This window comes from Bradyrhizobium sp. SZCCHNRI3043, from assembly GCF_032377735.1.
GTDB lineage: Bacteria > Pseudomonadota > Alphaproteobacteria > Rhizobiales > Xanthobacteraceae > Bradyrhizobium.
In genome coordinates, this window is record NZ_JAUHID010000007.1 from 1 (window position 1) to 56,220 (window position 56,220).

Below are 56,220 nucleotides of genomic sequence, written 5' to 3' on the forward strand. Positions count from 1 at the left end.
CATCGTTGCGAAAGGTTGTCGGCGACCGGCACACCGCCGTCGCGAGCCCCCGAAACGACGAAGCGATCCAGGCCTTCCAGACAGATGATTCGACCTGGCCCTGGATTGCTTCGCTGCGCTCGCGACGACGTGGTGAGTGAGCAGCGACCTGGATCGTTGATACTGACTGCGCGGAGCGATGCACCAGCCCTAGCGCTTCCCCTTCGTCATGTTCAGCGCCACCGCGGCGCGGATCAGCGCCATGAACGCAGTCTCATCGATCACGTCGCCTTCATGAAGGTCGATGGCGCGGCGGGTGTTGCCGTCGAGGCTGGCGTTGAAGAGGCCGGAAGGGTCCGGCAGCGAGGCACCCTTGGCGAAGGTCAGCTTCACCGCGGCCTTGTAGGTCTCGCCGGTGCAGACGATGCCGGCATGCGACCATACAGGAACGCCGCGCCACTTCCACTCCTCGACGATATCGGGATCGGCCTGTTTGATCAGACCACGGACGTAGCTGAGCGTGGCGCCGCGCCAATCCCCGAGCTCCTTGATCCGGGCGTCGATCAGCTCCGACGGAGACTGGTTCCCCTCGCCGACGCTCGTCGCCTTCGTTGGTTTCGCCATGACGCTTGTTCCCATCCACCTGCTTGTCGTTTCACCTGCGTGTAGTCCGCGTCGTAGTTATACGACCATCTTGGCCTGCTCAAGTTTAGAGCAATATTGATAACTCCACGGCCCAGCGGCACAGTGCACCAACGAGGTGTCGTCCAACATCACCGAGGTGCAGCACGACGCCAGCGAAACCGGCTCGGCCTCGTCCCAGGTGCTGTCGGCGGCGCAGTCGCTGTCACAGGACAGCAACCGGCTGAAGCTGGAGGTGGGACGATTCTTGAACAAGGTGCGGGCGGCGCAAGAGCGAAATCGTTCGTCGTTGAACTCGTTCACTCGCGACAACGGCAGTGTGTTCCCTCTCCCGCTTGCGGGGGAGGGCTAGGGAGTGGGCCGCTCCAGCGGCGGTGTGCGTGGCGTCCCCTCTCCAACTCTCCCCCGCAAGCGGGGGAGAGGGCGCAGCGGAGCTTGGCGCGGGGTTGATCGGTTCACCGGAAACGAAGCAGGCAACTGCCGATCACCGGCCCAACTTAATAACACCTCGCCGCGGCGCGCCGTTGGAAACGAAGCAGCGCCGGTGCGGTGATCAGTTCGCCAACTCGCTGTGAACGCAATCCGGACGGCTGACCGCCCCCTCACCGCTTCTCGATCACGAGGCTCTGCACCACGCGGCCGAAATAGCCCCTGACATCACCCAGCCGCGCCATCGCCAGACCGGCGCCGTCCGGGCCGATCCAGCTTTCGGCATCGAGCAGGATCCAGTCGCCGACCGGCTCGCGGGCCATGTTCACGGTGAGGTCGGCGTTGAGGAAGGTGTAGCTGTGGAAGTCGAGAGCAGCGGAGGTGCCGTTGCAGAAGTCGCTCGCGACCACGGCGCGCATCGCCTGCGACACGGCGTGGCCTTCGACCAGCGGCCAGTCGACGCGGTACCAGATCGCGCCGGGTCCCTTGACGCCGAACCGGCCGCGCGCGGCTCGCAGGGTCATGCCGCGCACGAACGGGCTGGTCGAGAAATCCGCAGGCTCCGGCAGCGCATCGTCAGGACCGACCAGATCGACCGGCAGCTCGCGGACATCGTCCGGAAGCGGCACGGCATCCTGCCTGATCTTGAGCACCGTCGCCGTGACCACCACCGTATCGCCGGCGCGCAGCCGCACCGCGCAGAGCTGGATTTTGCGGCCCTCGCGCAGCACCTCGGTCTCGATGAGGAGCTCTGCGAGCGGCACCGGGCGCATCAGGTCGATGGTGACGCGGGCGATGCGCATCGGCGACGTCGTCGGAATGCGCTCGGCAGCCCACACGGCCAGCGCCGACGGCGCAGACCCGTGTTGCATGGTCGGATCCCACGGTCCCGCAGCATCGGAGCTGACGGCGACCCGATTGTCCGCGATGCGGAAGATCGGCCGCATCAGCGCGCGCCTCGCCACGTCTCAACCGGCGCTGGCAAAGGCGCGGTCGGCGCCATTGGGCAGTTCGATGTCGACCTCGAGCGTCGAGACATGCTTTCCCCGATCCATGCGAACGATGACCTTGTCCGGATCGAGTACCACATGGCGCGAAACCACGGCGAGGATTTCCTCGCGCAGCTGCATCAGGAGATCGGGCTGTCCGCGCAGGCTGCGCTCATGCGCGAGCAGGATCTGCAGCCGCTCCCGCGCGACAGGCGCGGAGGCCGCACGCCCCGTAAAGAGCCGCAGCACGCTCATGCAGCCCTCCGTCCCAAGAGCAGGTTCATCAGGCCCTTGCGCTCGGTCGGGATCTGCATCTCGACCTCCTCGCCGAGGAGGCGGCGCATCGCATCGTGATAGGCGCGCGCGGGGGCGCTCGCGGGGCTGTTGAGCGTCACGGGACAGCCGACGTTGGAAGCGCGCAGCACGTCCTGGCTCTCCGGCACGATGCCGAGCAGCGGCGTCGCGAGAATCTCCAGCACATCCTCGATCGACAGCATCTCGCCGCGCGCGGCGCGGCCGGCATCATAGCGCGTGATGAGAATGTGCTTCTCGACGCGCTCGCCGTTCTCGGCGCGCACCGTCTTGGAATCGAGCATGCCGATGATGCGGTCGGAATCGCGCACCGACGACACCTCCGGATTGGTGACGATGACCGCCTCGTCGGCATAGCGCATCGCCAGCATGGCGCCGCGCTCGATGCCGGCCGGGCTGTCGCAGATCACCCAGTCGAACGTCTTGCGCAATTCGGCGATGACGCGGCCGACGCCGTCCTCGGTGAGCGCGTCCTTGTCCTTGGTCTGCGAGGCCGGCAGCAGCCACAGATTTTCCAGCCGCTTGTCGCGGATCAAGGCTTGCGGCAGCTTGGCGACGCCGTGCACGACGTTGATGAGATCGAACACGACGCGGCGCTCGGCGCCCATGACCAGATCGAGATTGCGCAGGCCGACGTCGAAATCGACGACGACGACCTTCTCGCCGGCCTGCGCCAGCGCCGCGCCCATCGCCGCCGTCGTGGTGGTCTTGCCGACGCCACCCTTGCCCGACGTCACTACGAGTACTTTCGACATGTCACGAATCCTCCTGCTACTCAGTTCAATGCAACGATCTTCATGGAATGACCTTCGAGCCACGCCTGCGCGGCCCGGCCGCGCAACGCGGCGTCGATCTGCTCGGCCGTCTGGTAGTAGCCGTCGATCGCGACCAGCTCGGCCTCGATCTTCTGGCAGTAGATGCGCGCCGCCGCGTTGCCGTTGATGCCGGCCATCGCGCGGCCGCGCAGCGCGCCATAGACATGGATCGAGCCGCCGGCGACGATCTCGGCGCCCGACGACACCGCGCCGAGCACGGTGACGTCGCCGTCGGGAAACACGATCGACTGGCCGGAGCGCACGGGCTGGTCGAGCAAGAGCGATGTCGGCTGCTGCAGCTGTGGCTTCTCCGGCTCGATCTCCTGCACGGCGCAATGACGGCCGCCGGACAACAAGGGGGGCATGCCGAGCGACAGCCGGCCCTGCTCGACGCCTTCGAGCCCGAGCACGCGGATGTTGCGCGACTCGATGCTCTTGATGAGGTGCGTGATGGCGAGCGGGCTCAGATCCACCGCGGAGAGATCGAGCACGATCGGCTTGCCGACGAAGAAGCCGGGCGAGCCCGCGAGCGTTGCATCGAGCTCGCTGAGCCAGTCGGCAATCGGCACCACCGGCGAAAACACGAAGGCTACGTAGGAGCGCCCGCGCAGACGAATAACAGGACGCACCGTTTCAGCGCTGGCACTCATGACCATCCGACCCAACCTTCTTAGTGATTGGTTAACTGTCGGCGCCAGATGGTTAACGGATGGTTAAATCGACGCTAAGCCGCTCAAAAATCGACAGCGGCCCGCCCGACATAGTTCGATGATGATCGAATCAAGGCGCAATCTTGGCATCAATGAGACGCAATTCATGAGCATCTGCGTCAAGACCTATCATGCCTCATTTTAATCACATCATGATGATAACTTTAACGTACATATAATTCGGAACCGACGACTTTAGGAGGTTCCGATCGATTGACACTCGTCAGGGGGCGGGGCATGGGATCGATAGAGGCGCCCAAGGCACGGCAAACGTGCCACGGCGCCTTGCAGGAAGGGACCGCTGGCGTGCGATCGTTGATCGACGCGAAACGTCTGATTCTGCGAGTGATTCCGTGTGGACTGAAGTGGCAGACCTGCTCCCGCTCTTCGTTTGAAACTAGCTCTCATACGAACCGTGGCAGAAGCGTATCAGTTTCCGGAATCGAGCGTCAGAGGAGTAGCGTATGAGTTCGTTGAGTGAACAGAATCCGATGAACCCGCAGGACCCGCTGCACTACGCACCGCGGTGGCTGCGCGAACGTCCGGAAGCCGCGCGTCTATCTCTCGTCGGTGACAATGCCAAGGCAGCGGAGGCGGCCGAGCGTCCCGCTTCGGGACAGCAAGGACCGCTCGATGCTCGCCTGGAGACCGCCGTGTTCGAATCCCTTCGTCAGTCGCTGAATCCGCAGGTCATGCGCGAGCCGCCGGATCTGGAGCGCGAGCGCGACCGCCGCTCGGTCGTATTCAAGGTGGCTGGCCGCTTCGCCGCCGCAACCGGCGTCGCCGCCGTCGTCGCGCTGTTCTTCGTCAACATCGTGCCGGTGTGGCGCCAGCCCGACGCAAGCTCGTCCTTCGTCGCCGCCGTGCAGTCGATGAAGACGCTGCCGCCGGTCGCCGCCGACGTGCAGGACGCCAAGGCGGACCAGACCAGTGCGCTGCCGGAGCGGGTCGAGCCGCAGGCTCCCGCGCTGTCGCAGTTCAAGTCGCTGCTCGCGGACGCTCCGGCGCCGACGGCAGAGGCCGACACTCCCGAAAAGCCCATGCTGCAGCAGTTCATGCAGTGGAACCAGAAGACGGGTCAGATGGAGCGGGTTCGCTAAACCCTCTACACGACTGATCCGACTTCCAACACATCACAGGCGACGATGATCGACGTCCTACCGCAGAAAGCGGCAGCACGCCGTCCGCTGGCTCATGCCCGTGTGGCAGCCATCCTGCTCGCGTCCCTCGTGGCCGGCGAGGCCGTTGCTGCGCCCGGCGAGAATGTGAGCGTGGCGCGCCAGCTCGGCGGCCGCGTCGGCCCGATCATTGGCGCCGCGCTCGCGTGCCGCGACATCGCCCGGCCGCGCATCCAGGCCATCATCGAGAAATTCCAGCTCGTCATCCGCGAGGCCGCCTCCAGCGAGGCCGACCGTGACGAGCTGACGCGCCTGCTCGACCGCTACGTGGCCGAAGGTCGCAGCCTCATCACCTCAGGCCGGATGGATTGCGGCGGCGCCGATCGGCAGCTTGCCGATCTCGAACGATCCATCGCCGCGCCGCCTCCGGCGCGCGCGAACCTGCCCGCCGTGAGCATCGGACCTGCGACCGCGCAGGCCGCGACCGTACCGGCGCAACTGCTGCCGCCGGCCGGCAACGTGCGCGGAGTGACGCAGAGCGAGATCAAGCTCGGCATGGTCATTCCCTACAGCGGACCGGTGAAGGAGAGCGGGCGGCTGCTCAAGATCGGCGTCGAGGCGGCGTTCAATCGCGCCAACGAGGCCGGCGGCGTCAACGGCCGCATGCTGAAGCTCGTCACCGCCGATGACGGCTACGATCCCGCGCGCACGCTGGATGCGATGAAGCTGCTCTACGAGAAGGAGCAGGTGTTCGGCTATATCAGCAATTTCGGCTCGGCCACCGCCGCGGTCGCCATCCCCTACGCGCTCGAGCGCCGCACGCTGTTCTTCGCGCCCTATACCGGCGCCAACGTCGTGCGCCACGATCCGCCCGACCGCTACGTCTTCAACTACCGGCCGAGCTATGCCGAGGAGACCGACGCGCTGGTCCATTATCTCGTGAAGATGCGAAGGCTGCATCCGCGCCAGATCGTCGTGTTCGCGCAGAATGACGCGTTCGGCGACGCGGGCTTCGCCGGCGTGGCCAAGGCGTTCCGCACGCTCGGCGCCAGCGACAATTCGATCGTGCGGGTCAACTACCCGCGCAACACGGTCGAGGTCGACGACGCCATCAATCAGTTGAAGCTGCTGAAGACCCCGGTCAAGGCGGTGGTGATGCTGGCGACGACGCGCGCCGCGGCCAAATTCATCGAGAAGGCCCAAGGCGTATTTCCGGGCGTCATCTTCGCCAACATCTCCGCGGTCGCGGGCTCGGCGCTCGCCAGCGAGCTGATGCTGCTCGGACCGCGCTACGCCGAGGGCGTGATCGTCAGCCAGACCGTGCCCGGCGTCTCCGGCTATTCGAGCCTGGTGCTCGAATACAAGAACGCACTTGCGAAATACGCCCCGGGCGAGCCGGCCGACTACACCTCGCTCGAGGGCTACATCGCCGCGAGCATCCTGATCGAGGGACTGAAGCGCGCCGGTCCGAACTTCGATACCGAGCAACTGGTCGAAACGCTCGAGAACATGCGCAACATCGATCTCGGCCTCGGCACGCAGCTCGGCTTCGGCCGCGCCGAACACCAGGCTTCGCACAAGATCTGGGGCACAGCGCTGGACGACAGCGGCATCTATCAACCCGTCGAACTTGAATAGGATACCGCTAGAGGCAAGACAGCCTCAACTACCACGACAAAAGAGCGACAGTGAAACCCGACATTAATTCGAAATGCCACGAATAGTAGAACGAAGAGGGTTGGAAACAAGCTGAGCAGGTGGAAGGTTCGATGGCCGTGCGTTGGTCCGCGTTGATCATCGGGAGTGTTTTCGCAGCTCCCTTGAGCCCCGCTTTGGCGGCGGCTCCCGACGTCGTCCGGGAGCTTGGCGGCCGGGTTGGGCCGATCGTGGGACAGGCGTCCGCCTGCCCGGACATCGCGCAGGGCCGGGTCCAGAGCATCGTCGACAAATTCCGCGAAGCCATCCGCCAGGCGACGAGCAATGACGGCGAGCGCGATCAGCTGACCCGCAGCTTCAATGGCTACATCGCCGAGGGCCGTAGTCGTACGGGCGCCTCGCAGGCGACCTGCGCCGCCGCGGAGCGGCAACTGACGGAGCTCGAACGCTCGCTCGGCCAGCCGGCTGCGGCGACGGCCCCGATCACACCCGTCAAGGCCGAAGCGACGACTGGCGCCGTCACCGCGGGCCCCGTGCGCGGCATCACCGATCGTGAGATCCGCTTCGGCATGGTCCTGCCGTTCTCCGGCATCCGCAAGGAGACCGGGCGTCAGATGCGCCAGGGCATCGAGGCCGCGTTCGCACGCACCAACGATGCCGGCGGCGTCAACGGGCGCATGCTCCGTCTCGTGGCGGCCGACGACGGCTACGATCCGAACCGCACGCTGGCGGCGATGACGCAACTCTACGACAAGGAGCAGGTGTTCGGCTTCATCGGCAACGTCGGCACCGCCAACTCGCAGGCGGCGATCCCCTATGCGCTGGAGCGGCGCACGCTGTTCTTTGCGCCGAACACCGGCGCAGCAGTGGTGCGACGCGATCCGCCGGATCGCTACGTCTTCAACTATCGGGCGAGCTACGCCGAGGAGACGGCCGCGCTGGTGCGCTACCTGATCAAGATGAAGCGCGTCTCGCCCAAGCAGATCGCCGTGTTCACCCAGCAGGACCCATTCGGCGACGACGGTTTCGCCGGTGTCGCGAAGGCCTACCGACAGTTGAACCTCGGCGAGGCCGTGACGCGCATCAACTATCCGCGCGCGACGATGGACGTGGAAGAGGCGGTCAATCAGGTCAAGGCGCACAAGCCGGGACTCAAGGCGGTCATCATGGTGGCGACCGATCGCGCCGCCGCGAAATTCATCGAGAAGACGCGCGACGCGGTGCCGGGCCTGATCTACGCCAACGTGTCCGCCGTCGGCTCGACCTCGCTCGCGACCGAGCTGAAGCTGCTCGGTCCGCGCTTCACCAACGGCGTCATCGTCACGCAGGGCGTGCCGGCGGTTTCGGGCTATTCGAGCCTCGTGCTCGACTACAAGAACGCCCTGGCCAAATACGCGCCCGGCGAGGCGCCGGACTACACGTCTCTCGAAGGCTATATCGCGGCGACGATTTTGATCCAGGCGCTGAAGCAGACCAGCCCGCTCGACACCGAGCGCCTGGTCGACACGCTCGAATCGATGCGCAGCCTCGATCTCGGCCTCGGCACGACGCTCGCATTTGGACGCGCAGAGCACCAAGCATCGCACAAGATCTGGGGCACTGCACTCGACGAAACCGGCACGTATCAGGCAATCGAACTTGAGTAGAATTAGCTTCGAAGGGGAAGAACTGGTGAAGACGTTTCGTTAGCAGGTCCTAAAGTATGATCGGAAAAAGGCGTGTCGGGTTACCGAAATGGTCATGCTCTTAGGAAAGGCTGGTCTGTGCATGGTGACGGTCTTATGTCTTCTCCGTCGCAGACACGGCGTCAATTCACCAGGCGGAAGACCTGGATGGGGTCCAAAGTGGGATAGTGGCAATGAACTTTCGTTGTAGCGTGTTCTTGGTTGCGGCATTGCTCGCAACGCCCGCCAGCGCGGCGGGCACCAATGCGGATGTGGTGCGTAATCTTGCGAGCCGGGTCGGGCCGATCGTGGGAGCAGCATCCGCCTGTCAGGCGATCGACCAGGGCCGCGTTCAGGCCATTGTCGACAAGTTTCGCGAGGTGATCCGGGAGGCCTCCACCGGCGGCTCGGATCGTGACGAGCTCACCCGCGTCTTCAACGGCTACGTCGCCGATGGACGCAACCGCGTGGGGGCGGCGCAGACCGACTGTAACGCCGCGGGCCGCCAGCTCGCCGAGCTCGAGCGCTCGCTCGGGCAAAGCGCGCCGAGCCAGACCGCCACCAGCCTCGCCGGGGTGATCGCCCCGTCCGCGGCCGTGGCTGCGACGGCACCAACCGCGACGCTGCCGCCAGCGTCCACCACCAACGTGCAGGGCGTCACCGCCAACGAGATCCGCTTCGGCATCGCCGCTCCGTTCTCGGGCGCTGCCAAGGAGCTCGGCCGGCAGATGAAGATGGGCATCGAGGCCGCCTTCAACCGCGCCAACGACGCCGGCGGCATCGCCGGGCGCTCGCTGCGGCTCTATTCGGCCGACGACGGCTACGAGCCGTCGCGGACGCTGGACGCGATGAAGCAGCTCTACGAGAAGGACAAGGTGTTCGGCTTCGTCGGCAATGTCGGCACCCCGACCTCTGCCGTGGCGATGCCCTACGCCCTGCAGCGCCGCGTGCTGTTCTACGGCGCGTTCACCGGCGCCAACCTCCTGCGCAACGATCCGCCGGATCGCTACGTGTTCAACTATCGCGCCAGCTACGCCGAAGAGACCGACACCGTCGTTCGCTATCTGGTCAAGCTGCGCCGCCTGCCGGCCAAGGACATCGCCGTGTTCGCGCAGCAGGACGCCTATGGTGACGCCGGCTTCTCCGGTGTGGCCAAGGCCTTCCGCTCGCTCGGCCTTGCCGACACGGCCATCTTGCGCCTCAACTACAAGCGCAACACGGTCGACGTCGACGACGCGGTCAACCAGCTGCGGGCATTGAAGAACCCGCCCAAGGCGATCGTCATGGTCGCAACCTATCGCGCAGCCGCGAAGTTCATCGAGAAGACGCGCGATCTGTTCCCGCACATGATCTACACCAACGTCTCCTTCGTCGGCTCGACCGAGCTCTCGGACGAGCTGATGCTGCTCGGTCCTCGCTATGCCAGCGGCGTCATCGTCACCCAGGTGGTGCCGGCCGTCGGCGGCTATTCGAGCGCCGTGCTCGAGTACAAGAGCGCGCTCGAGAAGTACTTCCCGGGCGAGGCACCGTCCTACGTGTCGTTCGAAGGCTACGTCTCGGCCAACGTGCTGGTCCAGGCGCTGCGCCGGGTCGGCCCGCAGCTCGACACCGAGGCGCTGATCGACACGCTGGAAAACATGCGCGACATCGATCTCGGTCTTGGCGCCAAGCTCGGCTTCGGCCGCGCCGAGCACCAGGCCTCGCACAAGATCTGGGGCACGGCGCTCGACGAGCGCGGCAAGTTCCAGGCGATCGAGCTGGAATAGCCCGTCCGCTTGTTGCGGCCGCAACAAAAAAGCGCGACAGCCCTGGCTGCCGCGCTTTTCTTTTGTCCGTCGCGGAGCCGCTTAGAGCGGCGGATCGATCGCCTCGTCATATTCCTTCTTGAAGCGCGCGATCAGCTCGGCGGCGGGCAGCACGTCCTTGATGGCGCCGATGCCCTGCCCCGAGCCCCAGATCTCCTTCCACGCCTTCGGCTTGGCGCGCTCGCCCGAAGCATCGGTGCCGAAGCTCATCTTCGACGGATCAGAGGTCGGGAGATTGTCCGGATCGAGGCCGGCGGCGACGATCGACGGCTTCAGGTAGTTGCCGTGCACGCCGGTGAACAGGTTCGAATAGACGATGTCGTCGGCGCCCGAGCTGGTGATCATCTGCTTGTAGCCTTCGACCGCATTCGCCTCCTTGGTGGCGATGAAGGCCGAGCCGATATAGGCGAAGTCGGCGCCGAGCACGCGCGCGGCACGGATGGCGCGGCCGTTCCCGATCGCGCCCGACAGAGCGATCGGGCCATCGAACCAGCTCCGCGTCTCCGCCACGAAGGCAAACGGCGAGATCGTGCCGGCATGTCCACCGGCGCCCGCCGCGACCAGGATCAAGCCGTCGGCGCCCTTCTCGATCGCCTTGTGCGCGAAGGTCTGGTTGATGACGTCGTGGAAGACGATGCCGCCCCAGCCGTGCGCCGCCTGGTTCAGCTCCTCGCGCGCGCCGAGCGAGGTGATCATCATCGGCACCTTGTACTTCTCGCACAGCGCGAGATCCTGCTCGAGCCGGTTGTTGGAGCGATGCACGATCTGGTTGACGGCGAACGGCGCCGACGGGCGTTCCGGATGCGCGCGATCATAGGCGGCGAGCTCCTCGGTGATGCGCGCCAACCATTCGTCGAGCAGCGCGGCCGGCCGCGCGTTGAGCGCCGGAAACGAACCGACCACGCCGGCCTTGCACTGCGCGATCACCAGGTCGGGCACGGAGATGATGAACAGCGGCGAGCCGATCACCGGGATCGACAGGCGGCCCTTGAACAAGGCGGGCATGGACATGGACGGAAATTCCTCTTGCGTTGAAATGCGGAAACGCTCGTGATCGCGAGCATGCCCGACATCATGCCGTGATGGCAATTCGCTCGCAGAGGGACCGGAAAAGCCCGATCAGGGTCTTGCGTTGAGGCGCTGGCGTGCCGGCGTCATTGGCAAAGCGCCGAGGTCACGTAGGTGTCGGTGCGGCAATCGCCCGGCTTGCGCTGGCGACCGGGGATCAGCACCCTCGCCGAGCAGGTCTCCGCGGAATCGGTGTTGAGGCTCTTGCCTTCCTTGTAACCCTTGCCCTGGCACAGCCGGTCGGCGCCGAGCTTGCAATCCGGCGTGGCGTTGGCGGCGATCGGGCAGACCGAGCGGCCGGAGATCATAGTCGAGGGCTTGGCCAGCCGCGAGAGCGTGTCACTGGTCTCCTTCAGCACACTCGGTGCGGCGTCGCCGCCGTTCGGGGCAGCCGGCCGGTCGGCTTGCCGCGGCGGGCCTGCGGGAGCGCCGGCCGTCTCGCCTTCGTTCGCGGGCGGCTCCGGCGTGGCCTCCGGACGCTTCAGCGGAATGACCGCCATCTTCTCGAACAGCTTGCCGAGCTCCTCCACCAGACCCGGATTGGAGGACGGCGGCGCAGGCTGGACGGCAGGCGCCTGCTGCGGCGGCTGTTGCGGCGCTTCTCGCAGCCCCAAGGAAGGCGTCGTTTGCGCCCATGCCGCGGCGGCGGAGAGAACCGAGACGACGACGAGCAGCGCCGCCCCTGCCCCCGGCCCCGGGCGCAGCGGCCGCATCAGATCAGCTTCACGGCGACGACGAAGCCGGCCACCAGCACGGCCGCGCCGATCGCCACCCACAGGCCGAGATGCTTCTCGATGCGCACCCTGATCCATTCGCCATAGCGGTTGAGCAATATCGCGGCGATGAAGAAGCGGCCGCCGCGCGCGATGATCGAGCAGACGATGAACAGAAACAGATTATAGCCGGCGAAGCCCGACGTGATCGTGACCAGCTTGTAGGGGATCGGCGTCAATCCCTTCACCAGGATGATGACGGCGCCCCACTCGGCATAGGAGGCACGGAACGCCTCGACCTTGTCGCCGAGGCCGTAGAGCTGGATCAGCCAATGGCCGAGCGAGTCGTAGAGCAGCGCGCCGATGGCGTAGCCGACCAAGCCGCCCGCCACCGACGCCGCGGTGCAGACGCCGGCGAACAGCCAGGCCCGCTGCGGCTTCGCCAGCGACATCGGGATCAGCATCACATCCGGCGGCACCGGAAAGAACGAGCTTTCAGCGAAGGCAACCGCGGCCATGATCCACATGGCATGCGGCTTGTGGGCGGCGTCGATACACCAGTCGTAGATCCGTCTGAGCATGGTGGCGATGAAGCAAACCGGGCAGGATTTGTCCATGGCCCATATGCCGGTCCGAATCGGAGCGCCACACTAGTGCCGCTTGCGGATGGTCCGGCTTTCGGCCGCGACGATCGGTCGCCCCGCCACCCGTCCGGGCGCGGCCTTGGCGACCTTCACCGGCGATTTCGGCAGCTTCTCGGCGATGCCGAGCATCAGCTCGCGCCGTTCCATCTCGCGCCAGACGTCCTCGGGCTGGACATCGAGCTCGGCCCATAGCACGGCCAGATTGTAGATCAGGTCGGCGCTTTCGCGCACCACGGCCTGGGCGTCGCCGCCGACGGCATCGATCGCAACCTCGATGGCCTCTTCGGCGAGCTTTTTGGCCATCTTGGCCGTGCCCTGCTGCATCAGCTTGGCCGTGCGCGATCGCGCGGGATCGAGATCCCTGGCCGCCAGGACAGCGCGATAGAGCCGCTCGATCGAATCAGTCATCCCGCCACAATAGTTAAATTCGATGGTCCGCATATTAACGTTCGCGGCGGGCAAGAAAAAATCCGCCGGCGCGGGGCCGGCGGATCGTCTATTCGATCTCACATCACCAATGCGGGTGATGATAATAGCCGCCACCGTAATAGGGGCCGCCGCCGTAATACTGATAGCGCGGTCCGTAGCCGTAATAGGCCGGCCGGCCATAGTAATAGTTGTCCTCGTAGTAGGAACGGCGGTTCTGTGTCGCCGCGATGGCAAGTCCGGTGCCGACGATGCCGGCGAACGCCGCCGCAGCCGCCGCGCCGCCGTTGCCGCGATAGTGGCGCCGGCGCGCGCTGACATCGGTCACGCCGCCATCATTGGCCGCCTTGGCGACGACGCCCTTCTCGGCCGGCGCGGAGCCGGCAAAGGCGAGTGTCGGCTGCACGGCCGTCAAAGTCACCGCGGCCACCGTCGCCAGGACGGTAGCACGGCCAAAGCGTGAAAAACTTCCGCACTGTGCGATCATGTGGATCCTCCGTACGATCTCATCTCGCGTACCAACTCGCGAACTGCGTCCACAGTTCCCCTCGCGAAACCCGAAGTCGAAGCCGCAAATCGCCGCAGGCCTTGCTCATGGACCGTTCACATTCGATCCGCCATGATCAGGCACCGCCGGCCCCGAGCGGCAGCGACACAGCGACATTGTCACGAAATTGACATATCGATCCCGCGACGGCCGGCGAACTGATTAGAATACCGGCGTGACAAGACCGGTACGGCCTGCGAATACCGGCGTGACATGATGTGCATGCGACGACCCGTCACCCTGCTTGCTTTGGTGCGCTTGGCGCTCCTGGCAGCCGTCGTGGTGCCCGCGTGGCTGTCAGATCACGAGGCCCTCGCAGAGGAGCCGAAACGTCCGGTCGCCGTCATGTTCGCGCTGGATCGGCCGCTCGATGGCAGCATGGCGCCGCTGGTCCTCGCCGCCAGCCGCGGGCTGTTCGCCACCGAGGGCGTGACCGTCACCATCACCACGGCCAAGGGCTCTCCCGATGCGATCGCGCGGGTGGCCTCCGGTGAGGCCGACATGGCGCTCGCCGACATCAACGAGCTGATCCGCTATCGCGACGCGTCCAACAGCCAGCCGGTCAAGGCCGTGTTCGTGCTGTTCAACAGGGCGCCTTATGCGATCATCGCGCGCAGGAGCCGCGGCATCAACGGGCTCGGCGACATCGAAGGCAAGACGCTCGGCGTCGCCGAGGGCGATCTCTCGATCCGGCTGTGGCCGGCGGTCGCGCGGCACAACCATCTCAGGCCCGAGACCATCAAGCTGTCGCGCGTCGGCGCGGCCGTGCGCGAGCCGATCCTGTCGGCCGGCCAGGTCGATGCCGTCAGCGGCTTCTCCTATTTGTCGGCCCTCAATCTGCGCGACCGCGGCGTGCCTGCCGCCGATCTCGCGGTGCTGCGCTTCGCCGATTACGGCTGCGAGGCCTATGGCCATGCGGTGATCGTCAATCCCGGCTTTGCGGCCAAGCAGCCGGCTGCGGTGAAGGGATTCCTGAGCGCGCTGACGTCTGGCCTGCAGCTTGCCATCAAGGACCCTGCCGGCGCGATCGCCGACGTGGTGAGCCGGATGGATGACGGCTCGCGCGAGCTCGAGCTGCAGCGGCTGCAGAGCGTGCTCGTCGACAACGTGCTGACGCCGGACGTCCGCCGCGACGGCATCGGCGGCATCGATCCCGCCCGGTTCGAGCGGGCCCTCGACCAGCTCGCCGAGGACGGCAAATTCCACCACAAGCGTCCGCAACCCGCCGACATCTTCGACGACAGCTTCCTGCCGCCCGCCGACAGCCGGCTCGTCAACTGAGCGCTCGCCGCGGCGGCCGTTCCCTTGCTAACATGGCGCCGCGCGCACCCAGCGCTGGCTCCAACTGTCGACACGAAGCGCCCCGCCCATGTCCCTGCTCCGCATTTATGCCCGCGTGCTCCATCTGCTCGGAAAGGAGGCGCGGCTGGGCTGGTTTCTGGCGATCGCCAACCTTGCCCTCGCGGTGGCACAGTTCGCCGAGCCGGTGCTGTTCGGACGCATTGTCGACTCGCTCTCCGGCAACGCCTCGACCAGCACCGCCTGGCCACTGCTCGCGGCCTGGGCCGGATTCGGCCTGTTCACGATTCTGGCCAGCGCCTGGGTCGCGCTGCAGGCCGACCGGCTGGCGCACCGGCAGCGCCATGCGGTGCTGACGAGCTATTTCGAGCACATTTTGCAGCTGCCGCTGACGTTCCATTCCGGCACCCATTCCGGCCGGCTGATGAAGGTGATGATCAACGGCACCGACGCGCTGTGGAAGCTGTGGCTGTCGTTCTTCCGCGAGCACTTCGCCGCCATCATGTCGGTGCTGGTGCTGCTGCCGCTGTCGCTCTATCTGAACTGGCGGCTCGCGATCCTCTTGTTCGTGCTGTGCGTGGTGTTCACGGTGCTGACGACGCTGGTGGTGCGCAAGACCTACGGCATGCAGAGCGAGGTCGAAGAGCACTACAGCGACCTGTCGGCGCGCGCCTCCGATGCGCTCGGCAACGTCGCGCTGGTGCAGAGCTTCGTGCGCATCGAAGCCGAGGTGCAGGGCCTGCGCAACGTCGCCGGCCAGTTGCTCTCGGTGCAGATGCCGGTGCTCGGCTGGTGGGCGCTGGTGACGGTGATCACGCGCGCCTCCACCACCATCACGGTGCTGGCGATCTTCACCCTCGGCATCGCGCTGCATCAGCAGGGACTGAGCTCGGTCGGCGAGATCGTGATGTTCGTGTCGTTCGCGACCATGCTGATCCAGAAGCTCGAGCAGGTCGTGTCCTTCATCAACAACGTGTTCATGGAAGCGCCGCGGCTGGCCGAGTTCTTCACCGTGCTCGACGCCGTGCCGGCGGTGCGCGACCGCCCCGATGCGATCGACGTCGGCCGGCTCTCGGGCCTGGTCGAATTCAACGATGTGTCGTTCTCCTATGACGGCAAGCGGCCGGCGGTGGAGGACCTCACCTTCACCGCGCTGCCCGGCCAGACCATCGCGCTGGTCGGGCCGACCGGCGCCGGCAAGTCGACCGCGATTGCGCTCCTGCATCGCGCCTTCGATCCGCAATCCGGCTTCATCAAGATCGACGGCATGGATGTCCGCGGATTGAAGCTTGCGGCCCTGCGCCGGAACATCGGCGTCGTGTTCCAGGAGGCGCTGCTGTTCAATCGCTCGATCCGCGAGAACCTCTTGGTCGGCAAGCCCGATGCGACCGAGGAGGAGATTCGCACCGCCGCCGCGCGCGCCCAGGCGCTCGACTTCATCGACCGCGCCGAGCAGGGCTTCGATACCAATGCCGGCGAGCGCGGCCGCATGCTGTCCGGCGGCGAGCGCCAGCGGCTCTCGATCGCGCGGGCGCTCTTGAAGGATCCGCCGATCCTGATTCTCGACGAGGCGACATCAGCGCTCGATGCCGTCACCGAGGCCAAGCTCAACGCGGCGCTCGACGAGGTGATGAAGGGACGCACGACCTTCGTGATCGCGCACCGGCTCTCGACCATCCGCAACGCGACGCGAATCCTCGTGTTCGAGAACGGACGCGTGATCGAAAGCGGAACGTTCGATGAACTCGTCGCCAAGGGCGGCCACTTCGCGGAACTGGCGAAGGCCCAGTTCATGGTGCAGGAGAGCGCGCGCGCGACTCTCGCAGCGTCCGAGCGCGAGGGTACCATCGTCAAGACCTGATCGCGGGACGCTTTCATCGTGGAATTGAATGGCTGGCCTCTGTTCGCCAGCGTCGAGCCGGTATAGGTTCGCGGCCTGCCGCAACCGAAGCGGCGCCGGACACGCTTGAAACCCGAAAGCCCGCTTGCCCACCTCGCCGCGCGAGGCGGGTCTCAAAGGACCGGACCAGACCAGTGCAGACGCTTCGCCTGTTGTTCCGCTACGCCCCGATCAAGATCATCGCTCTCGCTGCCGCTCTCGTGCTCACGCCCCGCTGGGCCAGCGCCGAGGCGCTGCTGCTCGTCGAAGCCGATACCGGCAAGGTGCTGGAAGCGCAGAACGCGACCTATCCATGGTATCCCGCGTCGGTCACCAAGCTGATGACGGCCTATGTCGCCTTGAAGGCGGTCAAGGACGGCAGGATCACGCTTGACACGCTGTTCACGGTCTCACCGGCCGCGGCATCACAGTCGCCGTCGAAGATGGGCTATCGGCCCGGCACGCAGGTCACCGTCGACAACGCGCTGAAGATGATGCTGGTGAAGTCCGCCAACGACATGGCGGTGGTGCTGGCCGAGGGCGTCGGCGGCTCCATCGACGGCTTCTCGGCGATGATGAACGACACCGCTCGCAAGCTCGGCATGACGCAGACCAGCTACGTCAATCCGAACGGACTGCCGGCCGACGGCCAGATCACCTCTGCGCGTGATCTCGCGATCCTGGCGCGCGCCATCATCCGCGATCTTCCCGAGTACGAATACTTCGTGCACATCCCGTCGATCCGCTACGGCCGCCGCGTCGTGCAGAACTTCAACAAGCTGATCGGGCGCTATCCCGGCGCCGACGGCTTCAAGACCGGCTTCATCTGCGCTTCGGGCTACAATCTGGTGGCGTCGGCGACCCGCAACGGCAAGCGCCTGATCGCGGTGGTGCTCGGCGCCTCCTCAGGACAGATGCGCGCCGTGCGCGCGATCCAGATGCTGGACCGCGGCTTCAACGGCAACCAGTTGAGCTGGCTGAAATCGCCGCTCGGCACAGTCGATCAGCTGGCCCCCGTCGACGCGACACCGCCCAACCTGCGCGACGACATGTGCAACGGCCGCCGCCACCGACCAGCCAGCGACGACGACGAGGACACCGTTGCCGGCGCGGACGGCGAAGCGACCGGCGGCACCCTGCTCGCCGGCCTGCAGGCGCCGACCATGAAGCCGTCCGAGCTGCTGGCGGCGGCGCCCGTCCCGTCCGAGCCGGTGCTGGTCTACACCGGCCCGACGCGCACCGGCGCGGCGCTGATCGCCGCCGTAGCCGCCGATGCCGACGCTCAGACCCCGGCCAGACACCGCGGCAAGAAGGCGCATGCCGCCGCGCGGAAGGATGCCAAGCCGACGACCCGGACCGCCGCCAAGACCGATGCGGATGCGAAGGCCGCGGCGAAGCCGGAGGCCAAACCGGCGGAGGCCAAGCCGGGCGCGGCACGCCACGTCGCCGCCAAGCACGATGCCGGCGCAAAACCGGCGGAAAAGACCGGCTCCGACGCGCCCAAGCCCGCCAAGCCCAAGGCCGCCGCAAAGCCGAAGACGGCCGGCAAGCCCGCGCCGAAGGACGGCTGATCCGGCGCGGCCCATAGGGCCGCAGCCGACTGGGCCCAGCCTCCGCCCGGCCTCCTTACCCTGCCGCTTTCGTCGACACGCCGGCCGCTTGCCTTGAAGGGCCGGAAATTCGATATTGGCCGCCGCCAGCTTCCCGAGCGAGGCTGGCGGACGCCAATACACGAACAAGAGACGATCAGAGAGGAAGGGTCATGGAGCGCATCTGGCTCAAGCACTATCCGGCCGGCGTTCCCGCCGATATCGATCCGGGCAAATACCCGTCGCTCGTCGACCTGCTGGAAGAGAGCTTCAGGAAATTCGCCGATCGCCGCGCCTTCATCTGCATGGACAAGGCGATCAGCTATCGCGAGCTCGACGACATGTCGGTCGCGCTGGGCGCCTATCTGCAGGGCCTTGGGCTGGCCAAGGGCGCGCGCGTCGCGCTGATGATGCCGAACGTGCTGCAATATCCGATCGCGATCTCCGCGGTGCTGCGCGCGGGCTACGCCGTCGTCAACGTCAACCCGCTCTACACGCCGCGCGAGCTCGAGCACCAGCTCAAGGATTCCGGCGCCGAAGCGATCATCGTGCTGGAGAACTTTGCTCACACGGTGCAGCAGGTGGTCGGCCACACCCAGGTCAAGCACATCGTCGTCGCCAGCATGGGCGACCTGCTCGGCTTCAAGGGCGTGATCGTCAACCTCGTCGTCCGCCGCCTGAAGAAGATGGTGCCGGCGTTCTCGCTGCCGGGCGCCGTGCCCTTCAACGATGCGCTCGCGGCCGGCCGCGGCAAGCGCTTCCAGAAGCCCACCATCGGTCCGGACGACGTCGCCTTCCTGCAATATACCGGCGGCACCACCGGCGTCTCCAAGGGCGCCACGCTGCTCCATCGCAACGTCGTCGCCAACGTGCTGCAGAACGACGCCTGGCTGCAGCCAGTGATGGACAAGCCGCCGCATGTCGATCAGCTGCTGATCGTCTGCGCGCTGCCGCTCTACCACATCTTCGCGCTGACCTGCTGCTTCCTGCTCGCGGTGCGCGCCGGCGGCGCCAATCTGCTGATCCCCAATCCGCGCGACATCCCCGGCTTCATAAAGGAGCTGATGAAGTATCAGGTCACCACCTTCCCGGCCGTCAACACGCTCTACAACGGCCTGCTGCATCATCCTGACTTCCGCAAGATCGACTTCTCCAAGCTGAAGGTCTCCAACGGCGGCGGCATGGCCGTGCAGCGCCCGGTGGCCGAGCAGTGGAAGCAGGTGACAGGCTGCAGCATCGCCGAAGGCTACGGCCTGTCGGAGACCGCGCCGGTCTTGACCTGCAACCTGCCGACCTCGACCGAGTTCACCGGCACGATCGGCCTGCCGCTGCCGTCGACCTGGCTGTCGATCCGCGACGACGACGGCAACGAGGTGCCGCTCGGCCAGCCCGGCGAGATCTGCGCCAAGGGCCCGCAGGTGATGGCGGGCTATTGGAACAGGCCCGACGAGACCGCCAAGGTGATGACCGCGGACGGCTTCTTCCGCACCGGCGACATCGGCGTCATGGCCGCGGACGGCGCGATCAAGATCGTGGACCGCAAGAAGGACATGATCCTGGTCTCCGGCTTCAACGTCTATCCGAACGAGGTCGAGGAAGTGATCGCGACCCATCCGGGCGTGCTGGAGACCGCCGTGATCGGGCTGCCGGACGAGAAGACCGGCGAGGTCGTCAAGGCGTTCGTGGTGAGGAAGGATCCCGACCTCACCTCCGAGGACATCATCAAGCACTGCCACGAGCAGCTCACGAACTACAAGGTGCCGAAGCAGATCGAGTTCAGGACCGAGCTGCCGAAAACCAATGTCGGCAAGATCCTGCGCCGGGAGCTGCGCGACGAGAAGAAGAAGCCGGCGGCGGCGGCCTGAGTCCATTGGCGCCGCAAGCGCCGGCATGCGATGACGGACGTACGATGACGGATACGTGATCACGGCGGGCCGTTGCCGTTTCCGGTGCGCCGAATAGTGTAGCGCGCACCGCGCAAGACACATCTAAAAGACACATCCAGGGGAAGGAGTAACTCGAATGACCATCCAGGTTGGCGATAAGCTGCCGCAGGCCCAATTCCGCGTCATGACCGGCGAAGGCCCACAGGTCAAAACCACCGACGACATCTTCAAGGGCAAGAAGGTCGCGCTGTTCGCGGTGCCCGGTGCCTACACCGGCACCTGCCACAAGATGCATCTGCCGAGCATCTTCCTCAACGCCTATGCGCTGAAGGACAAGGGCGTCGACACCATCGCGATCGTCTCGGTCAACGACGCCTTCGTGATGAATGCCTGGAAGCGCGACACCGACCAGCGCGACGAGGCCGTGTTCCTGGCCGACGGCAATGCCGAGTTCACCAAGGCGATCGGCATGGAGCTCGACGCCTCCGGCGCCGGCCTCGGCATCCGCTCCAAGCGCTATTCGATGCTGGTCGAGGACGGCAAGGTCACCAAGCTGAACCTCGAAGCCGCTCCGGGCAAGGTCGAGGTCTCCGGCGGCGACACGCTGCTCGGGCAGCTTTAGGCCAGCATGGCTTGATCTGAATTGAAGGCCCGCGCTCACGTGCGGGCCTTTTGCTCATTTGGTCCTGCGTGCTTTTACCGAACCGAGAAGAGTATCTGAAACGTTCTATCGCTAGGGAGAAACAGGAGCGGGCTCGGAGGTCGTATGACAGCAATCCTGATCACCTGCGCCTTGGCCGTATTTTGCCTATGGCGCATGCGCCGGGCACACGAGGATGCGGCAGAGCATTGGGCGAGCGGCTTGGCCCGCGACCCGCTCTACTGGATCGGCAGCGTCATGGCGCTGATCGTACTCGGATTGGCGATGTACATAGCCCGTGAGCATATGGGCTTCACGGGCGCAGGACGCTGGTTCTGGGGCGCAGAACTCATACTGATCGTTGCGACTCTCTTGGTCCGCCGGACGCTCAAATGGCGGTATGGCTAACTCCGCACGTTCTTCTGCATCCTGGCCATCGCCACGCCATCGCGTGCCAGTTGATCGGCGCGCTCGTTCTCGGCGTGGCCGGCGTGGCCCTTGACCCAGTGCCAATTGACCTTGTGCGGCTTCAGCGCGGCATCGAGCCGTTGCCAGAGCTCGGCGTTCTTGACCGGCTTCTTGTCCGCGGTTTTCCAGCCGTTGCGCTTCCAGCCGTGGATCCAGCCGGTGATGCCCTGCCGGACATATTGGCTGTCGGTGTAGAGCTCGACCTGGCACGACTTCTTCAGCGCTTCCAGCGCGGAGATCGCGGCCATCAGCTCCATGCGGTTGTTGGTCGTGTGCGGCTCGCCGCCCTTGAGCTCTTTTTCCTTGTCGCCGAAGCGCAGGATCGCGCCCCAGCCGCCCGGCCCCGGATTCCCCGAGCAGGCGCCATCGGTGTAGATGCTGACGACCGGATGCTCGCTCACGCCACGGCTCCACCGATGCCGTAGTCGCGCACGCTGGTCACCGCCTGGTGGAAGCGCAGCTTGCGGACATATTCGAGCGGGTCCTTGGGCTTCACCAGCGCGCCGGGAGGCACGTTGAGCCAGTCCACCAGCCGCGTCAGCAGGAAGCGGATCGCGGCGCCGCGCGCCAGCAGCGGCAGCGCCTCCTGCTCGTCCTCCGACAGCGGCCGGACGCGGCCATAGGCGTTGAAGAAGGCGCGCGCCTTGGTGACGTTCAGCGAATGATCGGCCTCGAAGCACCAGGCGTTGAGGCAGATCGCGACGTCATACGCCAGAATGTCGTTGCAGGAGAACGGGAAGTCGATCAGCCCCGAGAGCTTGTCGCCGAGGAAGAACACGTTGTCCGGAAACAGGTCGGCGTGGATGACGCCTTCCGGCAGATGCGTCGGCCAGGAGCGCTCGAGATGATCGAGCTCGGCGGAGAGCAGCGCGGAGAGGCCGGCCTGCACCGTGTCGGCGCGGTCGGCGGCCTGCGCGAACAATGACCGCCAGCCGGCGACCGAGAGCGGATTCTTGCGCACCAGCGGGAAGTCGCGTCCGGCCAGATGCATCTGCGCCAGCGCCGCGCCGACGCCGGCGCAGTGGGTGACGTTCGGCTTGCGCGGCCACATGCCTTCCAGGAAGTTGATGATCGCCGCGGGCCGGCCGGACAGACTCGAATACACCGCCCCGTCGCGGTTGCGGGCGGGCTGCGGACAGCTCACGCCGCGCTCGGCGAGGTGGGCCATCAGCCCGAGAAAATACGGCAGATCGTCCACCGCCACGCGCTTCTCGTACAGCGTGAGGATGAAGGAGCCCTTGGTGGTGTGCAGCAGGAAGTTGGAGTTCTCGACCCCTTCGGCGATGCCCTTGTAGGAGAGCAGCTCGCCGATGTCGTAGGTCTTGAGGAAGTCCGCAAGCTCGTCGGCGGCGACGTCGGTATAGACCGCCATACCCTGTCCTGGTTCTCGAAGTTCGCCGGCCCCGCCTCCCCCGACGCGAACTTCATCACCGGGGAGGCTCGTTTGCGCCCTTCATCGCGCATGCGGGCGCCGCGTTCAAGACGGATGCGCCGGCGGTGGACCAAAAAGAGCGGCCGCCAGGGCCGCCTTTACTCGGCCGCGGCTTCCGGCCGCAGCGAGCGCGGCAGCGGGAAGAACTCGTTCTCTTCCGCCGCCGAGACCGTCTCGACATGGAGCACGTAGCGCTCGGCGAAGGCGCCCATGATCTCCTCGACGATCACCTCCGGCGCCGAGGCGCCGGCGGTGATGCCGAGGCTCTTGATGCCCTCGAAGCGCGCCCAGTCGATGTCCGAGGCACGCTGCGCCAGCACGGCAATCGGGCAGCCCTCGCGCTCGGCGACCTCGCGCAGGCGCTGCGAGTTCGACGAGTTCGGTGCGCCGACCACGATCAGCGCGTCGACCACCGGCGCCACCTTCTTGACCGCCAGCTGGCGGTTGGTGGTGGCGTAGCAGATGTCTTCCTTGTGCGGGCCCGAGATGTTCGGGAAACGGCCCTTGAGGATCGCGACGATATCCTTGGTGTCGTCGATCGACAGCGTGGTCTGGGTGACGAAAGCGAGGTTGTTGGGATCCTTCGGGGTGAAGGTCGCCGCGTCCTCGGCGGTCTCGATCAGCGTCACGGCGCCCGCCGGAAGCTGGCCGACGGTGCCGACCACCTCCGGATGGTGCGAATGGCCGATCAGCAGGATCTCGCGGCCGCGCTTGAAGTGGATCGCCGCCTCGCGGTGGACCTTGGTGACCAGCGGGCAGGTCGCGTCCAGGGAGAAGAAATTGCGCGCCTGGGCCTCGGCCGGAACCGATTTCGGCACGCCATGCGCCGAAAAGACCACCGGTGCGTTGGTACTGTCGGGAATCTCCGCCAGTTCCTCGACGAAGATGGCGCCCTTGGTCTTCAGGCTGTCGACGACGTATTTGTTGTGCACGATCTCGTGGCGGACATAGACCGGGGCGCCATAGATGGCGAGCGCCCGCTCCACGGTGTCGATGGCGCGCACCACGCCGGCGCAGAAGCCGCGCGGCGAGCAAAGCACGATTTTGAGGTCTGGTTTGGCTGCCATGGGGCTGGTCTAAGCTGATCTTTGCGGGCTGGTTTCGGCGACCACGGACCCCCGGGCCGGCAAGCGGGGGCGGTCGATACGCGAGGAGCTTGGGTCTGACACTGGTTTGGGTAGGACTTGGGACTGCTTTCGAGCGCTGTCAAGGCCGTTTTCTCCAGGCCATTGCGCCATGCCCCCGGGACGGCTTATATAGGGCCAATTCCCGTCATCGCCGATGACCGCAGGTTTCGCCTCCAGGGCCGGGGCGGAGCACAAAGGAGATTTGCCATGAGCAACGCCCCGCTGATGCCGAAGGCAACTGCCGTGTGGCTGGTCGACAATACTGCCTTGACCTTCGACCAGGTCGCCGATTTTACCAAGATGCACCCGCTCGAGGTGCGCGCCATTGCCGACGGGGACGCCGCCCAGGGCATCAAGGGCATGGATCCGATCTCGACCGGGCAGCTCACCCGTGAGGAGATCGAGAAGGCCGAGCGCGACCCGAATTACCGCCTGCGGCTGCAGGAGAGCAAGGTCGTGCTGCCGCCGCAGCCCAAGCGCAAGGGCCCCCGCTACACCCCGGTGTCGCGCCGCCACGAGCGCCCGAGCGCCATCCTCTGGCTGGTGCGGAACCATCCCGAGCTCAAGGACGCCCAGATCATGCGCCTGGTCGGCACCACCAAGACCACCATCGCCAGCGTGCGCGACCGCACCCATTGGAATGCGCAGACGCTGACGCCGATGGACCCGGTGACGCTCGGCCTGTGCTCGCAGATCGAGCTCGACTTCGAGGTCCAGCGTGCCGCCAAGGAAAAGCCGCTCGACGCCAATTACAGCGGCGCCACCCTGCTCCCGGCCTCCGAGACCACCCGCAAGGACGAGTACGAGCCGGCGGGCCGCGACGAGGACGATCTCAACGTCGACGCCGTGTTCGCCAAGCTCAAGACCATCGGCGGCAAGAAGCAGGACGACGAGGAGTAGGACGCGGGCGTCCGTCTCTCGATCGCCAAAGGCGCGTGACACGTCCTTCGCTGTCGTCCCGGCGAACGCTGGGACCCATAGCCAAAGGATCGCGTAACTGCCCGAGATGGTTGTGACTCAGCGCCTCGTTTCTCACTCCCGCTGCGGCGTATGGGTCCCGGCTCAAGGCCGGGACGAAAGCGGTGGGGAGGCGCGGGACTCGCGACAAACCAAGTTTCGCCAAAACAGACCTCCCAAAAAAATGGCGCCGGGAATACCGGCGCCATGACAGTCTTGGGAGGAACTGAAAAAATCAGAACTTGTAGGTGACGCCGACGCCGACCAGCCACGGATCGATGTTGGCGCGGCCGGTGACCGGAATTGCGCCGTTGACGGTCGCCGAGTAGTTCGGCTGCAGCCACAGCTTCTTGACGTCGACGTTCAAGCCCCAGTGCCTGTCGAGCATGTAGTCGAAGCCGAACTGGACCGCGGCGCCCCACTGGTTGGAGATGTGCAGGTTGGTGACGGCGAGACCGTTCCACACCTGGTTCGCGGCGCTCTGGTTGAAGAAGACCGTGTAGTTCACGCCGGCACCGACATAGGGCTTGAAGGCGCCGAAATCGGTGAAGTGATACTGCAGGGTCAGCGTCGGCGGCAGCAGCCACGCCTTGCCGATGTTGAGACCGTCGAGCGAGCCGGTGCCGCCGATGGAATGCCGGGTGACGCCGAGGATCAACTCGGCCGCGATGTTCCTGGTGAAGAAGTAGCTGATGTCGAGCTCGGGCACGACCGAGTTGGAGATCGACAGGCCGGAGTTCGGCGACGACAGCGCCGGCACGCCGGTCACGTTCACGCTGGAGCCGCCGGCATCCGGCAGCACGCCGAGCGCTCGCACACGAAGCATCCACGGATTCCACGCTTCGACCACCGGCGCCTTGGTGTAGACCGGCGCCGCCTGCAGGTCGGCTGCTTGCGCCGAGCCCATGGCTCCGCAGATCGCCGCCAGCACCAGCAGCGACGACGAAAGTTTCAAGATTCTGTTCATCGAAGTCCCCATAGCCACCCTTGAGCAACATTTGCGCGGGCACAGCCGCGCCTTGCGGTCGCAGATGTGGCAGGGACGCCATGGACTTGGATTTGATCTCAATCAATCGGCATTGTTGCAGTGCCGATGTCACGCAACTGTTGCATCGAAGTCACGCGCCATGAGAGGCGCTTGCACGTGCGCTCAGGGCCGATCGGGATGGTTCATCATGTATTCGCCGAGATCGCGCTGCCGGCGATCGGCGCGCGCCTCGGCGCGTTGCCGCTGCACGTCGCGGTCCTTGCGGCAGGCGACATATTCGGCGGAGCCCGGCGCGACCTTGCCGCCGGCCTGACAGACCGCATCGTCATCGTCATTGCCGAGCGCCACTGCAGGACCCTGGTTGCGGGAGGCGCAGGCCGTGAGCGAAAATACGGCCATCAGCACCAAGGCCAGGCGGGCGGAGGTCTGTCGCATCGAACGTTCCATTCTCGTCAATCGGGCTGGTCTCGGCCGTTGCTTGACGACAATGGGCGCCCGGGTCAAGCCCGGGGCACGTTCAGCGGCGCCGCGTCAGACGCGGCTCTTCAGCGCCTCGCCGATTTCCTCGAGCACCTTGGGATCCTCGATCGTGGCCGGCATGCTCCATTGCTCGCCGTCGGCGATCTTCTTGATCGTGCCGCGCAGGATCTTGCCGGAACGCGTCTTCGGCAACCGGCCGACGGTGATGGCGAGCTTGAACGCAGCGACGGGGCCGAGCTTGTCGCGCACCAGCGCCACGATTTCCTTCTCGATTACAGACGGGCTGCGCGAGACGCCGGCCTTGAGCACGAGGAAGCCGCAGGGCACCTCGCCCTTGATCGCATCCTTGATGCCGAGCACGGCGCATTCGGCGACGTCCGGATGCGAGGCCAGGATCTCCTCCATGCCGCCGGTCGAGAGCCGGTGGCCGGCGACATTGATGATGTCGTCGGTGCGGCCCATCACGAAGACGTAGCCGTCCTCGTCCTTGTAGCCGGCGTCCGAGGTCTTGTAGTAGCCGGGGAACTCGCTGAGATAGGACTCCTTGAAGCGATCCTCCTGCTGCCACAGCGTCGGCAGGCAGCCCGGCGGCATCGGCAGCTTGATCACGATCGAGCCCATGGTGTTGGCGGGCACTGGCCTCGCCGCCTCGTCGACGATGTCGACTTGGTAGCCCGGCATCGGGACCGTCGGCGAGCCGTGCTTGACCGGCAAGAGGCCGAGGCCGGCCGGATTTCCGGCGATGCACCAGCCGGTCTCGGTCTGCCACCAGTGGTCGATGACCGGCACCTTCAACTGCTGCTCGGCCCATTCCACGGTCGGCGGGTCGGCGCGCTCGCCGGCGAGGAACAGCGTGCGGAACTGTGACAAATCGTATTTGCGCAGCAACGTGCCTTCGGGATCTTCCTTGCGGATGGCGCGGAACGCGGTCGGCGCCGTGAACAGCGCCACCGCCTTGTGGTCGCTGATGACGCGCCAGAACGCGCCGGCATCGGGCGTGCCGACCGGCTTGCCCTCATACATCACCGACGTCGCGCCATGGATCAGCGGGCCGTAGATGATGTAGCTGTGGCCGACCACCCAGCCGATGTCGGAGGCGCACCACCACACCTCGCCCGGCTTGATGCCATAGAGATTCTCCATTGACCATTTGAGCGCGACGAGGTGCCCGCCATTGTCGCGCACCACGCCCTTCGGCTTGCCGGTCGTGCCCGACGTGTAGAGGATGTAGAGCGGATCGGTCGCCAGCACGGGCACGCACGGCGCCGCCTTGCCATTGGCGAGCGCGGACTTGCGCAGCGCGGCCCAGTCGTAATCGCGGCCGGGCTTGAGCTCGCAGACATGCTCGGGACGCTGCAGGATGATGCAGGCCTTGGGCCTGTTGTCGGCGAGCTCGATCGCCTGGTCGAGCAGCGGCTTGTATTGCACGATGCGGCCGGGCTCGATGCCGCAGCTCGCCGATAGCACGAGCTTTGGCGTCGCATCGTCGATGCGGGTGGCGAGCTCCTTGGCCGCGAAGCCGCCGAATACGACCGAATGCACCGCGCCGATGCGCGCGCAGGCGAGCATCGCGACCATCGCTTCCGGCACCATCGGCATGTAGAGGATAACGCGGTCACCCTTGCCGACGCCGAAATCCTGCATGATCGCGGCGAGCGTCTGCACCTCCTTCAGCATCTCGGCATAGGTGAGCTTGGTGACCGAGCTGGTGAGCGGCGAATCGTGAATCAGCGCCAACTGCTCGCCGCGGCCGGCGGCGACGTGGCGATCGAGCGCGTTGTAGCAGGTGTTGACGACGGCCCCAGTGAACCAGCGGCCATAGGCGCCCATCGACGGATCGAAGATCTTTTTGGCCGGCTCGATCCAATCGATCGCGCGGGCGGCCTCGGCCCAGAACCCTTCGGGGTCCTGCAGCGACCGTGCATGGACCTCGTGATAGCGGCTCGCAGCGCTCATGACGTTTCCCCAAGATCTGTGTTTATTCCCGACTATTGTCACGGGACAAAGCGACAGTTCAAGCCGTCATGAATTGATCCAGATCAGGCGGGCCGGACGTCCGGGCCATTTTCCGGGCCGGATCAATGCGCTGCGTCGCGGAGGGTATCCAGGCGACGCTGCAGGGCTAGACGAAGGTCGTAGCCCGGCTTGCCGAAGCGGGCGTTGCGCTCGGCGATGAAGTCACGCTGCCTGCTGCGCAGTTCGGCAGCGGCGCGGCCGCGCGAGGATTTCAGCAGCCGGGCGTAGCTTTCGGAAATGCCGAGATCGAGCACCGAGAGCTGCGGGTCGGCACAGATGACCTTCTCGACCTCGCGCACGGCGGTGGCGCAGTCGAAGGACGGCCCGCTGCGCTCCGACGGCGCATTCAACGGACGCGGCGGCTCGGCGCCGAACTTCTTGATCTCGGCCAGCACGACGCGCCGGCCGGCGATGGCATTGTCGTTACCGGGATCCAGCCGCAGCGCCGCCTCGTAGTCGGCCAGCGCCTTGGCGCGCTCACCCATCTTCTTGAACAACACCGCGCGGTTGTTGTAGGCGAGCGCGAAATTCGGATCGAGCCGCAGCGCCGCGTCGTAGTCGCTGAGCGCCGCGCCGAGTTCGTTCTTGAACTGATGGGAATCGCCGCGATTGGTGAAGAAATTTGCCCGTTGCTCCATCCTGATCGCCTGGTCATAATCGGCGATCGCCTTGTCGTACTCCTTCATGGCGGCGTAGGTGAGGCCGCGATTGTCGTAATATTCCGACACCTTCGGATCGCGCCGGATCGCCTCGTCGTCATCGGCCAGCGCCTTGTCCATCTGGCCGAGCTTCTTGTAGGCCGCGGCACGATTGGTGAATGTGCGCGGCCGTTCCGGGTCGAGCCGGATCGCCTCGTCATAGTCGCGCACGGCCTTCTCATTGTCGCCGCGCAGGTAGAAGGCGACGCCCCGGTCGGCATAGGCCTGCGCGTAGTCGGGCTTCAGCCGGATCGCCTGGTCGTAGTCGGCCAGAGCGCGATCAAGACGGCGCTGCTCGGTATGGACAACGCCACGCAGCTCATAGGCTTCGGCGTCATTCGGATCGAGCGAGATCGCCATGCTCAGATCGGCCGCCGCCTTGCCGGCATCGCCACCGGCTTCGCGCATCAGGTCGCCTCGCAGCCGATAGGCGCGCGCATTCTTGCCGTCGAGCGCGATGGCACGGTCGAGATCCTTCAGGGCCTGGGTCAGGCCGCTGGAGGTGCGGGCACGGGCGTCGGCACGGGCGACCAGGGCGATGGATTGATCCTTCGGCGAACCCGATGCCTGCTCGATTGCCGTCGAGCAGGCGGCGATGAGTTCGGACGGGGGCGCCTTGCTGCCCAAAGCGCATTCGGGGTCCGCGGCGAATGCTGGCCGGGCCCCGAGGCCAAGGACAAGCCCGGCTGCAAGACCCAGCGCGAGGTAGGACGAGCGGGATGAAATCGAACGAATGAAAGCGTGCATCGGCATGGACTCGGCTCGAATTCCGACTGTTGCGGGTTGAGATGCTGATCTCCCCCGTTGTCGTCTCCGGACGAAACCCGGTTCAAGCGGCCACGCCGATGGTCAATAGCCGTCGACGCCGTTCAGCCGCCGCAGGCGGTCCTGCATCGCCTTCTTGAGATCGTAGCCGGGCTTGCCAAAGCCGGCGTTGCGCCGCGCGATGAACGCGTCCTGCTCGCGCTGCAGGGCGCGCGCCGCGGCGGGGCCGGCCGCCTCGCGAACGACGCGGGCCTGCGCGCCGTCGATCTCGCGATCGAGATTGGCGAGCTCCGGATCGGCGCAGATCGCTTTCTCCACGGCGCGCCGCGCCATGGCGCAATTGAAGCTCGGCCTGCCCGCGACGGCCATCTGCGCGCCCAGGCGCTCGAGCTCCACTGCGAGCGCGTGGTAGTTGCTGCGGGCGCTGGCGTGATCCGGATTGAGCCGCAGCGCCGCGGCGAAATCGGCCAGCGCCTTCGGACGGTCGCCCTTCTTGCGATGCAGTTCGCCGCGCGCATTGAAGATGCTGGCGAGCGTCGGGTTGAGCTGCAAGGTCACGCCGTAATCGGCGATGGCGCGATCGATCTCACCCCTGGTGATGAAGATCGAGGCGCGCGCGATCAGCGCGTTGATGCGATCGGCCCTCGCGGCCTTGGGATTGTCGATCACGGCGCCGCATTCGGTGAGCACCTTGTCGCCATCGCGCGCCTCCGAGGCCGCCATACAGGCACCGGCATCCACCGCCAGCTCCTTGCCGGGCTCGGCCGCGCCGACCGCATGGGCCTGGGTCGAGACCAGCCATCCGAGCGCGACAAGCGCAGCGAGGCGCAGCATCCCATCCCGGCGATCGGCTGCAGCCCATGAGGAGACGGATGCGGTCAAGGCAGATGGCTCTCTCAGGTCGTGGGCGATCCGGCACGGCGCGGGCGTAGCCGCCGCCGCGGCGACTTCAACTATACAGCGGCAGCCGCGGTGCGACAGTCCTTTCCTGCAGAAGGCGCCCCTTGCGAACGGGCGCTCGCGAGCTGATTGCGGCCCCGACAAAAATGCGTGTGGTCGTGCCGCGCATTCCCCTCGCGATGTTGTGGATGCGCGCCCCCGGCGATGCCTTCGGTCGCCATTTGAACCTGTTGCGATCCCAGCAGACACAACCGCATGACTATTCTGACCGACAATTCGCGCGCACGCGGCGTCGTTGCGTCCCCTGCGCGCTATTTCTATTTCAACATGGCTCTGGCCTGCATGGCCATTGCGATCATCGGCTTCGCACCGACCTACTGGCTGCCACTGGCCCGCGGCTCATTCTCCGGCGCGCCCGTGATTCATTTCCACGGCTTCCTGTTCTTCACCTGGACTCTGTATTTCGCGCTGCAGAGCTGGCTTGCCGCATCCGGACGCACGGCGCGGCACCGCTCGCTCGGCATCTTCGGCGTATCGCTCGCCACGGCGATGACGATCTTTGGCTTCCTCGTTGCCATCGAGGCGATGAAGCGCTCTGCGGCAATGGGGCAGGTCAATGAGGGCATCGCCTTTGCCATCGTGCCGCTCAGCGGCATCGCCTTCTTTGCCGTGGTCTTTACGCTCGCGGTTGTCCATCTGCGCCGGCCGGAAACGCACAAGCGGCTGATGCTGCTCGCCGGCATCTCGCTGCTCGACGCCGCCGTGGCGCGCTGGTTCCTGACATTCCTGGCGCCGCCCGGCCCGCTCGGCCCGCCGCCGGTGTTCGTAACGATCCCGCCGGCTTTCGTCGCCTACCTGCTGCTCGTCGTCGCCATCATCCACGACCGCCGCACGTTCGGACGTGTCCACCCGGTCTACGTCTATGGCGGGCTGGCGCTGATCGCCGTGAAGCTCCTGAACTGGCCGATCAGCATGACCTCGGCATGGCATGCATTCGCGGGCGGCATGCTGGCGATGGCGCAATAGCCCTCAACAAGACAAAGCCGTTCCACACCACCGTCATTGCGAGGAGCCGAAGGCGACGAAGCAATCCAGAGCTCCCGAGAGACTCCGGACTGCTTCCGCCCTCGCTCTTCGAGCTACGGCGGACACGTCGCTTCGCTCGCAATGACGAGAGCGGCGAGACCTAACTCCTGCAGGTCAGCCCGCCATCGACCACCAGCATGGTGCCGGTGACATAGCGCGACTCGTCGGAGGCGAGGAACAACGCGGCATTGGCGACGTCGAAGGCATCGCCCATATGCCCCATCGGCACCTGCGCATCGCGCTTGCGCCACATCTCCTCGACATCGCCCTTGGCGTAGCTCGCAGCCAGCCCAGCGGAGTGCTCGACCATCGGCGTCTTCATCAGCCCGGGCAGGATCGCATTGACGCGGACGTGCTTCGGCGCGAACTCGACCGCTGTCGTGCGCGTCATCTGGTTCATCGCCGCCTTGCTGGCGCCGTAGCTGACATAGGAGATGCCGACCTGGCGGATCGAGGCCACCGAGGAGATGTTGATGATGGATCCGCCGCCCTGCCCGATCATCACCGGAATGACGTGCTTCATGGCGAGATAGGCGCTCTTCAGGTTGACCGCGAACACGCGGTCCCATTCCGCTTCATCGACATCGACCACGCTGCCCATCTCCGCAATGCCGACATTGTTGTCGAGCACGTCGATGCGACCATAGGCGGCAACGCAAGCCTTCACCATCGCCTCGACCTCGGCGGCCTTCGAGACATCGGCGGTGAACGCCTCGGCCTGCCCGCCTTCGCCTGAAATGATCGAGGCGGTCTCCGCGGCGGCGTCCTTGTTGCGGTCGACGCAGAACACCTTGGCGCCGTGCCGGGCAAAGGTCACGGCCGTGGCCTTGCCATTGCCCCAGCCCGGTCCGATCGAGCCCGCACCGACCACCAGCGCCACCTTGCCCTCGAGACGATCCATCGCGTTCTCCCGTCGTTCGTTCGTTATTCGCTACAGGCGCTCATCGTGATGGTCGCGGCGCCGATGTCATGGCCGAAGATGTCCGACAGCGTCCGGCATTGCCCCTCTGTACAGATGCGCCACTCGCCGGCCGCGCCGGAATTGGCGAGCACGATCCGCGACAGCGGCCCCCGCTGGGTCTGCCACTGGAACCAGCCGTCAACCAGCCGCGCCTCCGGCGGCGGCTCCATGCCCGCGCCCGAGCCCTTGACGCGCGCCTGCACCAGTTCGAGACCATCGGCCGTGACGCGCCAATCCTCCTGCCACGCGGTCTTCTCGACCGAGTGGGTCCAAGCCAAAGTGAAGCCGGCGAGCGTCAGCGCCTTCACCACACCCGATGACGCGAGGCAGAGGCTCAAGCGGAGGCCGCCACAGCAGCCGGCGGCCGCTGCCGCCACTGCCACGCCACGATCACCACCGCCAGGGCAAATCCCAGCACGTCACTGTAGGGAAATTCGCCGAGCAGGCAGACCGACGCGACAAACGCCAGCAGGCGCTCGACCAGGGTCATGCGCACGTACAGGAAGCCGATCGCCACCATGCCGAACAGGCCGATCGAGATCAGCGCCTTGACGGAGGCATACGCCACCGCGCCGATGAAGCCGAGTTGCGCCTCCATCGGGTCGCCGGCCTGCAGCATCAATGCCGGCGAGTAGACGAAGATGAAGGGAATGACGTAGCCGGCGAGCGCGATCCGCATCGCCTCCCAGCCGATCTTGTCCGGATTCTCCTTGGCGATCGGCGCCGCCGCCAGCGCCGCCAGCGCCACCGGTGGCGAGAGGTCCGCCATGATGCCGTAGTAGAACGCGAACATGTGGCTCGCGATCAGCGGCACGCCGAGCTTGGCGAGCGCAGGGGCCGCCAGTGCCGCGGTGATGATGTAGGTCGGGATGGTCGGAATGCCGGTGCCGAGCAGGATCGACAGCAGCATGGTCATGATCAGCGCCGCGAACAGGCTGGTCTTGCCGAGGCCGATCACCCAGCTGCCGAAGATCGAGCCGACGCCGGTCTGCGTCATCATGCCGATGATGACGCCGACGATCGCGCAGGCCATGCCGACGGTCAGCGCCGACTTCGCGCTCTCGGCGAGCGAGTCGCGGCAGGCGTGCAAGGTCCCCATGCCGCCGCGCACGAAGCCGGTGATGATGACGAGCGCGACGACGACGGAGGCGACGGGCACGATCTGCAGGCCGTTGCGCGACAGCGCGCCGACGACGAGCGCCAGCCCGATCCAGAAGACATAGCGCAGCACCTGGTTGGAGAAGCCCATGGTGATCGAGGTGCCCAGGATCAGCGCTACCGTCAGCGCAAGGCCCATCGAGCCCGCATACAGCGGCGTGAAGCCCTCGAACAGCATGTAGACCAGCGCGGCGAGCGGCAGCACGAGGTACCAGCGCGCCACCAACGCCTTCCAGGCGCTCGGAATTTCAGACGGCTTCATCCCGGTCAGGCCGTGCTTGCCGGCCTCCAGATGCACCATCCAGAACGCGGAGGCGAAATAGAGGATGGCCGGGATCACGGCCGCCTTGACGATGACCGAGTAGTCGACTCCCAGCGTCTCGGCCATGATGAAGGCGACCGCGCCCATGACAGGCGGCATGATCTGGCCGCCCATCGACGCGGTGGCTTCGACGCCGGCGGCGAAGGCGCGGCGGTAGCCGAACCGGATCATCAGCGGAATCGTGAACTGGCCGACGGTCACCACATTGGCGACGCCCGAGCCCGAGATCGTGCCCATCATGCCGGAGGCGAACACCGCGACCTTGGCCGGACCGCCGCGGGTGCGACCGAACAGGCCGAGCGAGACGTCGGTGAACAGCTGGATCATGCCGGCATGCTCGAGGAACGAGCCGAACAGGATGAACAGGAAGATGTAGGTCGCCGAGACGTAGATCGGCACGCCGTAGAAGCCCTCGGTGCCGAAGGAGAGGTGTGTAATCACCTGATCGAAATCATAGCCGCGATGGTTGAGCGGCGCCGGCAGATACTGGCCGAAGAACCAGTACAGCAGGCAGGCGCCGCACATCAGCGGCAGCGCGAGCCCCATCAGCCGGCGCGTGCCCTCGAAGATCAGTACCGCCAGCAGGGTTCCGACCACGAGATCGGTGCGCGTCGGATCGCCGTCGCGCGCGATCAGATCCGCATAGAAGATCCACTGATAGAGGCCGCAGAGGAAGCCGATGGCGCCGATGGTCCAGCCCGCGATGCGCCCCGCATCGGTCTTGGCGGTGAAGTTGCCGATCAGGCCGAAGGTCAGCAGCAGCAGGAAGCCGACATGGACGCCGCGGACGACCTGGCTCGGCAGATAGTTGAAGGCGGCGACATAGAGCTGGAATATCGCAAAGGCGAGCCCGATGCCGTAGGCGAGATAGCCCCAGCGGCCGGGGCCGAAGCCTTCCGGAAAGCCGTGCTCGAAATTGTCGAACTCGACCTTGACCGGCGTTTCCATGTTCACGGCTTCGATCGTCATGATCCCCCCAACGCGCCCATCAGGCGCTGCTGACCATGGCCGCAATCACCTGAACGACAAGACTGCGCGGAGGGCTTCCCGCGCAGCCGGTTGCGAATGATCCGGCCTGCAAGGAAGGCCGGGCGAGCAGCTCCTTATTTCAGGATGCCCTTTTCCTTGTAGTAGCGGATCGCGCCCGGATGCAGCGGCACCGGGCTGTCCTGCGCCGCTGTCTCCAGCTTGATCTCCTTGCCGGCGGCATGCGCATTGGCGAGCTCCGGCAGGGAGTCGAAGATCAGCTTGGTCATCTGGTAGGCGAGATCGTCGGATACCGCCGAGCTGGTGACGAGATAATTGATCACAGCCGCGGTCGGCACGTCCTTGTCCTGGCCGGTATAGGTGTTGGCCGGGATGATCGCCGCCACGAACGGCGCACCGATCTTGTCGACGACCTCCTTCGGCACCGACACCACCGTGATCGGCGACGAGGTCGACAGATCCTTCAACGAAGCGACGCCGAGGCCAGCCGACTGCAAGGTGGCGCCGAGCTGCCGGTTCTTCATCAGGTCGACGGATTCGGCGAAGGGCAGATACTCCACCTTGCCGAGATCCTTGTAGCTCATGCCGGCGGCGGCGAGGATCGCGCGCGAGTTGAGCTCGGTGCCGGACTTCGGCGCGCCGACCGACAGACTCTTGCCCTTGAGATCCGCCAGCGTCTTGATGCCGGACTCGGCCGTCGCGACGATCTGGATGTAGTTCGGATAGATCGCGCCGATCGTGCGCAGCTTGTCCAGCTTGGTCTTGAAGCCGGCCTCCTCCTCGCCGTTCCAGGCGGCTTTCAGGGAGTCGCCGAGCGCGAAGGCGAGCTCGCCGCGTCCCTGCTGCAGCAGGATCAGGTTCTCGACCGAGGCCTTGGTCGCCTGCACCTGGGTCTTCACATTGGGGATCTTGTCGCCGTAGATCTTCCCGATCGCGACACCGAGCGGGTAGTAGACGCCCGACGTGCCGCCGGTGAGCACGTTGATGAAACTCTGCGCCTGCGCCGCTGGCGCCGCGAGCAGGCAGGCGGCTGCCAGAATGAAACCGGTTGCAGCGCCAGAGAATGTCGAGAAACGCATGGATCCTCCCATTGATTTTGCCGCAAATTGGACGGCTGCGGGCGCTGGGTCAACCCATCCGAAAGACTGGCGCACCAGCCGCTCCCGCTCCCACGGCGCGAGGCCGGGACCGATGCGCCCCGCGTTCAATCTTACATTGACAGTATCACCAGCTTGAACCGCAGGTGCAGCCCAATGCGGCGGGCCGCCTCCCTCGCGAGGCCACCGATCATTGGAACGTCATGTCGAGGCATTTGGAGATGTCCGAGCCGAGCCCGGACGAGATCGTGATGCAGCCGCGAACCTTCTGCTGGGTCGCATCCGCCACCCAGATCGAGTAGCCGCCATTGCCGAAGAAGGAGTTGGTGTTCGCCGGCTCGGTCTCGGTGGCGTCGAACTCGTATTTGGAATCGGTGTCGAACACGCGCGGCTTCCTGGTACAGCCGCCGTCGGTCTGGACGTTGATGACCTCCTTGTTGTCCCGGGTCAGCGACAGTGAGACCTGGCAGCGGAAATATTCCGAGGTCTTCACGTTGAAGAGGTAGGCGTAGGACTTGCAGACGGCCGTATTGAGCTTGCCGGCGGAGAGACCGCGGCTGCAGGCGATGCGTTGGTTGTTGGACAGCTTGAAGTCGTCGGCCCGGGCGGATGCCAACGTCACCAGCGACAACGCCGCAACCCAACCGATCTTCGTGACGAGGCTCATCCGAATCATCCCCAAAGTGTTTTCTTGGCCTATGTTTCTAAACCACGCTGCAGGATAATCGCGAGATCGGCGAATTTAAAATCCGCCAACGATCACTGCGCTGCGACGGGGCGACGTTGACGCCGCCTCGGCGTTCGTGATTTGTTCGAGATAACATCGATTGGAGGAGGACATGAAGAGCCCGGTTCTGAAAGCCCTTATCGCCCTCGGTGCGCTGGGCGCACTGACCAGCGCGGCGCGCGCGGCACCGCCGGAGCCGTGGGAGCTGAAGCCCGACATGGGCTACGCCTATGGCAAGGATGGCAAGACGCTCGCCTACAAGATGGGCACCAAGAACGCCGACATGCTGCTCAAGGGCGCCAAGAAGGTGCCGAAGGGCACGCTGTTCTTCGTAGGCCAGAACGGTCAGCTCTACATGCGGACGGCCCCCTATCTCGACGGCGACGGCAGCTTCTCGTTCGGCGCGGATGAGTGAAGGCGAGCGAGCGCAGCCTCAGAACGCCGCCGCCAGCTCCTTGGCGCCGGGCAGGCCGCTGAGCGAGTCCATCCTGGCATCCGTCACCGCAAGCAGCTTCGCCACGGTGTTGTGGCGAACGGCGACCGGATTGCGCTCGTAGCCGCCGCGCTGGAAGAAGTTAGCGGTCGGAACCTGATCGCGCATCTCGAGCGGCATCGTCACCATGTCGAAGCCGGTGCCGTCCCCGGTGAGATTCATCATCTCGAGCTCGGCCGCCGAAAGCGGCCGGGTGTAGCCCTTGGCGCGCGCGAACAGCACCGAGGTCAAGAGCTTGTGGGTCTGCAGCATCGGCCCGACGTCGATGTCGAGCACCATCGCATGCATGGCCCAGCCCTGCGGCGTATTGCCGATCTTCTCATGCGCCGACCAGTCGTCCGGCACGGAGCGCGCAATCGCGACCATCTTCTTCAGGACCGCGAGCTTGTGCTCCATCGCGCCCCGCGCCGGGCCGGACGTCTGCGCCACGCGTTCGCCGAGCAGGCGGATGAACAGCGGGCCCTGCTCTGCCAGCAGCTCGACACTGTTGGTGGTCAAGAGCTGATTGTAGCCAATCGCCGTCGAGATCGCGCGGTTGCCCTTGAAGCCCGATTGCGAGTCATGCTTGCCGTTGCCGCCGGTCTCGAAGGCATAGACGCGCACCGCCTGCTCGCGCGTCAGCCCCGACGCCGCGGCGAAGCGCGCATAGGCGCGCTTGAAATCGATGTCGTTGGTGGGGCGCTGCGGCGACCATTGGAAATGCTCCTGTGCCGCCTTCACGAGGTCGGCGACCACAGGGATGTACTTGCGCTCGCGCGGCTCGCCCTCAGGTTCCGGCTCGGGGTTCACCGGCCGCTTCGGCCCCGTGTAGACCGGCGGCTGCTCCAACACATAGTCGTCGAGCCCGATCGGCTGGCGGTCGCGGCGCTTGGCATTGCGCGCACGGCGCTTGTCGGCGATCGCCTTCCAATAGGCGCCCGCCTCCTGGTCAAACTCCGCCCGCGCCTGCTGATATTCGGCGAGTTTGCGCCGATACTCCGCAATCGCAGCCGGCGATGCCATCTGCGCCAAAGCTTCGCGCGGCGCGACCGGTGAGCCGGGTTCCGCGGCCAGCAAAGGCGGCGCGCCGGAAACGGCGCAGGCGAGAATCAGGGCAAGGGTGCGAATCGGCTGATGCAGCATGCCGCCCTTGTAGCCGAAACGGCGGCTACTTCCAGGCGAACACCGGCTGCTCCAGCTCGTGCACCCGGGTGTCGCGGCCGGACAGGACCTCGCGGAACTGATAGATCAGCGCTGCGGTGGGCGCGTGAATGAGACCCTCGCGGGCGTGAAAACGGATGACGCGCCGCGTGCTCTCGGGGATCGCAGTGAAATCGAACGCGTCATCCGCCGTGATCGCGTCGAGGCCGATCCGGTGCACCGAGGCGACCTCGTCCGGATTCGGCCGCAGCGTGCGGCCATTGGCCGCCCATACGACGACGGGGGTAATCAGATAGCCCGACCGTGTCGGATAGTCGTCGAGCAGGCCCAGCACCGCATCCGGCGCCAGGATCAGCCCGAGCTCCTCTGCGAGCTCGCGCAGCGCGGCCTCGACCGTCGTTTCGCCGGCGTCGCAGCGTCCGCCCGGCAGCGCCCATTGCCCGCCATGGCTGCGCAGCCCTGCAGCACGCAGAGTGAGCAGCAGCGCCGTGTCGCCGGTCTCGTGGTGCGGGGCCAGCGCGATCACCACCGCCGCGCGCTTCAGCGAGGCCGCCGCCGCAGCCGCCTCCAACCGCACGAAACCGGCACAGCAGCTTACGATTTTCCGCCTCGTGGCATCGTCGAACGGCATCGGCATGCAGCTTGACTACACCAGGCCGGCGACAGATGAAACGACCTCCAGGCCGGCTCGGGCCACAACGGGAAAGGTCTTCAGCGATGACGAAATCAGCCGCGGCCAGGATGACGTCCGACGGCTGGGAGATCGTCGACACCTCCGGTTTCCTGCATCTGATCGGCCCGCTGTGGCAGCGGGTCGTCGGCGGTGTCCACGAGTACGCCATCGTCACCGAGGACAAGCACCACAACCGCCGCGGCCTGGTTCAGGGCGGCGTGATCATGACGCTGGCCGACCGCAGTTGCGGCATGACGGCCCGCTACGCCGCGGGCAAGGAGCACATGGCGACGATCCAGTTCGACACGCATTTCGTCGAGTCCGGCAAGATCGGCGAGACCCTGGTGTCGCGGCCGCATGTGGTGCGGATCACCCGCAGCCTGGTGTTCATCACCACGGAGGTCATGGCCGGTCATCGCGTGATCGCGATGGCCTCGGGCGTGTTCAAGATTCTGAAGAGCGAGTGAGCCGTGCTCTCGCCTCTCCGTCATTGCGAGGAGCGCAGCGACGAAGCAATCCAGAGTCCCGACCCGGCCCTGGATTGCGTCGCTGCGCTCGCAATGACGCGCTGAGAGAGTTATCGTATCCCCTTCGCCCGCGGTGGTGACGGTTTGAAATGAGGCAAGAATGCAATATCGCCAGCTCGGCCGTTCCGGCCTGAAGGTGTCGCCGATCTGCCTGGGGACGATGATGTTCGGCGGTCCCACCGACGAGCCGACATCCGCCCGCATCATCGCCAAGGCGCGCGACGCCGGCATCAACTTCATCGACACCGCGGATGCCTACAACAAGGGCGCTTCCGAGGAGGTGGTCGGCCGCGCCATCGCGCGCGAGCGCGACCGCTGGATCGTCGCGACCAAGCTCGCCAATCCGATGGGCGACGATCCCAACCGCGCCGGCCTGTCGCGGCGCTGGGTGCTGCAGGCTGCCGACGAAAGCCTGCGGCGGCTCGGCACCGGTCACATCGACATCTACTACCTGCACAAGGAGGATCACGCGACTCCGCTGGAGGAAACCGTGCGCGCGATCGGCGATCTCATGCGTGCCGGCAAGATCCGCTATTTCGGCGTCTCCAATTACCGCGCCTGGCGGCTCGCCGAGATCTGCAATCTCTGCGACGCAGTCGGCATCGACCGCCCCATCGTCAGCCAGCCCTACTACAATGCGATGAACCGGATGCCCGAGGTCGAGCACCTGCCGGCCTGCGGCTATTACGGCCTCGGCGTCGTGCCCTACAGCCCGCTGGCACGCGGCGTGCTCACCGGAAAGTACAGCCCCGATGCGCCGCCGGACAAGGACACCCGCGCCGGCCGCAACGATACGCGAATGATGCAGACTGAGTGGCGGCCCGAGTCATTGAAGCTGGCGCAGGAGATCAAGCGTCACGCCGAGACGAAGGGCTTCACGCCGGGACAGTTCGCCGTGTCCTGGGTGCTCAACTCCGCCTTCATCAGCTCCGTGATCGCGGGTCCGCGCACCGAGGCGCAATGGGACGACTACATCCGCGCGCTCGACTATCCCTTTGCCGCCGACGACGAGGCGCTGATCGACCGGCTGGTCGTGACCGGCCACGCCTCGACGCCCGGCTACAACGATCCGGCCTATCCGATCGAGGGCCGCAGGCCGCGGGTGGGCTGAGATGGAGGAGGATCGCTACGGCCTGCCACTGTCGACCGCCTCCACTGACGCGGCCGCAGCCTATCGCGAGGGCATGGATCTGCTGCTCGCATTCTGGCCCGGGGCCACTGACGCGTTCGAGCGGGCGATCATGCTCGATCCGGAGTTCGCGCTGGCGCACGCGGCGCGTGCCCGCATCCACGCGATCTACATGCAGCGCGAGGCGGCGCTGCAGACCATCGCACGGGCCCGCGACCTCGCTGCCAAGCGCGGCACCCCGCGCGAGCAGAGCCATGTCGCGAGCCTGGTGCTCGCCATCGAGGGACGCGGCACCGACGCGCTGACATCGACCCTGGCGCATCTGGCGAACTGGCCGCGGGACGCCATGATCATGGCGCTCCCGCTCGGCGCTTTCGGCCTGCTCGCCTTCTCCGGCCGCGCCGATCACGATGCCGCCCGCCGCGACCTCTGCGACCGCTTCGCCGCTGATTATGGCGAGGACTGGTGGTTCATGTCCAACCATGGCTGGGCCCTGACCGAGGCCGGCGAGTTGGCGAAGGGCCGCGCCGTCACCGAGCGCAGCTTCGCGCTGCGCCGGCACAACGCCTATGCCGTGCATGCGCTGCTGCATGCGATGTTCGAGGACGGCGCGGTGGATGAGGCCGATGCGCTCGTCGCGGGGTGGATCGGCGACTATGACCGCACGGGAATGCTGCATGGCCATATCTGCTGGCACCAGGCACTCGGCGCGCTGGACCGGGGCGATGCCGACAAGGCGCTGGCGGTCTATACCGACGTGCTGGTACCGACGATGGACTCGGCGCCGCCGCTCAACACCCTGTCCGACTGCGCCTCGCTGCTGTGGCGGCTGATGGCTGACGAGCAACCGGTGCCGCCCAACGCATGGGCCGACACGGCGGCCTATGCGAGCACGCGCTTCACGGGTTCGACCCTCGCCTTCGCCGAGATGCATCTGGTGATGATCGCGGCAGCGACGCATGACAGCGCCGCGCTCAAGGGACGCCTTGCCGCGATCGAGCGGCGGCAGGCCGAGGGCAGGCTGCCGGCCGGGCGCATCGTGCCGCACATGTTGCGGGCGCTGCGTGCGTTCGCCGATGACAATTGGCGCGGATGCGCGCGCGAGCTTGCGCCCGTCATCGGCGATCTCCCCCGCATCGGCGGCAGCCACGCGCAGCGCGAGGTGATCGAGGACACCTACATCCTGGCGCTGATCCGCAGCGGCGCGCTGGCCCAGGCACGCGACCTGCTCGATGCCCGCCTGCACCGCCGCCCCTCCGCGCGCGACACGCGCTGGCGGGCGCTGACGGTTTGACGGACGTTATCCCTCCGTCTCCAATCCCGTCGGCATCGGCACGTTCTCGGGCTGCAGCTTGAGACCCGCCGCGAGCGCGACGGTCTCCAGCAGCGCCGCAAAGTCCTTCTCCAGATAGCCAGCGGGATCCGGTTGCAGCGAGGCGGCGCCGACATGGGCCTGCAATGCCTCGCGCGTCGCGGCTGTCACCGGCATCGCGACGTCGAGCTGGCGCGCTGCCGACAGGCCGAGATCGAGATCCTTGCGCAGCAGCGGCGGCGTGAAGGTCGTGGTCCAGTCGAGATTGACCAGCGCGTTGCTCTTGTACCTGGTGAAGGTCGACCCCATGACGCTGGCGTTCATGAAGTTCAGGAAGGCATGGCGCGGCACGCCGGCCTTCTGCGCCAGGATGGTGATCTCGGCCAGGTTCTGGATCACGACGCCGAGGAACACGTTGTGCGCGATCTTGCAGATGCGCGCGAGCTCGCCCTCGCCGACATAGGACACGCCGGAGACGGCGATCTTCGCCAGATAGGGTGCGATGACCTCGAATGCGGCCTTGGGGCCGGAGACGACCGACGACAGCTTGCCGGCCTTGACGCATTTGCCGTTGCCGGACACCGGCGCCCGCACGAACTCACAGCCCAGTCGAACGAGCTTGGCGGCGATCGCCTCCGACTGCTCGATGCCGATCGAGGAGCAGTCCACCAGGATCCGGGGACGCGATCCAGAACCGGCGGCCACCAGGCCGTTGTCGCCGAAATAGACCTGCTCGAGATCCTTGCCCGTCGACACCATCGTGAACACGATGTCGCACGCGGCGAGATCGCGGGGACGATCGACGATGACGCCCCCTTTCGCCGCCAGCGGCTCGGCCTTGGCGCGGGTGCGATTGAAGATCGACACCTTGTGGCCGGCCTTGAGCAGGCGCTCAGCCATCGGATAGCCCATGCGCCCCATGCCGATCCAGCCGAGCGAATGCGTCGTGGTCATTGTCGTCTCCTCGTCCTACTTATCACGGATGCCGTCATTGCGAGGAGCGAAGCGACGAAGCAATCCAGAGTCACGGCTGCCGCCCTGGATTGCTTCGCTTCGCTCGCAATGACGAAAACACGAAGACCACTCTCCTGGTCGCACCGTCCGTTCGCTTAGTAGCGGTTGGCGATCGGCAATTCCTCGGCCGGGAACAGCGTGATCACCTGACAGCCCTTGTCGGTGACCACCACCTCCTCCTCGATACGCGCAGCCGAGAAGCCGTCGGTCGCCGGACAGTAGGTCTCAAGCGCGAACACCATGCCGGTCTTGATCTCCATCGGATTGTCCAGCGAGACCAGCCGCGAGATGATCGGGCGCTCATGCAGAGCGAGCCCGAGGCCGTGGCCGAACTGCAAGCCGAAGGCCGCCATCTCCGAGGGAAAGCCGAACTCCTCGGCCTTAGGCCAGACCTTGGCCACGGTGTCGGTCGAGACGCCCGGCTTGATCAGCGCGATCGCATTGTCGAGCCATTCGCGGCACTGCTTGTAGGCGTCGTGCTGCGCCGGCGTGGCGCGGCCGACGTTGAAAGTGCGGTAGTAGCAGGTCCGGTAGCCCTGATAAGACTGCAGGATGTCGAAGAACGCCTGGTCGCCCGGACGCAGGATGCGGTCGGTGAAATTGTGCGGATGCGGATTGCAGCGCTCACCGGAGATGGCATTGATCGCCTCGACGTCGTCGGAGCCCATCTCGTAGAGCATCTTGTTGGCGAGCGCGACGATGTCGTTCTCACGCACGCCCGGCTTCAGGTGCTCGTAGATCGAATGATAGACGCCGTCGACCATGGCCGCGGCCTGGTTGAGCAGCATGATCTCGTCGATGTTCTTGATCTCGCGCGCGTCCAGCATGACCTGCTGGCCATCGACCACCTTCATGCCGGCCTTCTGCAGCTCGAAGAACATCGCCGTTTCCGCAAGGTCGACGCCGACAGGCATGTCGGCAACGCCTGCGGCGCGCAAAAGACTCATGACCTCCTCGGCATGCGCCTTCATCAGCCCGACGGCCGGCGGCACGGTGCCGCGCATCCCGAGCATGCCGGCGCGGCAATTCTCCGGCGCCAGCCAATCACAGAACAGACGATGGTGGACGGCCGCCGAGCCGAAATCCCACACGATCGGCTCGCCGTCGCCGGCCAGCAGCGCGAAACGGCACAGCTTGTCGCGCTCCCATTCGCCGATCTTGGTGCCAGACACGTAGCGAATGTTGTTGACGTCGAACAGCAGCAGCGCACCATAGCCCGACGCCTTCAGCGCCGCGCGCGCCCGCGCCAGCCGGTAGCGCCGCAACCTGTCGAAATCGACGCGGCGCTCGAAATCCACCGAGACATGGCCATGCGACGGAATCGCCCGCCCCCAGCGCCAATGCGGATCGAGATGCTCCGGGCTGACCAGATGCGGCTTCAGCGCGCTCGCTGTCATGTGGACGTTTCCCATTGTTCTATTGCAATCGATTGCAAAGCCGAATTTATTGCATACACGCAAAGCGTGTCAAGGTATAGCATGATCAAAACGTCGTTGCGCGGCGACATCAGAGGCTGGGAATGAAACGGACATTGCGACCGGCAGCAGGCCTGCATGCGTCGTCCTCGCGCCCGACGATCAAGGACGTCGCCGCCCGTTGCGGTGTGCATCCCTCGACGGTCTCGCGCGCGCTCAGCCCGGCGATGAAGCACCTCGTCGCTGCCGATGTCGCGGACAAGATCCAGGCCGCAGCCAACGCGCTCGGCTACCGGCTGAACATGGCCGCCAAGGGCCTGCGCACCGGACGCAGCGGCCTGATCGGCGTGCTCGCGCCGGATATCGCCGACCCCGGCTTTCCGCCGATGCTGTCCGGCATCGCCGATCATCTCCACGCGCAGGGTTATGCAACGATCGTGGCCGACGCCGGCACAGAGGGGTCGGAGCGGGATCTCGTCGACCGGCTGATCGCGCGCGGCGTCGACGGTCTGGTACTGGCGACGGTGAGCTTGCGTGACGACGTCGTGAAGCACTGCCTGGATGCAGCGCTGCCGGTGGTGCTTGTCAATCGCGTCGATGCCGCCGGACTCCTGCCCTCGGCAGCCAGCGACGATGCCGCCGGCATGCGTCTCGCCGTCCAGCATCTCGTCGCGCTCGGCCACCGGCGCATCGGTCACGTCGCGGGCCCGCAGCACATCTCGACCGGCGCACGCCGCCGCGCCGGCTTCGAGGCCAGCATCAGGGCTGCGGGACTGTCGGCCCGCCATACGCCGGTCGAAGCCGTCGAAACTTATACGCGTGCGGCGGGTCGCGAGGCTGCGCTGCGCCTGCTCGCGCGGCGGACGCGCCCAACCGCAATCGTCGCCGCCAATGATCTGCTGGCGCTCGGCGTCTATGACGCGCTCGCCGCGCGCGGCCTGACCTGCCCCGGTGATATCTCCGTGGTCGGCCACAACGACATGCCGTTCGTCGACATGGTCGCGCCGCCGCTGACCACGGTGCGGATCGCCCAGCGCGACATGGGGGAAGCCGCGGCGCGGCTGCTGCTCGACCGCCTTGCCGGGCGCGAGGCAGCGACCGACCACATCGTATTGGCGCCGGAGCTCATCATCCGCGGCTCGACGATCGCATACGAACACTGACACGTCCGCGGGGCATCGCTACACTGCGCGGCAAAGCAACAACGGGAGGATACGCCGATGACGGAGATGGTCGGCCTGGAGGCGCTCGTCGCATCCATCGCACCGGGACAATCGATCGCAATCCCCGTCGACCGTGCCGGCGTCTCGATGGCGGCGACGGCGGCCATGATCGAGGCCGGCCTCACCGGGCTGCATCTCGTCTGCGTGCCGATATCAGGCCTCCAGGCCGATCTGCTGATCGGCGCCGGCGTGGCCGCGGTGGTGGAAACCAGCGCCGTCTCGCTCGGCGAGGCCGGCGGCGCACCGCGCTTCGTCGCGGCCGTGCGCGACGGCAGCATCCGCCTGCGCGATGCCACCTGCCCTGCGATCCATGCCGGCCTGCTGGCCGGGCAGAAGGGCGTGCCGTTCATGCCGATCGCCGGCATCATCGGCAGCGATCTGCTGCGGGTCCGCCCCGATTGGAGGGTGATCGACAGTCCCGTCGGCGAGCCTGGCAAGGTGGTCGTGGTGCCGGCGATCACGCCCGACGTGGCGCTGTTTCATGCCCCCGAGGCCGACCGCTTCGGCAATGTCCGCATCGGCCGCTACCGTGAGCTGGCGACGATGGCCTATGCGGCGAAGCGCACGCTGGTCACCGTCGAGCGTATCGTCGATCGCGATTTGATGGCGACCGAGGACTCCGCGGCCGGCGTGCTGCCGGCGCTCTATGTCGATGCCATCGCAGTCGCCGAGAACGGGGCCTGGCCGCTGCCGCTGTGGGACGAGTACGAGACCGATGGCGCCGAGCTTTCGCGCTACGCCGCGATGGCGCGCACCGACGAGGGCTTTCGCACCTATCTCTCCGCCTTCCTGACCCGCAGCAAGGAGGTGGCATGACCATGCACGACGAGCGCGCACGCAAAGAACTGCTGATCACCGTCATCGCCGACCTGCTCGATGGCATCCGCCATGTCGCCGTCGGCGCCTCATCGCCGATCCCGGCGGCCGGCGCGATGCTGCTGCGCGCACGGAACGCACAACAGGGCAAGCCGCCTGTCCGCATCTCGATCCTCGGCTCGAGCCGGCACAATTTCTTCACCAATGGCGGCGTCGAGCTGTTCGACTGCGCCGCGCAGGGCCGCGTCGACGCGTTCTTTCTCGGCGGCGGCCAGATCGACGGCGCCGGGAACATCAACCTGGTCGGCACCGGCGACTATCCGCGGATGGACGTGCGCTGGCCGGGCTCGTTCGGCTCGGCCTATCTCTACCATCTCATCCCGCGGGTGATCCTGTTTCGCGAGGAGCATTCGCCGCGCGTGCTGGTGCCGAAGGTGGATTTCGTCAGCGCCGCCGCGACCACGCCGGAGGTGAAGCGGCGCGGCGGCCCGCATGCGCTGCTGACCAATCTGGCGCTGTTCGATTTCGACCGCGAGCGCGGCGGCTTCCGGCTGCGCTCGGTGCATCCCGGCTACTCGGCAGAGGACGTGCGCGATCGTACCGGATTCGATTATGCGATGCCGGAGATCGTGCCGCCGACGCCCGCGCCAGACCGGGCGACGGTCGAGCTGATCCGCGGCCGGATCCTCGACGAGCTCGCCGAATGCTATCCGGAATTCGCGCGCGCGATGGCTGCGGCCGCGTAGATCACTGCAGTGATCCGCGCGTGATCACCTGCCCCGCATGCGCCTTCTGGTGCGCCCCCTGCCACCAGGTCAGCGCGCCGTTGACGATGACGGCCTCGATGCCGGCGGCCGGCACGCAGGGGTCATCATAGGTCGCGCTGTCACGCACGCTGGCCGCATCGAAGATCGTGATGTCGGCGTGGTTGCCGACCGCGATCGTGCCGCGTCCCTTGATGCCGAAATTCTGCGCGGTCAGCCCGCTCATCTTCCAGACCGCGGTTTCCAGCGAGAACAGCTCCAGCTCGCGGCAGTAATAGCCGAGCACGCGCGGGAACGTGCCCCAGAGCCGCGGATGCGGACGCTCGCCGAACGGCAGGCCGTCGGAGCCGATCATGGTCGGCTCGAAGGCGAGGATGGTCTGCACGTCGGCCTCATCCATCGCGAAGTAGATCGCCGACGCCGGCTGCAGCCGCTTTGCCGCTTCGAGCCGGTCGACGCCCCAGCCGGCGGCGATGTCGGCGAGATCGCGACCCGCCACTTCGGGATGCGGCCCGGAGGCCGCGACGACGACCTTGACCTGCAGCTTGGCCGGATCGGTGTGCAGCATGGTCGACGAGGCGTTGTAGGGGTAGCAGTCCAGCGCGACGCATTGGCAGCTCATCGCCTTCGTGATCAGCGGCAGCGTCTCCTTGGTGCGGCCGAAATTGGCGGGGCCCACCACCTTGTGATGCGAGATCACCACCTGGACGTCGAGCGCCTTGCCGATGGCAAAGCTCTCCTCCAGCGACTTGATCACGTCGTTCGCCTCGTTGCGCATGTGCGTCGCGTAGACGCCGCCGCTGCCGGTGAGCGGCCGGCAGACCTCGATGATCTCCTCGGTCGGCGCCGCCTCCGCCGGCGGATAGAACGTCCCGGTCGAGACGCCGATGGCGCCGGCGTCGAGCGCCTCCTGCACATGAGCCCGCATCTCGGCGATCTCCGCGTCGGTCGCGGCCCGGCCGAGGTCGCTCACGACCGAGGCGCGCAGCGCGGTGTGGCCGACCATCGGCGCAACGTTGACGGCGGCCGGTGCCGCGCGCAGTGCAGCCACGTAGTCCGCAAACGAGGCGTACTCTGCGACCCGGCCGTCGCCGGGCGACAGCAGGCCGAGCGGCATCGGCCGCGGCGAGCCCGGCTTCAGCGGCGCGATGCTGACGCCGCAATTGCCGGTCACGACGGAGGTCACGCCCTGCGAGACCTTGCAGATCATGTCGGGATCGACCAGCACGGCGCTGTCGTCATGGGTGTGGGAGTCGATGAAGCCCGGCGCAACGATGCAGCCGGTGGCGTCGATGACGCGTGCAGCCTTGCGGCCACCCAGCTCGCCGATGGCAGCGATGCGGCCGTCCTTGATGCCGATATCGGCCTCGAAACGTGGCGCGCGCGTGCCGTCGATGACGGTGCCGCCGCGGATGATCAGGTCGAAGGAGTCGGAGGAAGGCTGGGTATCGGTCATGAGGTCTCGCGCAGGGATATTGATCGGAGCTGGCGGGACTATCCGCTGCACGCCTCTGGGCGTCCAGCGGGATCGGCATGAGGTGCGCGCTGGGCTGGGCTGCAAGCCCCGCGACCGCTGGCACTGCGTCAACAAGGAGCGCGATGTCACCGTCATTCCGGGGCAATCGTCAATGCGCAGCCGCGAAGCGGCAACACGTTGACGATTAAAACCGGAATCCCGAGATTTCAGGAACGGACGCAAGACAACATCGAGATTCCGGGTTCAAGGCCTGCGGCCTTGCCCCGGAATGACGGTGGTCGTAACGTCGTCAGTCCTTCAAGCCGCCGGCCGCCGCTGCGCGACGATCTGCCGGTAGAGTTCGGCATAACGGCCGGCGCGATGCCGCCACGACACGTCGGTCAGCATCGCATTGAGCTGCATGCGGGTCCAGTTCGCGGCGTTGCTGCGCGAGGCGTAGAAGGCCGCAGCGGCGCGGCGCAGGGTCTGATCGAGCGCCTCCGCCGTCACGGAGGCGCACTTGAACCCCGTTGCGGCGACGCCGGCCTCGGTCTCGTCGATGACGGTGTCGGCGAGGCCGCCCACGGCGGTGACGATCGGCAGCGCGCCATAGCGCAGGGCGCAGAGCTGCGTCAGGCCGCACGGCTCGAACCGCGACGGCACGACCAGCGCGTCGCAGCCGGCCTGAATGAGATGCGCCAAGCTCTCGTCGTAGCCGATGACGACGCCGATCTGTCCTGGATGGTGCGCGGCGGCTGCGCGGAATGCGTCGCGCAGTTCGGCCTCGCCGTCGCCAAGCAGGGCCAGCTGAATCCCGCTACCGGTCAAGGTCGGCAGGCAGGATAGCAGCAGGTCCAATCCCTTCTGCGACGTCAGCCGGCTGACGACACCGAGCAGGAACGTCTCCGGCGCGACCTGCAGCCCCATGCGGGTCTGCAGCGCCGCCTTGTTCGGTGCCCGCGCCTCGATCCGCTCGATGCCGAAAGGCGATGGGATGGCCGAATCGCTGCCGGGATCCCACACGGCCGTATCGATGCCGTTGAGGATGCCGACGAGGTCGGACGCGCGCTGGCGCAGCAGGCCGCCGAGGCCCATGCCCTGCTCGTCGCTCTGGATCTCCCGGGCGTAGGTCGGCGACACCGTCGTGATCTTGTCGGCGAATTGCAGTCCCGCCTTGAGGAAGCTGATGTCGCCGTAATATTCGAGGCCGTAGATCGAGAAGGATTCCGGCGGCAGGCCGAGCGGCGGCAGGAAGTGACGCGGAAAGCGGCCCTGGAAGGCGAGATTATGCACGGTCATGACCGTGCCCGGATGCGGCCGGTGGCTGTAGATCAGATAGGCCGGCACGAGCCCGGCCTGCCAGTCGTGGCCGTGGACGATGTCGGGCACGAAGGCCGGCACCGCGCCGAGGCCGATATAGGACGCCGCTCGCGCCAGCGCCGCGAAGCGGAACGCATTGTCCGGCCAGTCCTTGCCGTCGGGTCCCAGATACGGATTGCCCTCGCGGTCATAGAGATGCGGCGCATCGAGCACGAACAGATCGAGTGCACCATGGCTGCCGCCGAGCAGCCGGGCATTGCCGCCGAAGAAGTTCGGCAGCGAGCTGATCTCGCTGGCCTGCTCCAGCGCGGTCATGACTGCGGGGTAACCCGGGATCAGCGTGCGGACCTCGACGTCCTCCGCCATCAGCGCCCACGGCAAGGCGCCGACGACATCGGCGAGGCCGCCCGTCTTGACGATGGGATAGACCTCGGAGGCAACCGATAGAACGCGCAGTGGCGTCATGAATTGAGCCCATCGATCATCGGCTGGGTAATCAAGGTCACGCCGTTCTCCGTTGTCCTGAACCGCTTGGCGTCGAACTCCGGATCCTCGCCGACCACGAGCCCCTCCGGAATCTGCACGCCGCGATCGACCACCACGTTGGTGAGGCGCGCATGGCGCGCGACGTTGACGTAGGGCAGCAGCACCGCGTTCTGCAGCTTGGCATAGGAATGCAGATGAGCGCCGGTGAACAGCAGCGAGCGCTGCACCTGGGCACCGGAGACGATGCAGCCCCCGGACACCAGCGAGCACGTCGCCTCGCCGCGACGGCCATCCGTGTCATGGACGAACTTGGCCGGCGGCGTGATCTCCGAATAGGTCCAGAGCGGCCAGGAGCGATCGTAGAGATCGAGCTCGGGCACGACGTCCGTCAGATCCAGATTGGCCGCCCAATAGGCGTCCACCGTTCCAACGTCGCGCCAGTAGCTGCCCTGATCGTGGGCGGCGCGGACACAGGAGCGCGAGAACTGGTGCGCCACGGCGCGGCCGTTCCTGACGATGTAGGGAATGATGTCGCGGCCGAAATCATGGTTGGAATTCGGGTCCGCTGCGTCGCGCTTCAGCTCCTCGAACAGGAACTTTGCGTCGAACACATAGATGCCCATGCTCGCGAGCGACCTGTCGGGCTTGCCCGGCATCGGCGGCGGATCGGCCGGCTTCTCGATGAAGTCGCGGATCGTGTCGTCCTCATTGATGTGCATGACGCCGAAGCCTGAGGATTCCTCGCGCGGCATCTCCAGGCAGCCGACGGTGACGTCGGCGCGCTGGTCGACATGCTGCTGCAGCATCAGCTCGTAGTCCATCTTGTAGATGTGGTCGCCGGCCAGCACGACGATGTATTTGGTATTGTAGGTCTCGAGGATGTCGATGTTCTGGTACACGGCGTCGGCCGTTCCGACGTACCACATCGTCTCCGAAACGCGCTGGCTGGCGGGCAGGATGTCGAAGCTCTCGTTGCGCTCGGGACGGAAGAAGTTCCAGCCCATCTGCAGATGCCGGATCAGGCTGTGCGCCTTGTACTGCGTCGCCACCGCGATGCGACGGATGCCGGAGTTCACGGCGTTCGACAGCGCGAAATCGATGATGCGCGACTTGCCGCCGAAATAGACGGCGGGCTTGGCGCGCCGGTCGGTCAGCTCAAGCAGCCGGCTGCCGCGTCCGCCGGCCAACACGAAGGCCAGCGCGTGACGAGACAGCGGCTCGGTCCGTGCGGCGGGTGCCATGGTTCTCCTCCCTGCAACTCGTTGTCGCGTCAAGATTTCCGCGGCCCGGACAGGGGCGTCTCGCGATCGCGCTCCGTCTCCCGGTACTCACATATGACGAGGGAACAGCCAACCAGTTCCCAATGACGAGTGCAATGGGGTGCTTCAGCTCAGGCGATCCCAGGTTGCAGCCATGTCGTCCCAGCGCGGCGGGTCGGCGCCCTCGCGGGTGCAGGTGACGGCCGCACACGCCCCGGCAAAGGCGAGCACCTTGCGCAATTCGGTCTGGCTCAATCCCCTCAGGGCCTCCCGGCCGATGCGGCCGAGCTTGCGCAGCGCGAACAAGAGCCCCGCCTGGAATGTGTCGCCGGCCCCGATCGTATCGACCACCTCGACCTGGGGGACTGCGACTTCGACCGCGCCGGCTTGCGCATGCCAGCCGAGCGCCCCCTTGGGACCCCGCGTGACGACGACCAGGCTGGTGCCGCGCGCCAGCAGCGCGTCGGCCCGCGCAGCGTAATCGTCGTGGCCATGCAGATAGTCGAAATCGACATCCGACATCTTGATCAGGTCGGCGCTTGCGGCAAACCCATCCATGTCAGCGCGATAGCCGGCCTTATCAGTCACCAGATTCGGACGGCAGTTCGGGTCGAAGGAGATCGTCACCGCGCCCTGCGTGGCGGCGATCAGCGCACGGGTCTGCGCGGCGCCGAGATCGTGGATCAGCGTGGTCGAGCCGACATGGATGGCATCAATGTCGGCAAAGGGGATGCTGCCCGGCCGGAACGTCCATTTCCGCGCGGCGGTCTCGGCGTCGTAGAAGGCATACTGCGCCTCGCTGCCGACATGGCGCACGAAAGCGAGCGTGGTCTGGTCAGGGCTGCGCGTCGCGTAGCCGAGGTCGACGTTCGAGCCTTGCGCATGCGCCGCGATCATGGTGCCGAACAGGTCGGTCGAGATGCCGCCGACGAAGCCCGTGGGCGCACCGAGCCGCGCCACGCCGACGGCGACGTTCAGGCACGAGCCGCCGACCACCGGCCGCAAGGCATCGCGGCCGTCGGCCGATCTGGCCGGAACGAAATCGATCAGCGCATCGCCGCAGCTCAGGATCATGGTCATGCCTCCCCGTCGACCCCATGCATCACGGAACGGCTCTCGCGATCAAGCGTCCGCAGCAGGCCGTGGATGCGGCGCTTGCGGCGATGGAAGGCCGCGACGTCCGGATCGGTCGGATCGCTGAGGCGGCCGAGCGAGGACATCGACGCCATCGTTTCGCCGATCGAGCGAAAGCCGCCGCTCGCCACCGCGCCGAGCATGGCCGCGCCGAGCAGCACGGGCTCCTGGGTGCCGGGCAAGGCCACCGTCAACCCCGTCGTGTCCGCCATGATCTGGCGCACCAGCGGACTGCGCGAGGCGCCGCCGGCCATGACCAGCGTCCGGCTGCTGACGCCGTTGGCGGCGAAGGCGTCGATCACGTCGGCCAAGCCATAGGCGAGCCCGCACAACCCGGCCACGAACAGCCGCTCCATCGCTGAGATATCGGTATCGAGATCGAGGCCGGCGATGACGGCGCGCGAGTCGGGATCGGCATAGGGCGAACGGTTGCCGAGAAACTCAGGGAGGATGTGGAGATCCCGCGCCAGCAGCGCAGCGGCGCCGGCATTCGGCACTCGCGCCATGATCCGCTTCTCCAGAAAGCTGATGACGTCGAGCCCTTCGGCACGCGCGGCGGCCGTGGCCTCGGCAAACGCCGGGTGCGAGCGCAGCAGGTGATCGATCGCAGCCCCCGCAGCGGACTGGCCACCCTCGTTGAGCCAGAACTCCGGCACCATGCCCTGATAGTACGGTCCCCATACGCCAGGCACGAAGGACGCAGCGCGCGTCGTCGCCATGATGCAGGCCGAGGTCCCCATGATATAGGCGAGGCGCTCGCAGACATCGACCTCGCCGCGCTCAGCCGCGCGGCCGCCGATCGCGCCGATGCCGCCGGCATGGGCATCGATCAGCGCCGCACCGACCGGTGTGCCTGCAACCAGTCCGAGTTCTTCGGCCGCGTCCTGCGACAGCCCACGGCCGAGCGGCGTGCCAGGCGCAACGATCTCGGTGCCGATCCGCGCGAAATCTTCTGCGACGAAATCCTCCAGCCCGATGCGGCGAAAGTAGGCCGCGCTCCAGCGCGTCTCATGCGCGAGATAATTCCATTTGCAGGTGACGGTGCACATCGAGCGCGCCAAAGAGCCTGACGCACGCCAGGTCAGGAAGTCGGCGAGATCGAAGAAATGACCTGCCGCATCGAAACTCTTGCGCAGGTGCCGCTTCAGCCACAGCAGCTTCGGCATCTCCATTTCCGGTGAGATCGAGCCGCCGACATAGCGCAGCACCTCGTCTCTGGTCGCATTGATGTCGCGCGCCTCCATCAGCGCGCGATGATCCATCCAGACGATGACGTTGCGGGCGGACGCGCCGGAGCTGCTGACAGTGACGGGAGCACCCGATGGGTCCAGCGCCACCAGCGAGCAGGTGGCGTCGAAGCCGATGCCCTTGATCAGCTCCGGCGCGACAACCGCTTCCGCCAGCGCGGCTTTGACCGAGGCGCAGCAGGCGCGCCAGATGTCGTCGGACGACTGCTCGACGACGTCGCCGGCCTCGTGCCAGGTCTGGATCGGATGCCGCGCCGCGGCAAGCAGGCGGCCGCTACAGTCGAAAATCCCGGCGCGCGTGCTGGTTGTGCCGACATCGACACCGACAAAAGCCTGCCGCATGTTTCGCTCCCGTCAATTTTGACGCGAGCTTACCAGCAAGTGTAGCCGCCATCGACAACGACGACGCTGCCGGTCATCAAACTTGCCGCCTCGGAAGCGAGGAACAACACCACCGAGGCGATCTCCTCGACCTGCCCCATGCGGCCCATCGGGGTTCCGCCGATCCAGGCGTCGTACATGCGCGGATTGCTCTTCACGAAGGCATTCAGCGGCGTCTCGATATAGGTCGGCGCGACCGCGTTGACCCGGATGCCGCGCGCGCCCCATTCGGCCGCCAGCGACTTGGTCAGATGGTGCACCGCAGCCTTGGACGCGTTGTAGAAGCACTGCTCCTGCGGCTTGTTGACGATGAAGCCGGACATCGAGCCGATATTGACGATGGTGCCGCTCTTCGCCGCCAGCATGTGCTTGCCGAAGGCGCGGCAGCACCAGAAGGTGCCGTTGAGATTGACGTCGAGCACGTTGAGCCAGTGCTCGTCGGTGACGGTCTCGGCCGGCGTCTCGCTGCGCGCGATGCCGGCGTTGTTGACGAGGATGTCGAGGCCGCCGTAGCGCGCGACCAGATCGTCGGCCACCTCGTTGACTTGAGCCGAGTCGGTGACGTCCATCAGCGCGGTCTCGGTGTCATAGCCCTTGGCCTTCATCGCCGCCTGCCCGTCCGCCGCCGCCTTGGCGTCGCGATCGGCGATCACGACATGCGCGCCCGCCTCCGCCAGCGCCTCGACGCAGGCGAGCCCGATGCCCTGCCCGCCGCCGGTGATCAGCGCGGTCTTGCCGTTCAGCTTGAATTTCTCCAGATACATCGTCGTGGTCCGTTGTTGTCATTGACGCCCGGAGGGGACGTCGCCTCTCATGCGAAGATCGAATTGCCGTTGGCATCGAAGCGATAGATGCGGTTCGGCTCCGGCCGCAGCGTCACGGCGTCGCCGGCACTGAGGCGCTTTTCGCCGACGACGCGCACCGTGAGCGTGCCGAGCGCGCCCGCATCGACATAGAGAAAGGTGTCGCTGCCGAGATGCTCGGCGATGACGACCTTGCCGGGCCAGCCCTGTCCGTCATCGACAACCGCGACATGCTCGGGCCGCACGCCGATCGTGGTCGCATGGTGTTTGTCCGCTTCCGCGCCGGTGATGAGGTTCATCTTCGGCGAGCCGATGAAGCCGGCGACGAACAGGTTGGCCGGCCGCTGATAGAGCTCGATCGGCGAGCCGTACTGCTCGATGCGGCCGGCGTTCAGCACCACGATCTTGTCGGCCATGGTCATGGCCTCGACCTGGTCGTGGGTCACGTAGATCGCGGTAGTGCCGAGCTGCTTCTGCAGCCGCGTCACCTCGAGCCGCATCTGCACCCGCAGCGCGGCATCGAGATTGGACAGCGGCTCGTCGAACAGGAACGCCTTGGGCTCGCGCACGATGGCGCGGCCGATCGCGACGCGCTGGCGCTGGCCGCCGGAGAGCTCGCGCGGCTTGCGGTCGAGATAGGGCGTGAGGT

The 56,220-nt window shown here is 66.3% G+C and carries 53 protein-coding genes and 1 pseudogene (1 of these 54 only partly in view); 20 read left to right on the plus strand and 34 right to left on the minus strand.

Going from position 1 to position 56,220, the window contains the following annotated elements; all coding sequences use genetic code 11:
• Positions 1-189: 189 nt before the first annotated feature.
• On the minus strand, positions 190-603 hold the full coding sequence (locus tag QX124_RS16250) for a DUF1801 domain-containing protein (RefSeq protein WP_315797703.1): 414 nt from the start codon (positions 601-603) through the stop codon (positions 190-192).
• Positions 604-718: 115 nt separating this feature from the next.
• Here QX124_RS16250 and QX124_RS16255 point away from each other — a divergent pair.
• Positions 719-889 (plus strand): annotated as a pseudogene (locus QX124_RS16255) (methyl-accepting chemotaxis protein); the annotation flags it as partial.
• A gap of 334 nt (positions 890-1,223) precedes the next feature.
• On the opposite strand, the gene QX124_RS16260 reads toward QX124_RS16255, so the two are convergent.
• From QX124_RS16260 to minC, 4 genes are read right to left on the minus strand one after another with little or no spacing between them, the layout of a single operon-like run.
• Positions 1,224-1,997, minus strand: a complete 774-nt coding sequence (locus QX124_RS16260) for a thioesterase family protein (protein WP_315736141.1) — start codon at positions 1,995-1,997, stop codon at positions 1,224-1,226.
• Between the two features lie 21 nt (positions 1,998-2,018).
• Positions 2,019-2,294 carry a cell division topological specificity factor MinE gene (gene minE / locus QX124_RS16265; protein WP_315716282.1) on the minus strand — a complete coding sequence of 92 codons (276 nt, stop codon included), beginning with the start codon at positions 2,292-2,294 and terminating at the stop codon, positions 2,019-2,021.
• Positions 2,291-3,106 (minus strand): septum site-determining protein MinD, encoded by an 816-nt coding sequence (gene minD, locus QX124_RS16270; RefSeq protein ID WP_315736140.1) that lies wholly within the window; start codon positions 3,104-3,106, stop codon positions 2,291-2,293. The genes minE and minD overlap by 4 nt, the downstream gene beginning before the upstream one ends.
• 20 nt (positions 3,107-3,126) lie before the next feature.
• Positions 3,127-3,816, minus strand: coding sequence for a septum site-determining protein MinC (gene minC / locus QX124_RS16275; RefSeq protein ID WP_409997706.1), 690 nt, complete (start codon positions 3,814-3,816; stop codon positions 3,127-3,129).
• Between the two features lie 524 nt (positions 3,817-4,340).
• Between minC and QX124_RS16280 the strand changes: the two genes are divergently transcribed.
• From QX124_RS16280 to QX124_RS16295, 4 genes are all read left to right on the plus strand, one after another.
• Positions 4,341-4,976, plus strand: coding sequence for a hypothetical protein (locus tag QX124_RS16280; protein ID WP_315736138.1), 636 nt, complete (start codon positions 4,341-4,343; stop codon positions 4,974-4,976).
• Positions 4,977-5,021: 45 nt separating this feature from the next.
• Complete coding sequence (locus tag QX124_RS16285; protein WP_315797705.1) at positions 5,022-6,632, plus strand: ABC transporter substrate-binding protein; 1,611 nt, start codon at positions 5,022-5,024, stop codon at positions 6,630-6,632.
• A gap of 131 nt (positions 6,633-6,763) precedes the next feature.
• Entirely contained in the window at positions 6,764-8,296 is a 1,533-nt protein-coding gene (locus QX124_RS16290) for an ABC transporter substrate-binding protein (protein WP_315772714.1), read from the plus strand.
• 212 nt (positions 8,297-8,508) lie between these two features.
• The gene (locus QX124_RS16295) at positions 8,509-10,080 is read left to right on the plus strand and encodes an ABC transporter substrate-binding protein (RefSeq protein ID WP_315797706.1); all 1,572 of its coding nucleotides are present in this window, start codon (positions 8,509-8,511) and stop codon (positions 10,078-10,080) included.
• 81 nt (positions 10,081-10,161) lie between these two features.
• On the opposite strand, the gene QX124_RS16300 is transcribed toward QX124_RS16295, so the two are convergent.
• From QX124_RS16300 to QX124_RS16320, 5 genes are all read right to left on the minus strand, one after another.
• Positions 10,162-11,130 carry a nitronate monooxygenase family protein gene (locus QX124_RS16300; RefSeq protein ID WP_315772710.1) on the minus strand — a complete coding sequence of 323 codons (969 nt, stop codon included), beginning with the start codon at positions 11,128-11,130 and terminating at the stop codon, positions 10,162-10,164.
• A gap of 143 nt (positions 11,131-11,273) precedes the next feature.
• Positions 11,274-11,900: a hypothetical protein gene (locus tag QX124_RS16305; RefSeq protein ID WP_315797707.1), complete on the minus strand. Its 627-nt coding sequence runs from the start codon at positions 11,898-11,900 to the stop codon at positions 11,274-11,276.
• Positions 11,900-12,481 (minus strand): YqaA family protein, encoded by a 582-nt coding sequence (locus QX124_RS16310; RefSeq protein ID WP_315737020.1) that lies wholly within the window; start codon positions 12,479-12,481, stop codon positions 11,900-11,902. Before QX124_RS16310 ends, QX124_RS16305 begins: the two co-directional genes overlap by 1 nt.
• Before the next feature lie 69 nt (positions 12,482-12,550).
• Complete coding sequence (hisE, locus tag QX124_RS16315) at positions 12,551-12,952, minus strand: phosphoribosyl-ATP diphosphatase (protein ID WP_315736132.1); 402 nt, start codon at positions 12,950-12,952, stop codon at positions 12,551-12,553.
• Between the two features lie 103 nt (positions 12,953-13,055).
• A complete protein-coding gene (locus QX124_RS16320) occupies positions 13,056-13,457 on the minus strand; it encodes a hypothetical protein (RefSeq protein ID WP_315736131.1) in 402 nt (133 codons plus the stop codon).
• A gap of 276 nt (positions 13,458-13,733) precedes the next feature.
• On the opposite strand from QX124_RS16320, the gene QX124_RS16325 reads away from it, so the two are divergent.
• The 6 genes from QX124_RS16325 (at position 13,734) to QX124_RS16350 (ending at position 21,218) form a co-directional block, all read left to right on the plus strand.
• Positions 13,734-14,798 (plus strand): ABC transporter substrate-binding protein, encoded by a 1,065-nt coding sequence (locus QX124_RS16325; RefSeq protein WP_315797708.1) that lies wholly within the window; start codon positions 13,734-13,736, stop codon positions 14,796-14,798.
• A gap of 88 nt (positions 14,799-14,886) precedes the next feature.
• A complete protein-coding gene (locus QX124_RS16330) occupies positions 14,887-16,677 on the plus strand; it encodes a glucan ABC transporter ATP-binding protein/ permease (protein WP_315797709.1) in 1,791 nt (596 codons plus the stop codon).
• Between the two features lie 173 nt (positions 16,678-16,850).
• On the plus strand, positions 16,851-18,266 hold the full coding sequence (locus QX124_RS16335) for a D-alanyl-D-alanine carboxypeptidase family protein (protein ID WP_315797710.1): 1,416 nt from the start codon (positions 16,851-16,853) through the stop codon (positions 18,264-18,266).
• Positions 18,267-18,457: 191 nt separating this feature from the next.
• On the plus strand, positions 18,458-20,149 hold the full coding sequence (locus QX124_RS16340) for a long-chain fatty acid--CoA ligase (RefSeq protein ID WP_315797711.1): 1,692 nt from the start codon (positions 18,458-18,460) through the stop codon (positions 20,147-20,149).
• Between the two features lie 157 nt (positions 20,150-20,306).
• Positions 20,307-20,792 (plus strand): peroxiredoxin, encoded by a 486-nt coding sequence (locus QX124_RS16345; RefSeq protein WP_315758853.1) that lies wholly within the window; start codon positions 20,307-20,309, stop codon positions 20,790-20,792.
• Between the two features lie 144 nt (positions 20,793-20,936).
• A complete protein-coding gene (locus QX124_RS16350) occupies positions 20,937-21,218 on the plus strand; it encodes a hypothetical protein (RefSeq protein ID WP_315797712.1) in 282 nt (93 codons plus the stop codon).
• Here the strand turns inward: QX124_RS16350 and rnhA are convergent.
• The 3 genes from rnhA to ispH all read right to left on the minus strand — a co-directional run bounded on the left by rnhA (position 21,215) and on the right by ispH (position 23,777).
• Positions 21,215-21,679, minus strand: a complete 465-nt coding sequence (rnhA, locus tag QX124_RS16355) for a ribonuclease HI (RefSeq protein WP_315716299.1) — start codon at positions 21,677-21,679, stop codon at positions 21,215-21,217. The two genes, QX124_RS16350 and rnhA, sit on opposite strands and share 4 nt — an antisense overlap.
• Positions 21,676-22,650 (minus strand): homoserine kinase, encoded by a 975-nt coding sequence (locus QX124_RS16360; protein WP_315797713.1) that lies wholly within the window; start codon positions 22,648-22,650, stop codon positions 21,676-21,678. The genes rnhA and QX124_RS16360 overlap by 4 nt, the downstream gene beginning before the upstream one ends.
• A 158-nt stretch (positions 22,651-22,808) precedes the next feature.
• Positions 22,809-23,777 carry a 4-hydroxy-3-methylbut-2-enyl diphosphate reductase gene (gene ispH, locus QX124_RS16365; protein WP_315716301.1) on the minus strand — a complete coding sequence of 323 codons (969 nt, stop codon included), beginning with the start codon at positions 23,775-23,777 and terminating at the stop codon, positions 22,809-22,811.
• Between the two features lie 267 nt (positions 23,778-24,044).
• Here ispH and QX124_RS16370 point away from each other — a divergent pair, with 267 nt between their 5' ends.
• The gene (locus QX124_RS16370) at positions 24,045-24,737 is read left to right on the plus strand and encodes a DUF1013 domain-containing protein (RefSeq protein WP_315736123.1); all 693 of its coding nucleotides are present in this window, start codon (positions 24,045-24,047) and stop codon (positions 24,735-24,737) included.
• Between the two features lie 292 nt (positions 24,738-25,029).
• Here the strand turns inward: QX124_RS16370 and QX124_RS16375 are convergent, their stop codons facing one another.
• The 5 genes from QX124_RS16375 to QX124_RS16395 all read right to left on the minus strand — a co-directional run bounded on the left by QX124_RS16375 (position 25,030) and on the right by QX124_RS16395 (position 30,575).
• Entirely contained in the window at positions 25,030-25,761 is a 732-nt protein-coding gene (locus QX124_RS16375; protein ID WP_315736122.1) for an OmpW family protein, read from the minus strand.
• Between the two features lie 183 nt (positions 25,762-25,944).
• Positions 25,945-26,217, minus strand: a complete 273-nt coding sequence (locus tag QX124_RS16380; protein ID WP_315736121.1) for a hypothetical protein — start codon at positions 26,215-26,217, stop codon at positions 25,945-25,947.
• Between the two features lie 96 nt (positions 26,218-26,313).
• Positions 26,314-28,218, minus strand: coding sequence for a propionyl-CoA synthetase (locus QX124_RS16385; protein ID WP_315797714.1), 1,905 nt, complete (start codon positions 28,216-28,218; stop codon positions 26,314-26,316).
• A gap of 122 nt (positions 28,219-28,340) precedes the next feature.
• Positions 28,341-29,723 (minus strand): tetratricopeptide repeat protein, encoded by a 1,383-nt coding sequence (locus tag QX124_RS16390; protein ID WP_315797826.1) that lies wholly within the window; start codon positions 29,721-29,723, stop codon positions 28,341-28,343.
• Between the two features lie 102 nt (positions 29,724-29,825).
• The gene (locus QX124_RS16395) at positions 29,826-30,575 is read right to left on the minus strand and encodes a tetratricopeptide repeat protein (protein ID WP_315777847.1); all 750 of its coding nucleotides are present in this window, start codon (positions 30,573-30,575) and stop codon (positions 29,826-29,828) included.
• 321 nt (positions 30,576-30,896) lie between these two features.
• On the opposite strand from QX124_RS16395, the gene QX124_RS16400 reads away from it, so the two are divergent.
• On the plus strand, positions 30,897-31,667 hold the full coding sequence (locus QX124_RS16400) for a hypothetical protein (RefSeq protein ID WP_315777848.1): 771 nt from the start codon (positions 30,897-30,899) through the stop codon (positions 31,665-31,667).
• 160 nt (positions 31,668-31,827) lie between these two features.
• Here QX124_RS16400 and QX124_RS16405 read toward each other — a convergent pair whose 3' ends face one another.
• From QX124_RS16405 to QX124_RS16425, 5 genes are all read right to left on the minus strand, one after another.
• Positions 31,828-32,628, minus strand: coding sequence for an SDR family oxidoreductase (locus QX124_RS16405; protein WP_315797715.1), 801 nt, complete (start codon positions 32,626-32,628; stop codon positions 31,828-31,830).
• A 23-nt stretch (positions 32,629-32,651) separates the two neighbouring features.
• On the minus strand, positions 32,652-33,026 hold the full coding sequence (locus QX124_RS16410) for a DUF1850 domain-containing protein (protein ID WP_315777850.1): 375 nt from the start codon (positions 33,024-33,026) through the stop codon (positions 32,652-32,654).
• Positions 33,023-35,116: a TRAP transporter permease gene (locus tag QX124_RS16415; protein ID WP_315797827.1), complete on the minus strand. Its 2,094-nt coding sequence runs from the start codon at positions 35,114-35,116 to the stop codon at positions 33,023-33,025. Before QX124_RS16415 ends, QX124_RS16410 begins: the two co-directional genes overlap by 4 nt.
• A gap of 155 nt (positions 35,117-35,271) precedes the next feature.
• On the minus strand, positions 35,272-36,234 hold the full coding sequence (locus tag QX124_RS16420) for a TAXI family TRAP transporter solute-binding subunit (RefSeq protein WP_315797716.1): 963 nt from the start codon (positions 36,232-36,234) through the stop codon (positions 35,272-35,274).
• 208 nt (positions 36,235-36,442) lie between these two features.
• A complete protein-coding gene (locus QX124_RS16425; RefSeq protein ID WP_315736112.1) occupies positions 36,443-36,919 on the minus strand; it encodes a hypothetical protein in 477 nt (158 codons plus the stop codon).
• A gap of 172 nt (positions 36,920-37,091) precedes the next feature.
• On the opposite strand from QX124_RS16425, the gene QX124_RS16430 reads away from it, so the two are divergent.
• Entirely contained in the window at positions 37,092-37,394 is a 303-nt protein-coding gene (locus QX124_RS16430) for a hypothetical protein (protein ID WP_315736110.1), read from the plus strand.
• An 18-nt stretch (positions 37,395-37,412) separates the two neighbouring features.
• Here QX124_RS16430 and QX124_RS16435 read toward each other — a convergent pair whose 3' ends face one another.
• Both QX124_RS16435 and QX124_RS16440 read right to left on the minus strand, forming a co-directional pair.
• The gene (locus QX124_RS16435; RefSeq protein WP_315777851.1) at positions 37,413-38,594 is read right to left on the minus strand and encodes a hypothetical protein; all 1,182 of its coding nucleotides are present in this window, start codon (positions 38,592-38,594) and stop codon (positions 37,413-37,415) included.
• Positions 38,595-38,619: 25 nt separating this feature from the next.
• Complete coding sequence (locus QX124_RS16440; RefSeq protein WP_315777852.1) at positions 38,620-39,249, minus strand: CoA pyrophosphatase; 630 nt, start codon at positions 39,247-39,249, stop codon at positions 38,620-38,622.
• Between the two features lie 80 nt (positions 39,250-39,329).
• Between QX124_RS16440 and QX124_RS16445 the strand changes: the two genes are divergently transcribed.
• The 3 genes from QX124_RS16445 (at position 39,330) to QX124_RS16455 (ending at position 42,235) form a co-directional block, all read left to right on the plus strand.
• Positions 39,330-39,752, plus strand: a complete 423-nt coding sequence (locus QX124_RS16445) for a PaaI family thioesterase (protein WP_315736104.1) — start codon at positions 39,330-39,332, stop codon at positions 39,750-39,752.
• Between the two features lie 160 nt (positions 39,753-39,912).
• A complete protein-coding gene (locus QX124_RS16450; protein WP_315797717.1) occupies positions 39,913-40,923 on the plus strand; it encodes an aldo/keto reductase in 1,011 nt (336 codons plus the stop codon).
• Position 40,924: 1 nt separating this feature from the next.
• Positions 40,925-42,235 carry a tetratricopeptide repeat protein gene (locus QX124_RS16455; protein ID WP_315797718.1) on the plus strand — a complete coding sequence of 437 codons (1,311 nt, stop codon included), beginning with the start codon at positions 40,925-40,927 and terminating at the stop codon, positions 42,233-42,235.
• A gap of 6 nt (positions 42,236-42,241) precedes the next feature.
• On the opposite strand, the gene QX124_RS16460 is transcribed toward QX124_RS16455, so the two are convergent.
• Entirely contained in the window at positions 42,242-43,207 is a 966-nt protein-coding gene (locus QX124_RS16460) for an NAD(P)-dependent oxidoreductase (protein WP_315797719.1), read from the minus strand.
• Between the two features lie 155 nt (positions 43,208-43,362).
• The gene (locus QX124_RS16465) at positions 43,363-44,664 is read right to left on the minus strand and encodes a Xaa-Pro peptidase family protein (RefSeq protein ID WP_315758877.1); all 1,302 of its coding nucleotides are present in this window, start codon (positions 44,662-44,664) and stop codon (positions 43,363-43,365) included.
• A gap of 122 nt (positions 44,665-44,786) precedes the next feature.
• Between QX124_RS16465 and QX124_RS16470 the strand changes: the two genes are divergently transcribed.
• The 3 genes from QX124_RS16470 to QX124_RS16480 are packed head-to-tail and all read left to right on the plus strand — an operon-like array spanning position 44,787 to position 47,467.
• Positions 44,787-45,845 carry a LacI family DNA-binding transcriptional regulator gene (locus QX124_RS16470; RefSeq protein WP_315782931.1) on the plus strand — a complete coding sequence of 353 codons (1,059 nt, stop codon included), beginning with the start codon at positions 44,787-44,789 and terminating at the stop codon, positions 45,843-45,845.
• 57 nt (positions 45,846-45,902) lie between these two features.
• Entirely contained in the window at positions 45,903-46,721 is an 819-nt protein-coding gene (locus QX124_RS16475) for a CoA transferase (RefSeq protein ID WP_315797720.1), read from the plus strand.
• Positions 46,718-47,467, plus strand: coding sequence for a CoA-transferase (locus tag QX124_RS16480; protein ID WP_315797721.1), 750 nt, complete (start codon positions 46,718-46,720; stop codon positions 47,465-47,467). Before QX124_RS16475 ends, QX124_RS16480 begins: the two co-directional genes overlap by 4 nt.
• 1 nt (position 47,468) lies before the next feature.
• Here the strand turns inward: QX124_RS16480 and QX124_RS16485 are convergent, their stop codons facing one another.
• From QX124_RS16485 to QX124_RS16515, 7 genes are all read right to left on the minus strand, one after another.
• Positions 47,469-48,941, minus strand: a complete 1,473-nt coding sequence (locus QX124_RS16485) for a D-aminoacylase (RefSeq protein ID WP_315797722.1) — start codon at positions 48,939-48,941, stop codon at positions 47,469-47,471.
• Between the two features lie 318 nt (positions 48,942-49,259).
• Complete coding sequence (gene glgA / locus QX124_RS16490; RefSeq protein WP_315797723.1) at positions 49,260-50,726, minus strand: glycogen synthase GlgA; 1,467 nt, start codon at positions 50,724-50,726, stop codon at positions 49,260-49,262.
• The gene (gene glgC / locus QX124_RS16495; protein ID WP_315736073.1) at positions 50,723-51,988 is read right to left on the minus strand and encodes a glucose-1-phosphate adenylyltransferase; all 1,266 of its coding nucleotides are present in this window, start codon (positions 51,986-51,988) and stop codon (positions 50,723-50,725) included. Before glgC ends, glgA begins: the two co-directional genes overlap by 4 nt.
• Positions 51,989-52,132: 144 nt before the next feature.
• Positions 52,133-53,080, minus strand: coding sequence for a carbohydrate kinase (locus QX124_RS16500; protein WP_315782922.1), 948 nt, complete (start codon positions 53,078-53,080; stop codon positions 52,133-52,135).
• A gap of 2 nt (positions 53,081-53,082) precedes the next feature.
• Positions 53,083-54,729 (minus strand): FGGY-family carbohydrate kinase, encoded by a 1,647-nt coding sequence (locus QX124_RS16505; protein ID WP_315797724.1) that lies wholly within the window; start codon positions 54,727-54,729, stop codon positions 53,083-53,085.
• Between the two features lie 29 nt (positions 54,730-54,758).
• Positions 54,759-55,532 (minus strand): SDR family NAD(P)-dependent oxidoreductase, encoded by a 774-nt coding sequence (locus tag QX124_RS16510; protein WP_315797725.1) that lies wholly within the window; start codon positions 55,530-55,532, stop codon positions 54,759-54,761.
• Between the two features lie 47 nt (positions 55,533-55,579).
• Positions 55,580-56,220, minus strand: partial view of an ABC transporter ATP-binding protein gene (locus QX124_RS16515; protein ID WP_315797726.1) — the 3' portion only. Its footprint extends 364 nt past the window's final position; 641 of the gene's 1,005 nt are visible here — the last part of the coding sequence; the start codon falls outside the window, past its right edge — the gene reads right to left on this strand; its stop codon occupies positions 55,580-55,582.

Bases quoted from the DNA above. Each gene is read 5' to 3' on its own strand.
- QX124_RS16250 (WP_315797703.1), bottom strand. From the start codon at position 603: ATGGCGAAACCAACGAAGGCGACGAGCGTCGGCGAGGGGAACCAGTCT.
- QX124_RS16260 (WP_315736141.1), bottom strand. From the start codon at position 1,997: ATGCGGCCGATCTTCCGCATCGCGGACAATCGGGTCGCCGTCAGCTCC.
- minE (WP_315716282.1), bottom strand. From the start codon at position 2,294: ATGAGCGTGCTGCGGCTCTTTACGGGGCGTGCGGCCTCCGCGCCTGTC.
- minD (WP_315736140.1), bottom strand. From the start codon at position 3,106: ATGTCGAAAGTACTCGTAGTGACGTCGGGCAAGGGTGGCGTCGGCAAG.
- minC (WP_409997706.1), bottom strand. From the start codon at position 3,816: ATGAGTGCCAGCGCTGAAACGGTGCGTCCTGTTATTCGTCTGCGCGGG.
- QX124_RS16280 (WP_315736138.1), top strand. From the start codon at position 4,341: ATGAGTTCGTTGAGTGAACAGAATCCGATGAACCCGCAGGACCCGCTG.
- QX124_RS16285 (WP_315797705.1), top strand. From the start codon at position 5,022: ATGATCGACGTCCTACCGCAGAAAGCGGCAGCACGCCGTCCGCTGGCT.
- QX124_RS16290 (WP_315772714.1), top strand. From the start codon at position 6,764: ATGGCCGTGCGTTGGTCCGCGTTGATCATCGGGAGTGTTTTCGCAGCT.
- QX124_RS16295 (WP_315797706.1), top strand. From the start codon at position 8,509: ATGAACTTTCGTTGTAGCGTGTTCTTGGTTGCGGCATTGCTCGCAACG.
- QX124_RS16300 (WP_315772710.1), bottom strand. From the start codon at position 11,130: ATGTCCATGCCCGCCTTGTTCAAGGGCCGCCTGTCGATCCCGGTGATC.
- QX124_RS16305 (WP_315797707.1), bottom strand. From the start codon at position 11,900: ATGCGGCCGCTGCGCCCGGGGCCGGGGGCAGGGGCGGCGCTGCTCGTC.
- QX124_RS16310 (WP_315737020.1), bottom strand. From the start codon at position 12,481: ATGCTCAGACGGATCTACGACTGGTGTATCGACGCCGCCCACAAGCCG.
- hisE (WP_315736132.1), bottom strand. From the start codon at position 12,952: ATGACTGATTCGATCGAGCGGCTCTATCGCGCTGTCCTGGCGGCCAGG.
- QX124_RS16320 (WP_315736131.1), bottom strand. From the start codon at position 13,457: ATGATCGCACAGTGCGGAAGTTTTTCACGCTTTGGCCGTGCTACCGTC.
- QX124_RS16325 (WP_315797708.1), top strand. From the start codon at position 13,734: ATGTGCATGCGACGACCCGTCACCCTGCTTGCTTTGGTGCGCTTGGCG.
- QX124_RS16330 (WP_315797709.1), top strand. From the start codon at position 14,887: ATGTCCCTGCTCCGCATTTATGCCCGCGTGCTCCATCTGCTCGGAAAG.
- QX124_RS16340 (WP_315797711.1), top strand. From the start codon at position 18,458: ATGGAGCGCATCTGGCTCAAGCACTATCCGGCCGGCGTTCCCGCCGAT.
- QX124_RS16345 (WP_315758853.1), top strand. From the start codon at position 20,307: ATGACCATCCAGGTTGGCGATAAGCTGCCGCAGGCCCAATTCCGCGTC.
- QX124_RS16350 (WP_315797712.1), top strand. From the start codon at position 20,937: ATGACAGCAATCCTGATCACCTGCGCCTTGGCCGTATTTTGCCTATGG.
- QX124_RS16360 (WP_315797713.1), bottom strand. From the start codon at position 22,650: ATGGCGGTCTATACCGACGTCGCCGCCGACGAGCTTGCGGACTTCCTC.
- ispH (WP_315716301.1), bottom strand. From the start codon at position 23,777: ATGGCAGCCAAACCAGACCTCAAAATCGTGCTTTGCTCGCCGCGCGGC.
- QX124_RS16370 (WP_315736123.1), top strand. From the start codon at position 24,045: ATGAGCAACGCCCCGCTGATGCCGAAGGCAACTGCCGTGTGGCTGGTC.
- QX124_RS16375 (WP_315736122.1), bottom strand. From the start codon at position 25,761: ATGAACAGAATCTTGAAACTTTCGTCGTCGCTGCTGGTGCTGGCGGCG.
- QX124_RS16380 (WP_315736121.1), bottom strand. From the start codon at position 26,217: ATGCGACAGACCTCCGCCCGCCTGGCCTTGGTGCTGATGGCCGTATTT.
- QX124_RS16385 (WP_315797714.1), bottom strand. From the start codon at position 28,218: ATGAGCGCTGCGAGCCGCTATCACGAGGTCCATGCACGGTCGCTGCAG.
- QX124_RS16390 (WP_315797826.1), bottom strand. From the start codon at position 29,723: ATGCACGCTTTCATTCGTTCGATTTCATCCCGCTCGTCCTACCTCGCG.
- QX124_RS16395 (WP_315777847.1), bottom strand. From the start codon at position 30,575: ATGCTGCGCCTCGCTGCGCTTGTCGCGCTCGGATGGCTGGTCTCGACC.
- QX124_RS16400 (WP_315777848.1), top strand. From the start codon at position 30,897: ATGACTATTCTGACCGACAATTCGCGCGCACGCGGCGTCGTTGCGTCC.
- QX124_RS16405 (WP_315797715.1), bottom strand. From the start codon at position 32,628: ATGGATCGTCTCGAGGGCAAGGTGGCGCTGGTGGTCGGTGCGGGCTCG.
- QX124_RS16415 (WP_315797827.1), bottom strand. From the start codon at position 35,116: ATGGAAACGCCGGTCAAGGTCGAGTTCGACAATTTCGAGCACGGCTTT.
- QX124_RS16420 (WP_315797716.1), bottom strand. From the start codon at position 36,234: ATGCGTTTCTCGACATTCTCTGGCGCTGCAACCGGTTTCATTCTGGCA.
- QX124_RS16425 (WP_315736112.1), bottom strand. From the start codon at position 36,919: ATGAGCCTCGTCACGAAGATCGGTTGGGTTGCGGCGTTGTCGCTGGTG.
- QX124_RS16430 (WP_315736110.1), top strand. From the start codon at position 37,092: ATGAAGAGCCCGGTTCTGAAAGCCCTTATCGCCCTCGGTGCGCTGGGC.
- QX124_RS16435 (WP_315777851.1), bottom strand. From the start codon at position 38,594: ATGCTGCATCAGCCGATTCGCACCCTTGCCCTGATTCTCGCCTGCGCC.
- QX124_RS16440 (WP_315777852.1), bottom strand. From the start codon at position 39,249: ATGCCGATGCCGTTCGACGATGCCACGAGGCGGAAAATCGTAAGCTGC.
- QX124_RS16445 (WP_315736104.1), top strand. From the start codon at position 39,330: ATGACGAAATCAGCCGCGGCCAGGATGACGTCCGACGGCTGGGAGATC.
- QX124_RS16450 (WP_315797717.1), top strand. From the start codon at position 39,913: ATGCAATATCGCCAGCTCGGCCGTTCCGGCCTGAAGGTGTCGCCGATC.
- QX124_RS16455 (WP_315797718.1), top strand. From the start codon at position 40,925: ATGGAGGAGGATCGCTACGGCCTGCCACTGTCGACCGCCTCCACTGAC.
- QX124_RS16460 (WP_315797719.1), bottom strand. From the start codon at position 43,207: ATGACCACGACGCATTCGCTCGGCTGGATCGGCATGGGGCGCATGGGC.
- QX124_RS16465 (WP_315758877.1), bottom strand. From the start codon at position 44,664: ATGACAGCGAGCGCGCTGAAGCCGCATCTGGTCAGCCCGGAGCATCTC.
- QX124_RS16470 (WP_315782931.1), top strand. From the start codon at position 44,787: ATGAAACGGACATTGCGACCGGCAGCAGGCCTGCATGCGTCGTCCTCG.
- QX124_RS16475 (WP_315797720.1), top strand. From the start codon at position 45,903: ATGACGGAGATGGTCGGCCTGGAGGCGCTCGTCGCATCCATCGCACCG.
- QX124_RS16480 (WP_315797721.1), top strand. From the start codon at position 46,718: ATGACCATGCACGACGAGCGCGCACGCAAAGAACTGCTGATCACCGTC.
- QX124_RS16485 (WP_315797722.1), bottom strand. From the start codon at position 48,941: ATGACCGATACCCAGCCTTCCTCCGACTCCTTCGACCTGATCATCCGC.
- glgA (WP_315797723.1), bottom strand. From the start codon at position 50,726: ATGACGCCACTGCGCGTTCTATCGGTTGCCTCCGAGGTCTATCCCATC.
- glgC (WP_315736073.1), bottom strand. From the start codon at position 51,988: ATGGCACCCGCCGCACGGACCGAGCCGCTGTCTCGTCACGCGCTGGCC.
- QX124_RS16500 (WP_315782922.1), bottom strand. From the start codon at position 53,080: ATGATCCTGAGCTGCGGCGATGCGCTGATCGATTTCGTTCCGGCCAGA.
- QX124_RS16505 (WP_315797724.1), bottom strand. From the start codon at position 54,729: ATGCGGCAGGCTTTTGTCGGTGTCGATGTCGGCACAACCAGCACGCGC.
- QX124_RS16510 (WP_315797725.1), bottom strand. From the start codon at position 55,532: ATGTATCTGGAGAAATTCAAGCTGAACGGCAAGACCGCGCTGATCACC.